The organism is Psychrobacter sp. CX21 (genome assembly GCF_057396255.1).
The window spans coordinates 1-57,671 of sequence record NZ_JBXYJG010000009.1 but is presented as its reverse complement, the minus strand read 5'-3'; the positions used below and the strand labels follow the sequence as shown (position 1 = coordinate 57,671).

At 38.3% G+C, this 57,671-nt stretch carries 51 protein-coding genes and 1 riboswitch (1 of these 52 running past the window's edge); of the genes, 33 read left to right on the top strand and 18 right to left on the bottom strand.

Translation table 11 applies throughout. The features are described 5' to 3' along the window. Positions 1-1,467, bottom strand: partial view of a penicillin-binding protein 2 gene (gene mrdA, locus AC2SLP_RS06775; RefSeq protein WP_486535911.1) — the 5' portion only. It extends 507 nt beyond the left edge of the window; 1,467 of the gene's 1,974 nt are visible here — the first part of the coding sequence; its start codon is at positions 1,465-1,467; its stop codon lies beyond the left edge, outside the window. Between the two features lie 449 nt (positions 1,468-1,916). Here mrdA and AC2SLP_RS06770 point away from each other — a divergent pair, with 449 nt between their 5' ends. The 6 genes from AC2SLP_RS06770 to adk all read left to right on the top strand — a co-directional run bounded on the left by AC2SLP_RS06770 (position 1,917) and on the right by adk (position 9,672). After that, positions 1,917-3,245, top strand: coding sequence for a DUF445 domain-containing protein (locus AC2SLP_RS06770; RefSeq protein WP_486535910.1), 1,329 nt, complete (start codon positions 1,917-1,919; stop codon positions 3,243-3,245). Between the two features lie 286 nt (positions 3,246-3,531). Beyond that, positions 3,532-5,484: a heme lyase CcmF/NrfE family subunit gene (locus tag AC2SLP_RS06765; RefSeq protein ID WP_486535909.1), complete on the top strand. Its 1,953-nt coding sequence runs from the start codon at positions 3,532-3,534 to the stop codon at positions 5,482-5,484. Positions 5,485-5,728: 244 nt separating this feature from the next. Beyond that, entirely contained in the window at positions 5,729-6,349 is a 621-nt protein-coding gene (locus tag AC2SLP_RS06760) for a DsbE family thiol:disulfide interchange protein (protein ID WP_486535908.1), read from the top strand. Further along, a complete protein-coding gene (locus AC2SLP_RS06755) occupies positions 6,346-6,972 on the top strand; it encodes a cytochrome c-type biogenesis protein (RefSeq protein WP_486535907.1) in 627 nt (208 codons plus the stop codon). The genes AC2SLP_RS06760 and AC2SLP_RS06755 overlap by 4 nt, the downstream gene beginning before the upstream one ends. 67 nt (positions 6,973-7,039) lie before the next feature. Continuing rightward, positions 7,040-8,497: a c-type cytochrome biogenesis protein CcmI gene (gene ccmI / locus AC2SLP_RS06750; RefSeq protein WP_486535906.1), complete on the top strand. Its 1,458-nt coding sequence runs from the start codon at positions 7,040-7,042 to the stop codon at positions 8,495-8,497. Between the two features lie 521 nt (positions 8,498-9,018). Then, the gene (gene adk, locus AC2SLP_RS06745) at positions 9,019-9,672 is read left to right on the top strand and encodes an adenylate kinase (protein WP_486535966.1); all 654 of its coding nucleotides are present in this window, start codon (positions 9,019-9,021) and stop codon (positions 9,670-9,672) included. A gap of 416 nt (positions 9,673-10,088) precedes the next feature. Here the strand turns inward: adk and secB are convergent, their stop codons facing one another. The 4 genes from secB to rsgA form a co-directional block, all read right to left on the bottom strand. Next, a complete protein-coding gene (gene secB / locus AC2SLP_RS06740) occupies positions 10,089-10,532 on the bottom strand; it encodes a protein-export chaperone SecB (protein WP_486535905.1) in 444 nt (147 codons plus the stop codon). A 116-nt stretch (positions 10,533-10,648) separates the two neighbouring features. Further along, complete coding sequence (gene grxC / locus AC2SLP_RS06735; RefSeq protein ID WP_486535904.1) at positions 10,649-10,912, bottom strand: glutaredoxin 3; 264 nt, start codon at positions 10,910-10,912, stop codon at positions 10,649-10,651. Between the two features lie 128 nt (positions 10,913-11,040). Next, the gene (locus AC2SLP_RS06730; RefSeq protein ID WP_486535965.1) at positions 11,041-11,469 is read right to left on the bottom strand and encodes a rhodanese-like domain-containing protein; all 429 of its coding nucleotides are present in this window, start codon (positions 11,467-11,469) and stop codon (positions 11,041-11,043) included. A 240-nt stretch (positions 11,470-11,709) separates the two neighbouring features. Continuing rightward, positions 11,710-12,891, bottom strand: coding sequence for a ribosome small subunit-dependent GTPase A (gene rsgA, locus AC2SLP_RS06725; RefSeq protein WP_486535903.1), 1,182 nt, complete (start codon positions 12,889-12,891; stop codon positions 11,710-11,712). Positions 12,892-13,227: 336 nt separating this feature from the next. On the opposite strand from rsgA, the gene orn reads away from it, so the two are divergent. Next, entirely contained in the window at positions 13,228-13,815 is a 588-nt protein-coding gene (orn, locus tag AC2SLP_RS06720) for an oligoribonuclease (protein WP_486535902.1), read from the top strand. Between the two features lie 83 nt (positions 13,816-13,898). Here the strand turns inward: orn and AC2SLP_RS06715 are convergent, their stop codons facing one another. Beyond that, positions 13,899-15,005, bottom strand: coding sequence for a UDP-2,3-diacylglucosamine diphosphatase (locus AC2SLP_RS06715; protein ID WP_486535901.1), 1,107 nt, complete (start codon positions 15,003-15,005; stop codon positions 13,899-13,901). An 81-nt stretch (positions 15,006-15,086) separates the two neighbouring features. Next, positions 15,087-15,599 carry a peptidylprolyl isomerase gene (locus tag AC2SLP_RS06710; protein ID WP_486535964.1) on the bottom strand — a complete coding sequence of 171 codons (513 nt, stop codon included), beginning with the start codon at positions 15,597-15,599 and terminating at the stop codon, positions 15,087-15,089. 548 nt (positions 15,600-16,147) lie between these two features. On the opposite strand from AC2SLP_RS06710, the gene AC2SLP_RS06705 reads away from it, so the two are divergent. The 3 genes from AC2SLP_RS06705 (at position 16,148) to AC2SLP_RS06695 (ending at position 18,771) form a co-directional block, all read left to right on the top strand. Then, positions 16,148-17,971: a glutamine--tRNA ligase/YqeY domain fusion protein gene (locus AC2SLP_RS06705; protein WP_486535900.1), complete on the top strand. Its 1,824-nt coding sequence runs from the start codon at positions 16,148-16,150 to the stop codon at positions 17,969-17,971. A 266-nt stretch (positions 17,972-18,237) separates the two neighbouring features. After that, positions 18,238-18,543 (top strand): hypothetical protein, encoded by a 306-nt coding sequence (locus AC2SLP_RS06700; protein WP_486535899.1) that lies wholly within the window; start codon positions 18,238-18,240, stop codon positions 18,541-18,543. Between the two features lie 90 nt (positions 18,544-18,633). After that, on the top strand, positions 18,634-18,771 hold the full coding sequence (locus tag AC2SLP_RS06695) for a hypothetical protein (RefSeq protein WP_486535898.1): 138 nt from the start codon (positions 18,634-18,636) through the stop codon (positions 18,769-18,771). Between the two features lie 273 nt (positions 18,772-19,044). On the opposite strand, the gene AC2SLP_RS06690 is transcribed toward AC2SLP_RS06695, so the two are convergent. Next, positions 19,045-20,835: an aminotransferase class I/II-fold pyridoxal phosphate-dependent enzyme gene (locus tag AC2SLP_RS06690; protein ID WP_486535897.1), complete on the bottom strand. Its 1,791-nt coding sequence runs from the start codon at positions 20,833-20,835 to the stop codon at positions 19,045-19,047. 460 nt (positions 20,836-21,295) lie between these two features. Here AC2SLP_RS06690 and msrB point away from each other — a divergent pair, with 460 nt between their 5' ends. The 13 genes from msrB (at position 21,296) to radA (ending at position 35,219) form a co-directional block, all read left to right on the top strand. Further along, positions 21,296-21,724 (top strand): peptide-methionine (R)-S-oxide reductase MsrB, encoded by a 429-nt coding sequence (gene msrB / locus AC2SLP_RS06685; protein WP_486535896.1) that lies wholly within the window; start codon positions 21,296-21,298, stop codon positions 21,722-21,724. Positions 21,725-22,301: 577 nt separating this feature from the next. Continuing rightward, complete coding sequence (locus AC2SLP_RS06680; protein ID WP_486535895.1) at positions 22,302-22,778, top strand: glutathione peroxidase; 477 nt, start codon at positions 22,302-22,304, stop codon at positions 22,776-22,778. 368 nt (positions 22,779-23,146) lie between these two features. Beyond that, positions 23,147-23,740 (top strand): 6-pyruvoyl trahydropterin synthase family protein, encoded by a 594-nt coding sequence (locus tag AC2SLP_RS06675; protein ID WP_486535894.1) that lies wholly within the window; start codon positions 23,147-23,149, stop codon positions 23,738-23,740. A 141-nt stretch (positions 23,741-23,881) separates the two neighbouring features. Beyond that, positions 23,882-24,394, top strand: coding sequence for a tRNA (adenosine(37)-N6)-threonylcarbamoyltransferase complex ATPase subunit type 1 TsaE (gene tsaE / locus AC2SLP_RS06670; RefSeq protein ID WP_486535893.1), 513 nt, complete (start codon positions 23,882-23,884; stop codon positions 24,392-24,394). 203 nt (positions 24,395-24,597) lie between these two features. Then, on the top strand, positions 24,598-26,673 hold the full coding sequence (mutL, locus tag AC2SLP_RS06665; protein WP_486535892.1) for a DNA mismatch repair endonuclease MutL: 2,076 nt from the start codon (positions 24,598-24,600) through the stop codon (positions 26,671-26,673). Positions 26,674-26,820: 147 nt separating this feature from the next. After that, positions 26,821-27,858 (top strand): tRNA (adenosine(37)-N6)-dimethylallyltransferase MiaA, encoded by a 1,038-nt coding sequence (gene miaA / locus AC2SLP_RS06660; RefSeq protein ID WP_486535963.1) that lies wholly within the window; start codon positions 26,821-26,823, stop codon positions 27,856-27,858. Positions 27,859-28,080: 222 nt separating this feature from the next. Beyond that, on the top strand, positions 28,081-28,755 hold the full coding sequence (gene hfq / locus AC2SLP_RS06655) for an RNA chaperone Hfq (RefSeq protein WP_486535891.1): 675 nt from the start codon (positions 28,081-28,083) through the stop codon (positions 28,753-28,755). 567 nt (positions 28,756-29,322) lie between these two features. Next, on the top strand, positions 29,323-30,321 hold the full coding sequence (locus tag AC2SLP_RS06650) for a KpsF/GutQ family sugar-phosphate isomerase (RefSeq protein ID WP_486535890.1): 999 nt from the start codon (positions 29,323-29,325) through the stop codon (positions 30,319-30,321). A gap of 191 nt (positions 30,322-30,512) precedes the next feature. After that, positions 30,513-31,040, top strand: a complete 528-nt coding sequence (locus AC2SLP_RS06645) for a KdsC family phosphatase (protein WP_486535889.1) — start codon at positions 30,513-30,515, stop codon at positions 31,038-31,040. Positions 31,041-31,360: 320 nt separating this feature from the next. After that, complete coding sequence (gene lptC, locus AC2SLP_RS06640; RefSeq protein WP_486535888.1) at positions 31,361-31,951, top strand: LPS export ABC transporter periplasmic protein LptC; 591 nt, start codon at positions 31,361-31,363, stop codon at positions 31,949-31,951. Between the two features lie 265 nt (positions 31,952-32,216). Next, positions 32,217-32,717, top strand: a complete 501-nt coding sequence (gene lptA / locus AC2SLP_RS06635; protein ID WP_486535887.1) for a lipopolysaccharide transport periplasmic protein LptA — start codon at positions 32,217-32,219, stop codon at positions 32,715-32,717. Positions 32,718-32,810: 93 nt separating this feature from the next. Beyond that, positions 32,811-33,527, top strand: coding sequence for an LPS export ABC transporter ATP-binding protein (gene lptB / locus AC2SLP_RS06630; protein ID WP_486535962.1), 717 nt, complete (start codon positions 32,811-32,813; stop codon positions 33,525-33,527). A 237-nt stretch (positions 33,528-33,764) separates the two neighbouring features. Then, complete coding sequence (gene radA, locus AC2SLP_RS06625; protein WP_486535886.1) at positions 33,765-35,219, top strand: DNA repair protein RadA; 1,455 nt, start codon at positions 33,765-33,767, stop codon at positions 35,217-35,219. Between the two features lie 32 nt (positions 35,220-35,251). Here radA and thiD read toward each other — a convergent pair whose 3' ends face one another. The 9 genes from thiD to AC2SLP_RS06580 all read right to left on the bottom strand — a co-directional run bounded on the left by thiD (position 35,252) and on the right by AC2SLP_RS06580 (position 47,201). Next, a complete protein-coding gene (gene thiD / locus AC2SLP_RS06620; protein WP_486535885.1) occupies positions 35,252-36,037 on the bottom strand; it encodes a bifunctional hydroxymethylpyrimidine kinase/phosphomethylpyrimidine kinase in 786 nt (261 codons plus the stop codon). Positions 36,038-36,191: 154 nt separating this feature from the next. Further along, positions 36,192-36,839: a thiamine phosphate synthase gene (gene thiE, locus AC2SLP_RS06615; RefSeq protein WP_486535884.1), complete on the bottom strand. Its 648-nt coding sequence runs from the start codon at positions 36,837-36,839 to the stop codon at positions 36,192-36,194. Between the two features lie 316 nt (positions 36,840-37,155). Next, positions 37,156-37,965: a hydroxyethylthiazole kinase gene (gene thiM / locus AC2SLP_RS06610; protein ID WP_486535883.1), complete on the bottom strand. Its 810-nt coding sequence runs from the start codon at positions 37,963-37,965 to the stop codon at positions 37,156-37,158. Between the two features lie 105 nt (positions 37,966-38,070). Then, a riboswitch (TPP riboswitch) is annotated at positions 38,071-38,162 on the bottom strand. Between the two features lie 228 nt (positions 38,163-38,390). After that, positions 38,391-38,984: a septal ring lytic transglycosylase RlpA family protein gene (locus tag AC2SLP_RS06605; protein ID WP_486535882.1), complete on the bottom strand. Its 594-nt coding sequence runs from the start codon at positions 38,982-38,984 to the stop codon at positions 38,391-38,393. A gap of 350 nt (positions 38,985-39,334) precedes the next feature. Next, positions 39,335-39,811 carry a transcription elongation factor GreA gene (gene greA, locus AC2SLP_RS06600; protein ID WP_486535881.1) on the bottom strand — a complete coding sequence of 159 codons (477 nt, stop codon included), beginning with the start codon at positions 39,809-39,811 and terminating at the stop codon, positions 39,335-39,337. A 550-nt stretch (positions 39,812-40,361) separates the two neighbouring features. Further along, positions 40,362-43,628, bottom strand: a complete 3,267-nt coding sequence (gene carB / locus AC2SLP_RS06595; protein ID WP_486535880.1) for a carbamoyl-phosphate synthase large subunit — start codon at positions 43,626-43,628, stop codon at positions 40,362-40,364. Between the two features lie 68 nt (positions 43,629-43,696). After that, positions 43,697-44,959, bottom strand: a complete 1,263-nt coding sequence (gene carA / locus AC2SLP_RS06590) for a glutamine-hydrolyzing carbamoyl-phosphate synthase small subunit (protein WP_486535879.1) — start codon at positions 44,957-44,959, stop codon at positions 43,697-43,699. A gap of 530 nt (positions 44,960-45,489) precedes the next feature. After that, positions 45,490-46,041 (bottom strand): phosphatase PAP2 family protein, encoded by a 552-nt coding sequence (locus tag AC2SLP_RS06585; RefSeq protein WP_486535878.1) that lies wholly within the window; start codon positions 46,039-46,041, stop codon positions 45,490-45,492. Between the two features lie 77 nt (positions 46,042-46,118). Continuing rightward, entirely contained in the window at positions 46,119-47,201 is a 1,083-nt protein-coding gene (locus AC2SLP_RS06580; protein ID WP_486535877.1) for a DUF475 domain-containing protein, read from the bottom strand. A gap of 767 nt (positions 47,202-47,968) precedes the next feature. Here AC2SLP_RS06580 and AC2SLP_RS06575 point away from each other — a divergent pair. The 3 genes from AC2SLP_RS06575 to prfB all read left to right on the top strand — a co-directional run bounded on the left by AC2SLP_RS06575 (position 47,969) and on the right by prfB (position 50,762). Then, entirely contained in the window at positions 47,969-48,505 is a 537-nt protein-coding gene (locus tag AC2SLP_RS06575; protein ID WP_486535876.1) for a gamma carbonic anhydrase family protein, read from the top strand. Between the two features lie 176 nt (positions 48,506-48,681). Next, the gene (locus tag AC2SLP_RS06570) at positions 48,682-49,392 is read left to right on the top strand and encodes an HAD family hydrolase (protein ID WP_486535875.1); all 711 of its coding nucleotides are present in this window, start codon (positions 48,682-48,684) and stop codon (positions 49,390-49,392) included. A gap of 274 nt (positions 49,393-49,666) precedes the next feature. Then, positions 49,667-50,762, top strand: a protein-coding gene (gene prfB / locus AC2SLP_RS06565) for a peptide chain release factor 2 (protein WP_486535874.1) whose coding sequence is annotated in 2 segments (ribosomal slippage) — positions 49,667-49,738 and positions 49,740-50,762 — 1,095 coding nt in all. Because the reading frame shifts where the segments join, the coding sequence is not laid out codon by codon here. Positions 50,763-50,803: 41 nt separating this feature from the next. Here the strand turns inward: prfB and AC2SLP_RS06560 are convergent. Further along, on the bottom strand, positions 50,804-51,670 hold the full coding sequence (locus AC2SLP_RS06560; RefSeq protein ID WP_486535873.1) for a Cof-type HAD-IIB family hydrolase: 867 nt from the start codon (positions 51,668-51,670) through the stop codon (positions 50,804-50,806). Between the two features lie 153 nt (positions 51,671-51,823). Here AC2SLP_RS06560 and cobT point away from each other — a divergent pair, with 153 nt between their 5' ends. The 7 genes from cobT (at position 51,824) to AC2SLP_RS06525 (ending at position 57,630) form a co-directional block, all read left to right on the top strand. After that, a complete protein-coding gene (gene cobT / locus AC2SLP_RS06555; RefSeq protein WP_486535872.1) occupies positions 51,824-52,879 on the top strand; it encodes a nicotinate-nucleotide--dimethylbenzimidazole phosphoribosyltransferase in 1,056 nt (351 codons plus the stop codon). Positions 52,880-52,957: 78 nt separating this feature from the next. Continuing rightward, positions 52,958-53,791, top strand: coding sequence for an adenosylcobinamide-GDP ribazoletransferase (cobS, locus tag AC2SLP_RS06550; RefSeq protein WP_486535871.1), 834 nt, complete (start codon positions 52,958-52,960; stop codon positions 53,789-53,791). A gap of 96 nt (positions 53,792-53,887) precedes the next feature. Continuing rightward, positions 53,888-54,445: a histidine phosphatase family protein gene (locus AC2SLP_RS06545; protein ID WP_486535870.1), complete on the top strand. Its 558-nt coding sequence runs from the start codon at positions 53,888-53,890 to the stop codon at positions 54,443-54,445. Between the two features lie 239 nt (positions 54,446-54,684). Continuing rightward, positions 54,685-55,272: a YhgN family NAAT transporter gene (locus AC2SLP_RS06540; protein WP_486535869.1), complete on the top strand. Its 588-nt coding sequence runs from the start codon at positions 54,685-54,687 to the stop codon at positions 55,270-55,272. Positions 55,273-55,902: 630 nt separating this feature from the next. Next, positions 55,903-56,262 carry an ArsR/SmtB family transcription factor gene (locus AC2SLP_RS06535; protein ID WP_486535868.1) on the top strand — a complete coding sequence of 120 codons (360 nt, stop codon included), beginning with the start codon at positions 55,903-55,905 and terminating at the stop codon, positions 56,260-56,262. Between the two features lie 90 nt (positions 56,263-56,352). Further along, positions 56,353-56,499 carry a YeeE/YedE family protein gene (locus AC2SLP_RS06530; protein WP_486535867.1) on the top strand — a complete coding sequence of 49 codons (147 nt, stop codon included), beginning with the start codon at positions 56,353-56,355 and terminating at the stop codon, positions 56,497-56,499. A gap of 55 nt (positions 56,500-56,554) precedes the next feature. Then, positions 56,555-57,630, top strand: a protein-coding gene (locus tag AC2SLP_RS06525) for an IS3 family transposase (protein ID WP_486535053.1) whose coding sequence is annotated in 2 segments (ribosomal slippage) — positions 56,555-56,801 and positions 56,801-57,630 — 1,077 coding nt in all. Because the reading frame shifts where the segments join, the coding sequence is not laid out codon by codon here. The last annotated feature ends 41 nt before the right edge of the window (positions 57,631-57,671 follow it).

Genomic DNA, 57,671 nt, shown 5'->3' with positions numbered 1-57,671 from the left:
ATGAACCTCAGCAGCACCCTCGGATCGCTTTAGCATATGAGGCGTTAAAATTTTGCCTGAATTGGCGGTCATTGCAGTTGCATTAGCCACCTGAAGAGGAGTCGCTAAAAAATAACCTTGACCGATACTAACAGAAATAGTTTCGCCTGGAAGCCACGCTTTGCCATACGTCTCTTCTTTCCATTTAGGAGAGGGCATTATTCCAGATTTCTCATGCGGTAAATCAATCCCAGTTTTGGATCCAAAGCCAAACTTTATCATCCAATCATGAAGGCGCTGAATCCCAAGTTTATAAGATAACTTATAATAATAGGTATCGACTGACATAACGATAGACTTGGTTAAGTTGACAGTACCATGCCCCCCACGCTTCCAATCTCGAAAGCGGTGACTGTCACCAGGTAAGGTAAAATAGCCTGGATCATAAATTGTATCGTTCCAGCCCATCGCACCGTAATGTATGGCAGACAGCCCTTCAAAGGGCTTAATAGTAGAGGCAGGAGGGTACATGCCTTGGAGCGCACGATTATAAAGGGGCTGATCGGGATCATCACGCAACGCTCCATAGTCGTCAAATGAAATTCCCGATATGAAGGGATTTGGATCAAAACTTGGGTTACTAACAAACGCTAGAACATCGCCATTTTGAGGGTCAATGGCTACAATAGCACCGCGGCGGCCATCAAGCTGTTCTTGAGCTACCTTTTGTAAACCATAGTCTAAGCTTAAATATATATCGTTACCGGGCACTGGCGGGGTGCTTTCAAGCTTGCGAATAATCTCACCATGCACATCAGTTTCGACAGCTTGATAACCTGGTCGACCTAAGAGTAATTCTTCATAATACTTTTCGATACCAATTTTACCGATCAGATCTGTACCTGCGTAAAGGTCTTTATCGATCTCTTTGGTCTCTTTATCATTGATACGCCCCACATAGCCAATGACATGCGCAAACAGCTCATCATAAGGATAATAACGAGTCAGTTTACTTTGAATATTCACACCTTTGAAAAACGGCTTACGCTCACTAAACTGCGCCATCTGAGTTTCATTTATATCAATTTTTACCGCCACTGGGTCATTTTTTTTGTTTTTACTAATACGCGCTAAAATATCCAGAATATCTTCTTGGGTAAGATCAAATATGGGGGCAAGTAGGTTTAGCGTACGCTCAGGATCTTTGACCTCATCGGGACTCAGCATTACCGTAAAAACGGGCTTGTTGTCAGCTAGTAAGTGCCCATTTCTATCATAAATGTAACCACGAGAGGGGGGGTCGGAGATTAACTTAACGCGATTATTATCTGCCTGAGTGGTATATTTCTCGTAAGAATGTACTTGCAAATACCAATAGCGAACCATTAGACCTATAAGACCTAAAGCTATAAATAAGGCAGCAAAAATGATTCGATTCAAAAATACTCGATTTTCTTGGCGAGTATCGGTTGCTATGGGTTTATTCATGAAGGTTTTTACTTTACAGACTTAGATAAGATAAAAAGGGGAGCGTTGGATTATTAGACATCAAATTTATTTGATATTAATACAATTTTTATCAAACACATACTTTGCAGATTAAAAATAAATTATATCACATCGTCTAATCCTTATAAGAGATTCTTAATCTTATAAGAGTTTTAACTAATAATAGGTGGCTATGCAAATTTATAAGAATCTGCATAGAAGACACAGTAATTAATCTATAGAACTGATTGGCTTATATTTATTGCTTATAAATTGTTGCAGTTTAGGTCTATATAGCGCTATTATCCCTGTTTACAAGGATAAGTAATCGGTTAATCAGTTAAGCACTAATGAATGTGGTAAAATCGGCGCTTAAAATTCAAAATAAACATGGAAATAGATTTTTACTTTAGTTAAAAGTCTAAGTATTTATAAGTGATATATCAAACATGCTATCTTCTATCTGGCAAGTTCTAAATTCTAATCCTGAATTCTTTGCAATGCTGACGATTCCTTTTGTGACAGCATTTGTGACGTGGGCGCATGTTTGGATGGCATTAAAAATGCTATTTTACCCCATCAAATTTTGGGGTATAAAAATACCAAATTTGCCTTATGGATGGCAAGGCATTGGCTGGCAAGGTATCGTACCGCGTAAGGCGGGAAAAATCTCGGGCGTTATTGTTGATCAAACCTTATCAAAACTCGGTTCATTAGATGAGTTCTTCAATGCTATGGAACCTGAGGAGATGGCCGATTTCATCGCTAAGAGTGTTGATGCAAATTTGGATCAACTCATCGATGAGATAATGATGGAGCGTTCATCATCATTATGGAGCAATATGCCCTATGCGCTTAAAAGACGTATTTACACACACGCGCATGAGCAGTTACCCACCATAATGAAGAACCTAGTTGTAGACATGACTTATAATGTCGAAGAGCTGGTTGATATGCGCAAAATGATCGTACGCACTATGGAAAACGACCGCCGATTAATGGTCAATATGTTTTTAAAAGTGGGTCAAAAAGAAATCAATTTCATCTGGCATATCAGTGCTTTAATTGGTTTTATGTTTGGTATTGTGCAAATGTTTATTTATGTTTTGGTGCCACAGCACTGGACGGTGCCGTTTTTTGCGGCGGTGTGGGGGTTTTTAACGAACTGGATTGCTATTTGGATGGTGTTTAACCCCATTGAGCCAAAGCCTGTAAAATATTTAAAACTATTTAAACGTATCAAAGGCTTCCCATATATCATGCCAGTCTTGCCGCAAATAGATACCTATTATTGGCAAGGCGGTTTTATGAAGCGTCAGCCTGAAGTGTCTGAGGTGTTCGCAGAGATTGTGGTTAGAGATTTGGTGACGCTAGAAAATATCATGAATGAGATGATGTATGGCGAAAGGTCTGCTCAGACCAGAGATCTCATGAAGAGTCACTTATACGAGTTATTAGAGTCGCCAGTAGTCAACACGGCATTACGTATAGGTTTAGGACGTCGTGAGCTGGGTCAACTTAAAAATACGATTATTGATAAATCTATTGATGCAACAATGATTCCAATAAGAGACCCTGGCTTAAATGAAAGCCGTGCCAGCAAAATATATGGCATGTTCTGCGAGCGTATTAAGGCCTTATCTTCTCATGAGTTCCAAAACTTGCTGCGTCCAGCTTTCAGAGAGGATGAAACTACCTTAATCATCTTAGGCGGGGTTACAGGCTTTTTGGCAGGTTGGCTACATCTTATATTGGTCTTCTTCCCAGTAAGCGGTTAAAATATCATAAAATTTAGGGTGTCTTTGCTCATCGACTTTAAGTAAAGGCATTTTTTAATAAAAGACACTGGTTATTCAAATCAATTTCAAGACAAAGCCATTTTACAACATTTATTTTAAGTAGATAGCGCTTCAACACATGGACTTTAAGAGTCGTTAGAAGTATTGTGTCCTGCCAAAGTAGAAATCCATTAAATATATACGTCTATATCAGTAAAGGCTTTAGTTTTAATAACTGTAATTCAAAACTATTCATAGATACACAGCGTAATTAGGGCGAGAGAATATGTTAATCACTGAGTTAGGTTATTTTGCGTTAGTTGCGGCCATGGTGCTGTCATTATTGCAAGTAGTGTTACCGACATTTGGTATCCTGCGTTATCAACCTCATTTACAGCGTTTGGCGCCAAGTTTGGCTTGGGCTCAATTTGTGGCTATATTTACCTCATTTTTAACGCTCATGGCTGGATTTTACTATAATGATTTCAGCTTAGTGTATGTTGCTCAACATTCCAATTCACTTTTGCCTTGGTATTATAAACTCTCTGCCACATGGGGCGGTCATGAAGGCTCACTGCTGCTTTGGGTTACTATATTGGGTGCGTGGACAGCGTTGGTTGCATGGTTTAGTCGCGGCTTACCATTAAATATGCGCGCAAGAGTGCTCGTCATATTGGGTGCTGTGCAGATCATGATGCTGCTGATGTTAATTTTCACCTCCTCACCGTTTGATCGCACCTTACCTAATATTCCAGTAGATGGCGCCGACTTAAACCCATTGCTTCAAGATCCAGGTCTCATCTTTCATCCACCCATGCTATATATGGGCTATGTGGGTATGGCAGTACCTTTTGCTTTTTGTATGGCCGCTTTATGGGCTGGTCGTTTAGATGCGGTTTGGACACGCTGGTCTCGCCCTTGGGCATTGGCTGCTTGGGGGTTTTTGACTTTAGGTATCGCGCTAGGCTCTTGGTGGGCCTATTATGAACTTGGCTGGGGCGGTTGGTGGTTTTGGGACCCTGTGGAAAACGCGTCATTGATGCCTTGGCTTGCTTGTACTGCTTTAATCCATTCGCTAGCCGTTACTGAAAAACGCGGTGTCTTTAAAGCATGGACTATCATGTTGGCTATTTTTGCTTTTGCTCTAAGCTTATTAGGAACTTTCTTGGTACGTTCAGGGGTGATTACTTCTGTCCACTCTTTTGCCGCTGATCCGACGCGTGGTCTAGCTATTTTGGCTATTTTAGGTATTGTCATCGGCGCAGGACTAATCGCATTTGCGGTACGTGGATGGAAGCTGACTGTCGAAAGCCATTACGAGTTGTTGTCGCGTGAGACCCTATTAGTTATCAATAATATTATTATTCTAGTGGCAACTTTAGTGGTGTTACTTGGGACGCTCTATCCAATTATTGCTGATTCGTTTAATCTCGGTCAGGTATCAGTTGGGCCTCCTTACTTTAATGCGTTATTTGTACCTTTGACATGGCTTTTATTATTAGCCATGGGTATGGGGTCAAATATACGCTGGAAGCGTGAAAAACGTCCTTTAATGGGTATTGGTTTAACGATATTAGTTAGTAGTGCGCTTTTGGCAGGCATACTAACTTATCTATTTACGCACAGCTTAAATCTGCAAATTTTATTAACGGCGCTATTGTGTATCTGGGTTTTAGGTTGGTCTTTAAATGACATTAAAGACAAAACTCGTAATGCGACTTCATTTTTGAATGGTTTAAAACGTTTGAAACTAAGCTATTGGGGAATGCAGGTCGCTCATATTGGGGTTTTGATTCTGGCACTAGGCATTGGAGTCACCAGTGCGATGAGCGTTGAAAGAGATGTTGCTATGACCGTGGGTGATCAAGAGGAGGTTAGTAACTATAGTTTCTCACTTGTTAATTTTGAAAACGTTCGAGCCAAAAATTATGATGCTACTCAAGCTGAAATTAGAGTTGAAAAAGACAATAAATATGTGACTACTTTATATCCACAAAAGCGTAATTACGTCGTTAGCCGTATGCCGATGACAGAAGCGGGTATTAACACTACTTTATTAAGAGATTTATATGTGGCATTAGGTGAACCAATAAATCCGAAAGATCCCAATAGCAAATGGGCCGTACGTATTTATGTTAAGCCAATGGTGTCGTGGTTATGGTTAGGCGCCTTAGTAATGGCTTTAGGTAGCGTGCTAAGTATGCTAGATCGACGTTATCGTCTTAAGAGAAGGTCTTAAAAGTTAAAGATCCAAAGTCATCTTAAGTTAAAATGCAAGTGAAGTTATAGATTTGGAAGACTTAATAAAAAGACTTGATAGTTCGGATGGCTTAAGGTTGATATCAACATAATTTTTTATAATCGTTTTGCCAATAAAACATTATATCCTGCTTATTATGATATAAATTTCGAATGCTTCATGTTCTTTATTAAACCATTTAGACGATCTTTCACCCTTAAAATGAGCATTTAGAGAGTTTAAAATGTCAGATCCAGTCATGAAAAAGTCACAGATGAAAGTTTGGTTCTTAATCCCTTTTATCGTATTTGTCGGATTAATCGTTATGCTGTTTGCCAAGCTAGGTAAGCCTACTGATGTTGTCATCGATAATGCAATAAATAGACCAGTACCAGAATTTAACTTACCGTTATTATCAGATCCATCAACTATGGTGACGAACAGTGATTTGCCCCGATCACCTTATCTAATAAACGTGTGGGGATCATGGTGCCCAACTTGTATTGTAGAACATCCTTTTTTGATGGAACTGCGTAATCGTCAAGTACCTATGGTCGGTGTTAATTACAAAGATGAATTAGAAGATGCTCGAGGTTACATCAGCCGTGGCGGAGACCCTTTTCTATTTAGCTTTAGAGATTATTCTGGAAGTTTTGCGATAGATTTAGGTCTAACAGGTGCGCCTGAAAGCTTTATCGTTGATACTCAAGGAAATATACGTCAGCACATTGTTGGGGAAATTCATGAGCAAAATTGGCAAGCGCGTATAAAGCCATGTATGGAATTGTTGAGTGAATTAGGTAATGAAAATCTTGATTTAAGTACGCCAGAGGTTACGGCACAGATTGCTGAGGTGTGTAAATGAGTATACAAACCAACGATTTTGTTACTAAATTTCGAACGAATGCCTTTAAACTAATCAGTGTGATTGTTATTACTATCAGTATGTTCGGCTGGAGTAGTTTTGCTAGTGCTGCCATTGAAGTCTATGAGTTTGACAGTCCGCGTCAAGAAGCGCAATACAAAGCATTGATAGAAGAGTTTCGTTGTCCAAAGTGTCAAAATCAAAATCTAGCGGGCTCTGATTCACAGATATCTCAAGATTTAAAGCGAAAAACCTATGAGATGGTTATGGCGGGTCAAACGGATGCGCAAATACGTGAGTATATGTATGAGCGTTATGGGGATTTTATTAGTTACAAGCCGCCTGTAAGACCTTCAACGTGGATCTTATGGTATTTTCCGCCCATATTTTTAGTGTTGATCGTGTTTTGGTGGTTTTGGCGCACAAGAAAGACGCATAATAGCAGCAGACAAATGGCTAGAATGGCTAGGGAGTCGAATTTAAATGCAGAATCGTCCGATACGCTTGAGTCTAATTTGTCAGAAGATGAAGCGTCTAGATTAAATGAGCTATTAAAAAAGCATAACGAGCCGCATAGTAAATCTTCATATACTGTAGATAGTTCAGATGATTCAAATTCCTGATAAATTCTATTAAATATTGTTATATAAATCATTTATTAATATCTGTTTCAACTTTAAGGAGTAAAACATGCCAACGTTAGTGATTTTTATCGCGCTGGCAATCATACTAGCAATCTTATTAGCCGTAATAGTATTGATTCCATGGTTGAGAGCAGATAAATCTGTACAGAACGATAAGCTTATTACGCTCAATGTAGAAGTCTTTAAAGAGCGCTTAAAAGAATTAAAATCGGATTACGATGCTGGTGGCATGAGCGCAGAAGAGTTTAAGGTACAAAAAACAGAACTTGAACGCCAACTTATTTTAGCCAGCGATGACCAGATTTCAAAACCAACGAGTGGTGATGAGGCTAAAGAGGTCATCACAGAAGCTGATAAGCAGACGCGCAAAAGCGTTGTCTCTCAACAGGAACGTACCTTTACTAAAAGCCCTAAGGCACGTTTAACAATATTACTATGTATACCTTTATTAATGATTCTCGCTTATATAGTCTCTTCGAATAGAACGCCAGTTATGGAACTGTGGAGTGCGCAAGATAAGTTAGGTCAAGTTGCTGATGACCTATTAACGGGTAAAATTGATAGTCCACCCGAATGGGCCGTTGATGATAATGTAGGTTTATTCGGTGCAATACAAACCAATGTCCATCATCATGCTCATGATGCTATGCGCTGGTTACGTTTGTCAGATGTTTATTTAGCTTTTGAGGCTGAAGAGCAAGCGATGGAAGCCCTTGCTCGAGCCTATCGGTTAAGCCCTGAAGATGTAGACATCGCAGTGAGATTTGCTCAGACACAGTTTTTTACGAGCGGTGGTATGCTAGGTCCAGACGGCCGCAAAGCACTTGATAGCGTTTTAAGAACCAATCCATATCATCAAGGCGCTCAAATGCTCATAGCTATGGCCGAAGCTCGTGAAGGCAACTTTGATCAAGCTCAGCAATGGATTGATAAGTTACGTATTGGCATCGAAGCAAGAGAGGGTGATCATAGCGATGCGCTGCAAAGCTTAGATAAATTAAGTAATAGTATTGCCGCTCAGAAGCGAGCAAGTATTAATGCAGAGTCATCTTCTGACCCTATACATTCAAATGCTTTAAATCAGCAAGCTCAGTCTAATTCGCAAGCTCCAACAGATGCGCAAGCTAGCGGAGTTGCTATCACTGTATTATTAAACCCAAGCTTGTATCCGCTAGTAGAGCCTAATGACGTGCTATATGTTACGATTAGAGAAGCCAGCGGCGGTGCACCTATTGCGGTCAAACGGTTACCAGCGGCAGATATTACACGAGCCGAAGATGGCTATAAATTACAATTGTCTGATAATGATGCAATGATGCCCTCACGCACGTTATCTGCAGCAATTGACCAGAACGCAGACCTAGTAGTGACAGCTCGTATAAGTAAATCAGGACAGGCAATTAAAGAAGCGGGCGATTTAGCGGCTGATAATATTCCGTTAGCATATGATGGTTCAAATACACTACCTAAAGTAGCAATCGAGATAAATCAGCAAGTACCTTAAGCTGATTGAGAGAGTTGGACTGCTAAATTTACCTAGTTTAATTAGAAAGGTATAATTGACCAGATATTCAACAAAATATTTGACCACTAAGTGTCAGTTATATTGCATTAAATGAATTAAATAGCTTGAGCTTTATTAAAGTGCAGGGTATGGTATTTGTTCATTATATTTAGCGGCTCATAATACAGTCAAAGGAATCTAAAATGGTGACAAGGCTACCGAGTGCAAGTACTACTATATTAGGCTTAACAAGGTTAACCCCGTAACCGTTTAGTATTTTTCTGACTATACAATAAGATGCCAGTATTTAGCGTTTTATTTAAAATAAAACATGGTGAAATAATAGGCTACGTAGCTTAAAACTACAAAAGTTCAAGACAACTAAGTTTAGTACTCAAAATTTCAAGACCATTAGCGCTAAGCCATAAAGTACTAGACAACTAATAGCTAAACACTGTGATGTAGGTTTATATAAAGACATAAATTACCTATCACTTAAACCAAGAGGATAACAACTTATGATGCGTATTATACTGCTAGGACCTCCGGGGGCGGGTAAAGGTACCCAAGCTCAATTTATCTCAAAAGAATTCGATATCCCTCAGATTTCAACAGGAGATATGCTGCGCGCTGCTATTAAAGAAGGAACAGAGCTCGGTAAGAAAGCGGAAAGTATCATGAAGACGGGCGGGTTAGTATCCGATGACCTAATCATCAATCTTGTCAAAGAACGTATCGCTAAGCCGGACTGTGCCAATGGTTGTATTTTTGATGGTTTTCCGCGCACTATACCACAAGCGGCTGCCTTAGTAGATGCGGGTGTAGACATTGATCATGTGGTTGAAATAAGTGTGCCAGACAATGAAATAGTTAATCGTCTTTCTGGCCGTCGTCAACATCCTGGATCCGGACGTGTGTATCATATGATTCACAATCCTCCTAAAGAAGAAGGCGTTGATGATGTGACGGGTGAGCCACTAATACAACGTGAAGATGACAAAGAAGAGACTATCCGAGATCGCTTAGCTACCTATCACGATCAAACCTCTAAACTTGTCGACTTTTATCAGAAAAAAGCGAATCAAAACCCAGATGCTGCTCAATATCATCAGTTTGATGGTACTAAAGACATTGAAGTGGTTAAGAATAATATTCTAAAAGCTTTAAAAGGGTAGTTTATTAGTTTTAGTACGATAAGTAACATCAATAAAAAAAGCTTCTGTATATGCAGAAGCTTTTTTTTGTTCGAAGCTTTTTATTCATATAGTCAGCGAACTTGTAAAGAGTCACAATGTTAACCTCGTTAATCCTACCCTAGTAGTACTTTCACTCGGTTGCCATGTGACTACTTTAAAGTTCTTTGACTATAGTATTAGGAGATACTTACAGGGGTTGCCTCTATTATAGACACGCCCTTGTAATAGATTAAATATAAAAAGACCGCAAAAAGCGGTCTTTTTAATTTATTCAAATATAAGTATTTAAGCTAAGTCTTGAACAAGATATATTCAGCTTAACATTCAGTTGGATTAGACACTATAGCGTTAAACCTTAAATAGTGCATATCTGTAAATAGTGCATATCTGAATGTTTAAGCATTACCTTGAACTTGCTGTTGGCTTTGTGCATAAGCTTGATCAAAGTTAACAGGAGCTAAAAGTAATTGTGGGAAGCTACCACGGGTCACGATATCACTAATTACTTCGCGAGCGTATGGGAATAATACGTTAGGGCAATATGCGCCTAGGATTTGACCCATTTGATCTTCTGGGATGTCTTTTAATAAGAAGATACCACCTTGATGCACTTCAGCGATAAAAGCTGGCTCACCTGAGTTTTGAGCATTAACGGTTACTGTTAATATAACTTGATAATGATCATCATCAAGTTTTTTAGCGTCCGTAGCTAAGTTAATATCAAGCTCTGGTTGCCATTCCTTAGTAAATACTTCAGCACCTGGAACTTCAAGAGACATATCTTTTACGTAGATGCGTTCTAATGCCAATTGAGGTTGTGCTTGTTCTTGCTCTGCCATGATAGTTGTCCTTTTTATTAAAATTAAAAAAATAAATAAAAATATGAAGATAATGAGAGTAAATAAAAATTAAATCTTAATCATCAAGGTACAAGTAGCACCTTAACATAATACGATTAAGCATTAACCATTTCATCAAGTTTACCGTCCTGGTTTAATTGATTAAGCTCATCAAATCCACCAATAAACGTTTCACCAATAAATATTTGCGGTACAGTACGATAGTTATTAGTTTTTTTCATAAGATTCATACGCTCATCAGAGCTGATGTCATGCATGCCAATCTCTTCAAATTCAATATCTTTAGAATTTAAAAGTTGTTTTGCATTGGTGCAATATGGACAAATTGGGGTAGTATAGACCGTTACAGTAGCAGTCATGATAAATCCTTATATTGTATATAGTGAGTTTATAGACAAATTTAAATAAAATACTTTTGTGTCAATAGGGGACGTCAATATACGGTGTAAATTCAGGGTATTAAATCAAACAAAATTAAAATTAATAATTAACGCGCTTTAGCTTTGCTATTAATGGTTTTACCTTTGGTAGACTTGCCGCCGACTAAAGGCATACCTGCAGCTTGCCAACCACCTATGCCACCATCTAAGCGGAACACATTAGGCTTACCTATCATCTGTATTGCTGCACCTGCTTGTATGCCCATATCACATACCACCACGATAGGTGCGTCAATCGCTTGAATTTCAGTAAGCCGATCTTTAAGACTCGTAAATGGAATGTTACGACTACCTTGTATGTGACCAGTTTCAAACTTTTTATTAGAACGTATATCAATAATCTGTGCATTTTCAGAATTTACAAGGGTTCCCAAAGCATTAGGTGATATCTTCTTACCACTTCTCTTATTCTCAACTGCAAAAAATAGAACCAAAAGTACAGCTAAAGTACCAAATAAAAATGGGTGGTTGCCCATAAATTCAAGCCAACGATCTAATGACAAAACACTTCTCCAATAATAAACTTTATGTATAATATTATAACGTGATAGACCTTAGAATGCATCATACAATACAGTCAACCCTACATTAACCTTGTATTGTTTTAAATATTCTATAAGACGCACTGCTTCCATAAAAGTCGCTGCTTTAAAAAGCGACTTAATATTAAACCTTTTACAGTTAAACGACCGTCTGCTGATAATGCTGTATTTACATTACCTATAATCCTGAGTATCTGCTTCAGCTTGTAAGTTAACGAGACTCTCAACGCGCCGTTTTAGTACTTTATTGTTATCAACTGCTTGCCATAATGCACACCCTTTACTATTGTAAGTGTGCTTACAGTCTCGAAACTTACAGTCCGCTGAAAGTGGATATAACTCTTTAAACCCTGCAATGACATCCTCTGGGGTCAGATGCCATACCCCATATTCACGTATACCAGGCGTATCTACGATGCCCCCTTGAGACAAATCATTCGGAACAAAGGGTAATAAACAGCTTGTCGTTGTTGTATGTTGACCAAGTTTTGAATTGGTCGAGATAACGTTAACGCTCTGATCGGAGTTGGGCAACATAGCGTTTACTAAGGTGCTTTTACCGACACCAGATTGTCCAGCAAAGATTACCAGCTTGTTTTTAATTTTGTGCTGTAGCTCATCGACACTAATGATCCGCTCCACAAGTGAGTCTTGGGTGGTGTCATTGTCTAATTTAGACGCTGATTGAGATGCTGATGGTTCTAACTGTGCAGACTGATAAAGACTGTTCTCAGGGCAAGGAGCAGCAGTTAATACAGTTTCATAGCCTAGATTTTTGTATTCAATTAATAGGTTTTCAGTAGGGGCATGATCTTCATTATTCAATAAATCTGCTTTATTTAATACTAATAATGGGGTCACTCCCGCATGATGACAAACAACCAAATATCTATCAATAAGACCAGGTGCGGCGGCGGGTAAAGGTGCAAATACAATGGCTAAAATATCAATATTTGCAGCCACTGGTTTTAGTTTATGATATCGATCTGGACGTGAGATGATAGAGGTACGGTTTTGAACAGATTCGATTCGACCAAACCCAGTATTTGGGTCAGCCGTCCAGCGCACCTTATCTCCTGTGGCCAGCATAGGAAGATTAGTGCGGGCGTGGCAGCGCCATATGTCATGCATCTTCATCTCTTGCCAAAAGGGCTCAGGCTCACCCTCAGCTACAATAGGCGGTTCAGGTATATGTTTTGGAAGTGACGTAACCTGTACTTCAAGCTGCTTACCATAGTGCGCCATAACAACACCATCCATTAGACTATCATTGTCTAAGTCTTGCTGTTGGTCTTGCTTTTTACTAATGCGGCGAAGCTGTTGTTTAGTAAGTTTGCGTTGTCTTATTAGCGCCATATTATTTGATTACCGTGTTTAATGTTGGGATGAATTAATTAATTAAATTCGGTATGAAAAGCCGATTATAAAATGTAGTAGAATTTACTATGTTTTATAATTCTAAAGCTTAATAACTAGAATTGTATGAAGTCTCTGCATGAAATTTGTTACTATAGACATTCTAAAAATCTCATACAGTCAGTGAATAACTAAACGGCTACGGTATTAATCTAGCTTAGCTAACTGCATATTAAGTTCACAAGTATGTTCATTCGATTAGCGTGTAACCATTTCAGACTTCATTGATTATAGATGATATTTTGAAAGGCTTAATTTCATAAAATAGGATTAATAATGGGAACGACCAACCACCCTAACAAAATAAAAATTAAAAACCAAGGTAAAAAAGGTTTGGTATGGATAGACCTTGAGATGACTGGGCTTGATACCATGCACGATGATATTATAGAGATTGCGACTATCGTGACTGATGATGATCTTAATGTATTGGCTGATGGCCCTGTTTATGCCATCAAAGTTTCAGATCAGAAGCTAAACGCGATGGATGAATGGAATACGAAACAACATGGCGAATCTGGCTTAATTGATAGAGTTCGTAGAAGCCAAGTGACGTTACAAGAAGCTGAGGCAGGTACGATAGCATTTTTGAATAAATGGGTTGATGAAGGCAAATCGCCGATGTGTGGCAATTCTATCTGTCAAGACCGCCGCTTTTTGGCAAGGCAGATGCCAGCACTGGAAAAGTTTTTCCATTACCGAAATCTAGATGTATCTTCAATCAAAGAGCTTTGTTATAGGTGGCGACCAGACGTACTCAAAGGGGTTGAAAAGACGGGATCGCATCTAGCAATGGACGATATTCGGGACTCCATTAGAGAATTAAAGCATTACAGACAACATTTTTTTAAACTTTTGGATTAAATTGCCTAAAATTAATTGCTCTAATTAGCAATTGTTGAATTAAACATCCGCAACTTAACACTGGTTAACCTAAAATAGTTTAATTAAACAGTGCGTAGTTTGTGCTTAAAGCGCACCAATTGGAAGTTTTCAGATTCTGATAGTTGTGACTGTTCATGATTAAGAGTACTAGGTTCTAAAGTACTAGGTTCTAAAATATCAGGCTCTAATGTAGTTATTCCTATAACTGCCTCTACATAACCTTTAGATGAATGAGTAAGCTTTAATTTATCATCGTTAAGTTTGGGGTTGTCATGGTTTATATTTAATGCTTTTTTTATAAAATGACTGCTTTGCTCAAGATTATTTTGCTCAAGATTGCTTTGCTCAAGATTGCTTTGCTCAAGACTACTTTGCTTATGATCGAAAATGAGTTTGTCAGTATTAAGTACTCTCCAATCGCCTAATACATAGCGAGGTTTATCATCCATCGTTTGATGACAAGCGGGTCGATGGGTATGTCCATGTATAAGGACATCTACCTTATGGATAGCTTTGTCGACTGCTGCATAATTAACATCCATAATCAACTCATTTTTGGATGATTTATCTGAGGCACTTCTTTTTCGAATTTTGTCAGCGAGTTTCTCACGCTGGGATATAGAACGTCTTAACAGTCCCCATTTTATTGGTCGAAAGCGTAAGACCTTGCGCATGCGCTGATATGCCACATCGTCTGTACAAAGCGCATCCCCATGCTCAAGCCTTACTGTTAAGCTGCCAATTTTTGATGTATAAGGTTCTTTAATAAGTTGACCATGAAAGGTGTCGCATAGATCTTGTGAGATTAGAAAATCTCTATTGCCATGCATCACGTAGGTTTGACAACCTGTTGTGTGTAATTGCTTTAATTGAAAAAAAAGTGGGGTTAACCAATGTCTCTGTTTTTGAGCATCAGATAAGCTTAAATAGGCATCGTCACCAATCCAAATATCAAACCAATCCCCGAGTATATAAAGCTCATCAAGGTTAGGTAACTGACAACAGTCATCTAATAGAGCTGAAAAAGCCTGCACTAATGCAGGCTCCTCAGCTGACAAATGTAAATCACTAACAAACACACGCTTTATATCATGCGGGCGTGTGGTTATAAAGTGATTATAATTGATAACATAAGGTCTATCGGTGTCATAAATGTCTGAATAAGTCATTTTTACTTTTTTTAATCAATAAATTTTAATAAATAATATTGAGCTAATGTTATCGAGCGTTGTTAATAACTTGTTAAGGCATTATTTGCTAACGACTGTCGCTGTGTTGATGACTACAGCTTCATTAGGCACATCGGCATGCATACCAGAACGTCCAGTAGATACACCTTCGATTTTCTTAACAACATCCATGCCGTCGGTCACTTTGCCAAATACAGTATAGCCCCAACCTTGCATGTTTTTACCAGTATGATTTAAGAAACCATTGTCATTTACATTGATAAAGAATTGACTGGTAGCTGAATGTGGGTCTTGAGTACGTGCCATGGCAATTGAACCTTCTTCGTTCTTAAGGCCGTTGTCCGCTTCATTTTCAATCGGTGCGTTAGTCGATTTTTCTTTCATATTTGCGTCCATACCACCACCTTGAATCATAAAGTTTGGTATAACACGATGAAAAATAGTACCGTTATAATGACCTGACTCAACATAGTTAATAAAGTTATCAACCGTTTTCGGTGCTTTTTCTTCATTTAGTTCAATAGTAATGTCACCCATTGAAGTGTTAAGTTGTACGACTGGATGTTCGCTCATTTGAGTCTCCTTATAATTGGTTTTAGAGATAGCGTCATTTTCGTGGACACTATCATTGACATGGTTGTTTGAGTTGGCACAGCCCATAAGGAACATGGGTAGTAAAAAACCACCTATGCCAAAATTTCTTAATGCAATCATTTCACCCTCGATGGTTTGTTAATTACCAAACGTTAATTAGCTTTTAGATGGTTTGTAACTTTCAAATTTATTTTTAATAACAATTATTTTGATAACAGGCTATATATAAAAACTATTAGTGACTTCCAAAATATAGATATCAGAAATTAAAGTTTTTTTGAACAAAGCTATTCTTGATCAAAGTAATTAGGTATAAAAGCAATTATACAATAAGTTATTAGCGATTAAGTTATCAAAGGCGATAGTCTAACGCCTTTTTTTATTGATGTCATGTGTCTAGCTGTTACAGGGTTTGGTAAACCTGTTAGAATAGGCTTAATGATGTATTTTAAAAATCTAGTTTTTAAATCACCTTCTATCTATCCAAATATAAATCTTCCTAATTTAAGTGACAGGAGCACGCGTTTATGAGTCATGCGAACAGCGTCAAAGGCAACCTTGGCAACCCTAAAAATAACAGCAATTCTGCAAATAGCAAATCTGTAAATAGCAATTCTTCAAATAGCACTCAAGACATTCAAAAAAATGATTTTATACGTCATATTATTAGAGATGATTTAGCCGAGAACAAGTACGATACAATCGTCACACGTTTTCCGCCTGAGCCAAATGGTTATCTGCACTTGGGACATGTTAAATCTATTTGTCTTAACTTTGGTGTGGCAAACGAATTCGGTGGCGTGTGCAATTTACGCTTCGATGACACCAACCCGTTGGCTGAAAAACAAGATTATATTGATAATATCGAAAAAGATGTGAAGTGGTTGGGGTTTGATTGGGTAGGGGAGCCACAACATGCTTCAGGTTATTTTGATCAATTGTATAAGTGGGCGGTTCAGCTAATAGAACAAGGCGACGCTTACGTTGATCTACAAACACCAGAACAAATAAAAGACAATCGAGGTTCGTTCAAAGAACCTGGTACGCCGTCTCCACAACGTGATGCGAGTATTAAAGATAATCTAAAGTTATTTGAAGATATGCGCGCAGGTAAGTTTGAAGATGGTGAAGCGGTGCTACGTGCCAAAATTGACATGGACAGCCCTAATATGAATATGCGAGATCCAGTGATTTATCGTGTACTTCATCAAGAACATCATCAAACGGGTGATAAATGGTGTATCTACCCTATGTATGATTTTGCGCATCCTTTATCAGATGCCATCGAAAAGGTAACCCATTCGCTATGTACCCTTGAATTTGAAGATCACCGTCCATTCTATGATTGGGTAATTGAAAAAATTGGTGAAAAAGGAGGTATCTATAGAGCGCCGCATCAATATGAATTTAGTCGCTTAAATGTGGATCATACCTTAACCAGTAAACGTAAGCTTAAACAATTGGTTGATGAAGAGATTGTAGAGGGCTGGGATGACCCACGAATGCCAACTGTCGCCGGTATGCGTCGACGCGGTTATACGCCTGAAGGTCTGCGAGATTTTTGTGAGCGTGTAGGTATCACCAAAGCGGATAGTGTTGTTGACTTTCGGTTGTTAGAGTTTAGTGTTCGTCAATCATTAGAAAATTCCACAGCTCGTGGTATGGCAGTTTTAAAGCCACTTAAAGTTACAATAACAAATTTTGATAAAGCAATCAGCGAGTGGCAAGATTTAAAAGCTGAGAGTGTGACTGCGCGATATGATGATGCCAACAAAACACTATGGTTAACTCAGCCAAAACATCCTAATGTTGATATGGGTGAGCGTGAGATTCCATTTACAGATACCATCTATATTGATCAAGGGGACTATGAGCTCGAACCTCCAAAAGGTTACAAACGTTTGTCTCCTGAAAAGACTGAAATACGCTTACGAAATACTTATGTATTATCAGTGACTAACCATGTTTTAGATGATAATGGAGATGTCGTAGCATTGGAAGCCACGATTGATAAGACCACCTTAGGTAAAAACCCAGAAGACCGAAAAGTAAAAGGTGTTATTCATTGGGTATCTGCAAGTCATGGGGTGCCGGCTACAATACGGTTATATGATCATTTGTTTAGCGTAGAAGATCCAAGTAGTGTTGACGATGTTCACGATGCGTTAAATCCCAACTCATTAACTGAGCTTGATGCCATAGTTGAGCCTTCACTTGCTAATTGTGAAGCAGGAAGCCGTTTCCAGTTTGAACGTGAAGGGTATTTTGTAGCTGATAGTAAGCTGCATACGTCAGAAAAGCCAGTGTTTAATGAGATTGTTAGCTTGAGAGATAGTTTTAAGCCTGACTAAGAAATGCTGTTTAGTTGAACACGCAATTTTTAAGCGAGTTTTAAAGACATACTCAAATAAAAAAGAGTATGTCTTGTTTTATGGTTGAACAGTGAAAAACACTTAGCTTTGTCTTAAGTCTTTGAGATACAAATGAATTTAAAAATAGTATTAAAATAGAGTCTAGTAATTGAACAATAGTTCATAAAATGGTGTATTCTGTCATTATTAGTAATCAATTCGAGACTAAAATGCAATTAGACTGCTACAAATGCAAGACTAATACCATGGAGCCCAATCTGCTTGAGGGAAGTTTAGAAACCTTGAAGTGTTCGACCTGTAAAGGTCTCTATCTTAATTTATCAACTTATAGAGCGTGGTTAGAGGCTAAAACACTGTCGCAGCGTAATGCTAACAAACTAAACTTGAGCAGTCAGCCTGATGCATTTAAGTTTATAGAAGCTGAGAACACTCAGGGCGCTATAATCTGTCAGCAATGCGTCAAGTTCACAATTAAGTACGATATAGATAATGAATTTGATAACACCATTAATGTTTGCGAAACGTGTGATGCCATATGGTTGGATAGGTGAGAATGGCAGCTCTTAAAGTACTTAAATATTGAAAATAAGCTGACAAAAGTAATTAGCGACTCTTGGCAACGCCATCTAAGAGCGCAAGAAATGGAGAATGACTTCAAAACACTTTATCAGCAGAAGTTGGGTGATGACTACAATAAAGCAGAAGCGTTTGCACAATTGCTAGTATCACGTCCTAATAAATTTGAAATAATCCATTATCTTACAGAACGAAAGCTGTAACTTATTTTTAACGAAAGCTTATAAATTATGCTTATAACTCATGCTTATAACTTAAGATTTAAACGTTAGCTTTCAACTTAAGCAGTCAACTTATGTTTTAAAAACAGGTTTAAATAACAGCTTTCATATATTATGACTTAATCAGCAGGGCCTGTTAATACTAAATTAACAGGCCCTGAATTTTTAGTCCTTTGATTCATTCCTTTCAAGAAATCTAATATTTAATAACGTCTATTTTATACCATCTATATCAATGAGCTACGAAAATAAGTTCTAAGCATTTTGGGTGTCATGACCGTTAACATTAGATTTAGAGTTATAATTATCTATAACATCAGTCGTATCTGTCCCGAACTTCTGACGCTGATTTGCAAAGAATCTCTCAATTCTATCCATCGCTTCTTCCAAATCATATAGGTTAGGTAAGAATACCACTCTAAAGTGATCTGGTGCATCCCAATTAAACCCGCTACCTTGAACCATCAGTACTTTTTCTTGATTCAATAATTGCATCATAAAATCTGTATCGTCTTCAATAGGATAGATTGAGCGGTCAATCTTTGGAAAACAATAAAAAGCCCCTTGAGGCATGGTGCACGAAATCCCTGGGATTGCATTTAACCGCTCAACCGCCATTTGACGTTGTTTATACAAGCGTCCATTAGGTTCTGTTAACGCTTTCATGCTCTGATAACCTCCAAGGGAAGTTTGAATAGCGTATTGAGCAGGCACGTTTGAACAAAGGCGCATAGAAGCCAGCATATCCAAACCTTCTATGAAGTCTTTGGCATGACTCTTATTACCCGAGAGCATCATCCAGCCTGCTCTAAAACCTGCAATGCGATGCGACTTTGATAGACCGTTATAAGATAATATCATCACATCTTGCGATAAAGTACACATGGGGGTATGAACGGCGTCATCATATAACACCCGATCATAAATCTCATCTGCCATGATCACTAAGTTGTATTCGCGAGCGAGATCTACAATTTGGTTCAACAATTCATCTGAATACAACGCACCAGTTGGGTTGTTTGGATTAATCACTACGATACCGCGCGTTTTATCCGTAATCTTAGCTCGTATATCTTCGATATCTGGTTGCCAGTTATCCGCTTCATTACATCGGTAATGCACAGCCGTTCCACCTGCAAGGTTAGTGGCTGCGGTCCACAGCGGATAGTCTGGCATAGGAATAAGCACCTCATCCCCATCATTCATCAGCGCTTGCATTGTCATAACAATTAATTCAGATACTCCATTACCTAGGTACACGTCTCTGATATCTACGGCAGACAATAACCCTTTTGATTGATAGTATTGCAAAATGGCTTTACGAGCAGAGAATATACCTTGTGAATCTGAATAGCCAGTAGCATTATGAAGGTTTAGCGCAACGTCTTGAAGAATCTCATGCGGCGCTTGAAGACCAAAAGGCGCAGGATTGCCAACATTTAGTTTGATAATTCGTTGTCCTTGCTGCTCCATTAAGTTGGCAGTTTTAAGAAGAGGGCCTCTAATGTCATAGCATACATTCTGCAGCTTTTCAGACTTTCTAAGAGGTTTGGGACTATTATGATTTGAATGTGTCATAGTCGATTCGCTTATACGTAATGGTGATGGATTTGAATGAGAACCGTTTTGGCTAGTTTTGTTTTGCGAGTCATTCTCTGCTTTATTATTTTGAATAGGGTTGCTGTTATAGTTATGAGAATTCGTATCGAGAGGACTATTCCTAGAAGTAGTATTTTGCTCGTTTTGAGCACTGTTAATTTTTCTACTTTTAGTAGGGTTACTGGTTTTGTTTAGATGGTATATTTTTTGATCGGGCTCACCTGTCAACAAATAACCTTCTGAGCAGTCTAGTAATTTGACCAAGGTAGGTATTTTTGAGGCAACAATACCATTTATGCCCCTTTCCCAATTTGATATTGCACCTCGGCTGACTTTCGCACCTGCCTCAGTCATTAGTGTTGCGAGCTGTTCGGCAGTAAGTCCTTTTGACTTACGCAAAGCGCTTAATCGTTTGCCTTGATCTTTGTATTCTAATGAGTCAGTCATAATACTGTCCAATATGGTATTTTGAGAACGATAGAGGTTTGAAGCTAAATCTAATTAGAAAGTTTAATAATTAATTATGTTGGATCTATAATGCAAGATATTATTGCAAAACTAGACTGAGCGCAAGTATATATTATGCAAGTTTTACTTGCATTAATTGATTGTTATTTATAGAACGTTAAACATTCAAGATAACTGTCGATTATATAATCCACCAATTATGATAATTGATTTTAAAATGTGATTTACTGTTGAACAACTTTTGAGTACTTAGGTTTTATTGAACTTAAAGTGTTACAACCCCATCTATAGAGTATTGCGTCCCTATATATATAAATCTTTAAAATGTAATCTAATACAATATGAATCCCTATTTATATACATAAGTCATATATAGAAGTTTAATCACTGATGCGAATTTTTTAGAATTTTAGAAACTAATCAAACCTAAGGAATCATTATGCAAGATTCACAATTAACCAAAGAAGAGATACAACAGCTTACTGATGCAGACTGGCGTGAGCGCTTGACCCAAGAAGAGTACAACGTTCTACGCCAAAAGGGTACGGAGCGTCCATTTACGGGTATACACAACGATATGAACGAACAGGGTACCTATCGCTGTAAAGGCTGCGGTACTAAATTGTTCGAATCAAAGAATAAATTTGATGCAGGATGTGGCTGGCCTAGTTTTGATGCTTCGGTTGACGACTCTGCAATAGATGAACATCTTGATACGTCGCATGGTATGCGCCGTGTTGAAGTTACCTGTAGCAATTGTGGTGGCCATTTAGGTCATGTGTTTCCTGATGGACCAAAAGAGACAACCGGCATGCGTTACTGTATAAACTCAGTGGCTATTGATTTAGAGCCTAGTGATACGCCTTAGTCATCAAAAACTAGGGGCTGTATTGAATTGATTTATGGGATGGCGGAGACTATATTTTAGTCAATATGCAGGTGAATTTTCGCAGCTTAATCGTTCTAAGTTAGAATCGTAAGTTAGAACCGTTAATTATTAAATTCACAATATATTGGCAAAAAATAGCCCTGACCCCCTCTGGAGCACAGCTCTTGCCTTGCGAACGGGCAAAGCAATGCTTTGCTCGAGAACCGTTCTCAAGGCTGATGCTAAAATTGCCCAAACATTGTTGTCAATCTAGCTAAGGTCCAATACGCTTCGGGCATTATCGGCGGTTTAAGCCTAGTTTGGAACACAGCTTTGATTAACTGTTTGCTATCAGCAGTCCTAATTAAGCAATTCTATAAAGCCCCTTATACTCAGTTAATGATTTTTTGAGGTATTTAATTTAAAGTTTGTTTAGTATTTTATAAGCTTATGTACTAGGCTTAAAGGCTATGTTTTTTAAAGGCCGTGTTTTAAAATGCTAAAGCCAAACGTATAAATACGATAAGTCTGAGCAATAGGCATAATTTATCATTAATATAATAACAAGGATGCAATTATGACAACGATATACGATTTTAAAGCCAATGATTTAAGTGGTAATGAAGTTGATTTTAGTGACTTTAAGGATAAGGTTCTATTGATTGTGAATACTGCCAGTCAGTGTGGGTTCACACCTCAATTTGAAGGTCTTGAAAAGTTGTATCAAAAGTATAAGGATCAAGGACTTATCGTAATAGGCTTCCCATGCAATCAGTTTGGCAGTCAGGATCCCGGTTCGAATGAAGAAATTGGTTCTTTTTGTCAAAAAAATTATGGCGTTAGCTTTTTGATGATGGAGAAAGTTGATGTTAATGGTAAAAATGAGCATCCGATATTTACTTGGCTTAAAAAGCAAGAGGGTGGTTTTTTAACAAGTGGGATCAAATGGAACTTTACAAAGTTTCTTGTAAACTCTAGTGGAGAGGTGACTGATCGCTATGCCTCGTTATCAAAACCTGAAGCTATTGAAAAAGACATACTAAAACTGCTTTAAAGCCGTTAAACCCTTATTTAACTTTATTAAATGAGTAAAACATGAATTATAATCAGGTAGACTCGTTGATTATTTAATCTGTTGTCTGAATTAACTAATTCGCTTGCTTGCTCATTTGTTTACCTGCTTATTTGCTTACTGGACTTAATGGATAGTGCTAAATAGCGTTATCCATTTTTGTTTGCGCGTTTAAATGTTAAACTGTATAGAAGTAGTGAGCTGTAGAAGTAATTTAAATCTGATTCATAAACAGTCAGCGTCTACAAATTATAAGCGCTTTATATCGATCTATTAAACCTTCCTGAAAGTGTCATATAGGTTTTATTTTAAAAAATTAAAGTAGGTTAACAAAAGTAGTGAGAGAGTAAATGAGAATAAGAAAACTCTTTAAGTTTGAGAATGCGCATATAGTGCGTAACTGTAGTTCGGATAGATGTAAACGTTCGATCCATGGTCATAGCTATCAAATTGAGCTTATATTACAAGCTGATAGACTCGACAACGGACAAATGGTGTATGATTTTGGGTTATTAAAATCCTCTATTAAAGACATCATTGATAGCTTTGATCATGCCATCTGTTTTTGGAACAGAGATGACCCTGAATACATAGCAATGTGCAAAAAATTCAGTGCGCGGTGGATTAGCCTACCTGTTTCTCCATCTGCCGAGCAGTTTTCAAGGGTTATATTTTTTTGGGCACAAAATATTCTGAATCAAACTAATATGGTCAATGGCGAAGCAGGCGTGAGTGTGTATTCCGTCATTGCTCATGAGACCGCAACTGGCTACGCACAATGTTTTGAGGAAGATGTCGCTAATGAAGATATGGGTATTCTTAAACTCGAAGATTTTGAATTTAGTGATCAAGTTAAGCAGGAATGGCATGATCCCGAGATGTACTCTAAATTGATCGCAGGGGAGCCGTTTATCAATCCTGAGGTTCAGTTACAAATTAAATAGACTTTCCAAACATCCATAGAAATTTGGTCAGATTCACCTCCAAATTATCCCATAAATAAATCCTCGTTAAAGCTAATGTCTAATCAGGTTATACTTTTAATTCACTAGCTTTAATTTAAGTAGCTTTTGAGTGAGAACAATATGCCTCAAGAATCCACATCTGAATCTACCCCTATTATTTTATATTCTGAACAAGATACCAAAAGGTTTGCTGAGTGGTTAGCCAGTAACGAAATATTGGGCAGTGTATGGCTGATAGGGGATATGGGAGCTGGTAAAACAACTTTGACGCGCTATTGGTTACGCGCTCTAGGTCATGAAGGTGCTGTTAAAAGTCCAACCTATACCTTGGTAGAACCGTATGAATTGAATAATATGATTCAGAGTAGAAATAGCACGCTTGAGCGCGTTTATCATGCTGATCTTTACCGTTTACAAGATCCTGAAGAACTATCATTCATTGGTTTTGAAGAATATCTTGAAGATGACCATGCGCTTGTCATTATAGAGTGGGCCAGCAAAGCTTTAGAGTACTTACCAACACCGCTGATGAAAATTCATATGAAACTGGTTGAGTATGAAGGGAGTACTGTTAGACAAGTCCAGATTGAATCAGATGAAACACTTGTTCTTAATGTTGATAACTATAAATAAAGATATAGTATTTAGTAGCTATCATTTGAATATCATAAATCTGCTAACAATAAGATGATACCAGTAATTAAATAACAGTAATTAAATAAAAATAATATGATATCAGTAATTAAATAATAGTAATTAAATAACAGTAATTAAGCCACAGTAACTAAAGAACAATATTTAGAAAATCGTTTTTATAAATTAAATTGAATAAAATAATGAACTTAAGCAATGGCCCTACAAACAACTTAAAGACCCTAAGTCAAAATGACCTAACAATGTATAGGCAGGGCAGCTCAACGTCTTCTAAAAATAATCTTTCACCCTCTAATGTGCCGTCAAATACCACCTTAAATTCAAATCGTATCAAAAAACTATCACCACTTTTAGTCAATCAACTTGCAGCCGGGGAAGTCGTAACACGGCCAGCTTCGGTGGTAAAAGAGTTGGTAGAAAATGCTATTGACGCTGGTGCAACGTCTATTGATGTTCGAATTACACAGGGTGGAATGGGGTTTATAGAAGTAAGTGATAATGGCTACGGCATACATCCTGACGATATGGTTATGGCGGTAACACGTTTTGCCACCAGTAAAATAGCAGATGTGGCGCATCTACAAGGCATAGCGACGCTAGGTTTTAGAGGAGAAGCTCTGGCCGCTACTGCTTCAGTATCTAGACTGACATTAACCAGTAGCGCCAATCATAGTGGTATAGGACGTGCACTTAATGTAGCAGGTATTTTAGATGATTCGCCAGAACTCGTTCCCGTTGTCCACCCATGCGGTACAACCGTTACTGTTAGGGATTTATATTTTAATGTACCCGCGAGACGAGCTAATTTAAAATCGATTTCGACTGAATATGCTCATATTGAAGAAGTGGTTAAGTATTTGGCATTGGTAGCCAGTGACATAAGTTTTAATATGTGGCATAACGGTAAGAAGCGATTTCATTTCGAGCCAATTCAGCTTACAGATGATGATCGCTTTGATAGTTTTGATGTGAATGTTTTGGATCATACCCATGCTCATAGCAATAGCAATCGCCATGTGCCTACTGGTTTTCATCAGTCAGTTTTGTCTCGAATACGCTCAATTTTTCCAACCACACAGTCATCTTTATTTGATGTCTATAACCTTCAGCCTATTGCAATAGATTTAGAAAGATTGAGGGTTAATTCCAGCCCGCCAATAACCCCATACTCTCATAACGAGACTGTCCTAGACGAGACTGTCCTAAACGACAATTCGCACCCTATAGATATTCAAGGTTTCTTGATTCCAAGCGATCAAAAGCATATTAATAACATATCTAAGTTGATATATATAAATGGACGGCTGGTTAAAGACAGTCGCATTTCTAAATGCATGCGAGACTGTGCTAAGGAAGTGAAAAGTTTAGGGTATGTTTTATTTTTTAGATTGCCAAAACAATGGCTAAACTTGAATGTGCACCCATCAAAGCAATGCATCAAAATTCAAAACTTAGCTAACATTATGGCTTATTTAGATGTGGGTACTAAGGATGCGCTGCGCGAGTGGAAAAAACGTCAATTTAATTTAGAAACGGTCGAACAGCCAAACCAATCGTCTTTTAAGACGCCTCTAAAATCATCTTTGTCATCATATCATAGTCGTCAAAATAGTCCACAAATAAACAACGAGGAGCTCATTGATAAATCAGAGCTTGAGTTAGACGTTGGCAGCTTTGGTAGTGGTCGTTCTAGTAGCAGTTGTTCTAATAGCAAACATTATACTAGCAGTCGTTCTAAACATATCTATTGTAGCGATACTGCGACATCCTCTACAAACACGGTAAATTTGGGCATTGCTCAGGATAATTCACGTCAAAATGTTAGAGAGTCATCATTTCAGTATCTAGCTAATTCGAGGGCACATAACCAATCCGATTTGACCTATAGTGAACATAATATAAGATGTTTGGGTATCTTTAATAACGACAATACCAACAACATAGTAGTTGATGCGTTTGAAGATCAGCTATCGGGTCTAAGTGATCATTCAATGCTGGCCTTAGTGCAAATTGACTCTGCTATGTACTTGCTTGGATTGTCAGATTTGATGACGTCGATAAATGTTAATTATATGGCAGGTAATAAAATTAATGCTGCGCACATCAACCAAATGTTTGACCGTGTTTTAAGCTTTCAAACAGACGTTGACCCAAAAGATATCGGTGATAATTTATCTGCTGCAGCGCTCGCCGAACTACAAATGCAGGAGCTTGTTGCAATTTTATTAAGTCAATCTAAATCCCTAGATGATTCTTAATCCAAAAGAATATCCACATAGTTTATTCCTCTCATAAATCATCTTACATAACTTTCAATCGAGTATAACGTGTTCAATACCATTACAGATACCGCTCATTTATCAAAAGATTTGGATAAGTTACCTGATAACGCTGTGCTATGTTTGATGGCGCCTACGGCAAGTGGTAAAACGTCACTTGCATACGAGCTATATGATACAGGCCGAATCGAGCTTATATCTGTAGATTCTGCATTGATATATCGCGAAATGGACATTGGTACGGCGAAACCAACCCAAGATGAACTTGAAAAATATCCCCATTATTTAGTTGATATCATTGACCCAACTGAAACATATAGTGTGGCTAATTTCGTGGAAGATATAGACGCATTAATAAATGACGTACATGCGAGAGGTAAGATTCCTCTGCTAGTCGGAGGGACGATGATGTACTACATGGCTTTGTTTGCTGGACTATCCCCAGTACCGCAAACAGATTTTAAAGTACGAGAAGAGGTTGAACAGTGGCGACAAGAAGCTGGTATTAATACATTGTATCAATATTTATCAGAGGTTGATCCTGATATCGCCGAACGACTAAACATTAATGATTCACAGCGTATTACTAGAGCCATAGAAGTATTTAGACAAACTGGCAAGCCATTAAGTTATTGGCAGCAACTACCAAAACAGGCATTATCTGATAATCCAAATCAGCTCTGGATAGGCATAGCAGTAATGCCAGATAGAAAATGGCTGCACGAACGGATTGAATTGCGACTTAAGATGATGTGGGAGGAAGGGTTCGTTGATGAGGTCAAATACTTATTAAATAAATACGCGTTAACAGATGACGCCCCTTCTATGCGATGTGTGGGTTATCGTCAAGTTATTGATTATCTTATACAAACTAAAGATTCGAGTGTTCCACACTTACAAATTATGTCAGACCATAAAGATAAAGTGTCACAAATACAGCCATCTAAAAACCCTGATTATGATAAGGATATTTCTTGTCAACATATGAAAAATAAGGCATTATATGCAACTAGACAGCTTGCAAAGCGCCAATATACATGGCTTAGAAACCTATTGTCAACATATGGTACGAAAGAGGACGGGTCATTAAATTCAAATAACAAAATAGTCCTTAAGTTTTCAACCATGGAAGACGCCAAACGTTATATTATTTCATTAATATAAACTTTTAATCTTTTGTAATAGTTCTTTTTATTTATATGTGGTAACAAATTTAGTGTCATTTTATGACTCTTTTAGTATGATAAATGATAACGTATCCATAAAGTTATTTTAAATACTAGATTAGTCTGATTAAATAGTACATATTGAAATAATTAAGATTTTCAGAGGCTAACTTAACTTTGTCATCCATAAATAATAAATTAGAAAAAGGAGACACAAATTATGTCTAAAGGACAGACGTTACAAGATCCATTTTTAAATTCGTTAAGAAAAGATCGTATTCCAGTATCTATTTTTTTAGTTAATGGTATCAAGCTGCAAGGTCAGATTGAATCATTTGATCAATATGTCGTTCTACTAAAAAATACCGTGAGTCAAATGGTCTATAAACATGCCATATCAACTGTAGTTCCTGCTCGTAATCCTCGTAGTAGTAGCACGACGACTCAAGGCGCTACCACGTCGCAATCGTCAGGTTTCCAAGGTGGGTTCGGTGCGGCACCTACCCCAACTGGGTTTGAGTCTGGTGGTTTTGCAAACAAACGCAGCAGCTTTAACCGTGGCGGCTTCCCTGAACGAGGTTTTAATCAAGAACGTGGCGGCCTTACTGAAGACCGTGACTTTGCCAATAAACGTGGCTTTGAAAGTGATAAAGGCTTTGAGACGGACAATTCTTTTGGTAATCGGTCTCAACAAGGTTTTGAAAATCGCGGATTTGCAGATAAAGGATTTGCAGATAAAGGGTTTGAAGATAAAGGGTTTGCAGATAAAGGGTTTGAAGATAAAGGTGCTGATACATCAAATATCTCAAGCTCAACATCCGATTCTAATAACTTAAGATCGGAATTTAATAGAAATCCTGATAATGAGTCTGGTGGGTTTAATAAAGAAGATTAGTATTTATTTAATTAGTATTTAGTTTTTGATTTATAAATATCATATTGTTCTGATTAATTAAACGTTAACTATATAGATTATTTTATAACTAATAGTGTACGCTTTAAAGCTAATAGAAAGCTAAGTGAAGAGTATTTAAATATCTATTTAATGATTTAGGACTGTCTATCATCAACACTAAGTCAATAAATTAAATAATAACCAATATACTTAATATACGAATAGGACCTGCTTCAAGCAGGTTTTTTAATGACTATCGATTAATTTATTTTTATACCTTTTTGAAAACGCTACTATGAGCTCTTTAAAAACTTCTGATATTTTTTAATTGAGTGTCTATACATGGGTCTTTATAACCTAGCCCTCATATAACGATTACTGAATTACAGATGCTTTACATAGACGTTTGATATCGACCAATCTTAATATGCTAAACTTATGCTGTTCATAAGCTCATTAATAGACTCGTTATTTATTTATTAAACATAAAAACTGATTCATTAACAGGCTAATTGTATCTTTAATTCGTATCTTGAATATATCTACTAAAAAGAAAATAATAAATTTATGACATCTCATACCTTATCTGATAAAGAGAAACGTTATATCGACTATGCTTCTGATGCCATTCGTACTGAACAGGCAGCTTTAGATTTATTAATAGGCCAACTTGATGAACGTTTTGTGAGTGCTTGTGATTTGATACTCAACTGTAGTGGACGAGTTGTTGTCACTGGGATGGGTAAATCAGGCCATATTGGACGTAAAATTGCGGCAACTTTTGCCTCTACTGGAACCCCAGCATTCTTTATGCATCCAGGTGAAGCAGGTCATGGGGATCTGGGTATGTTAGTCGCCGGAGATGTGCTATTAGCCATTTCAAATTCTGGCGAGTCATATGAAATTAAAACATTACTACCTGTTGTCAAACAGTTGTCTATACCGCTCATAAGTATTAGCCGTGATAAACGTGGGATGTTACCCAAAAATGCAAACGTTGCATTAACCCTAGGCGCTTTTGATGAGGCATGCCCGTTAGGGTTAGCGCCCACATCAAGTACAACAGCAACATTGGCACTCGGTGATGCGATTGCAGTAACGCTTGTGCATCTACGAAATTTTACATCCGAAGATTTCGCAATGTCTCATCCAGCAGGTGCTCTGGGACGCAAGCTGCTTATGCGAGTGAGTGATCTGATGCACAAGGATAAAAGTGAGCTTGAGTTGCCAACGGTCAATACGAGTACAAGCCTGCATGAAGCTTTGTTCACCATGACTAGTGGACGTCTTGGTATGGCCGTGGTTATTGATTCAGACAGCAAAGTGGTGGGTATTTTTACTGATGGCGATTTGCGCCGAGCTCTTGAGAAACATATTGATTTAGACACGTCTATGCAGCAAATAATGACCCCAAATCCTAAGCAAATATCCAAAGATACACGTGCGTCTGATGCCTTAAGTATCATGAATGAATTAGAGATTAGTCAATTGTTGATTGTAGATGAAAACCTGCGCTTAGAGGGCGTTATTTCTATACATGATCTTATTCAAGCAGGAGTGACGTAACACGCTCTTTAATCTGCGAATTTTTTGAAGGTTTAAAGGTGTTTGATATTCAACAGCCTCAATATAATTGCCTCAATCATGTATATAATAATCAAACAATAGACTTTAAAGCTTTAATGAAATGCTAGGAACATACTTAGTTAAATTAACACCTATACTAATTAACATGATAACTATTTAAGAGAGTTAATATGCAAGACTTAATTCAAGACGCTAGCAAAGTTAAGCTATTGGTTTTAGATGTGGATGGCATTTTATCCGATGGTCATATTGTCTATGATGCTAATGGCATCGAAACTAAGAGCTTTAATGTTAAAGATGGGATAGGGGTAAAATCTCTTAAATTTGCGGGCGTTAAAACTGCGATCATAACGGGCCGAACGAGTCCTATGGTAGACAAGCGGGCTAGCGAAATGGGCATTGATTATGTTGTACAAGGCCGTGATGATAAACTATTGGCTTTAAAAGAGTTAATTGAAGACCTTCCTTACGAACTCGAAGATTGTGCTTATATGGGCGATGACTTACCTGATATCAAAGCATTACAGACTGTTGGTTTTTCTGCGACGGTAGCTAATGCACATTCTGAGGTATTAAGCAGAGTCATGATGGTGACTACACGTGATGGTGGAGAAGGCGCTGTACGTGAAGTCTGTGATGTAATCTTAAAGGGTCACAAGAAGTATGATGAGTTTCTAAGTCAATATTTGGTTGATTAAGTTTAAAAACTTATAGTGATAAGACCAGTTGCTAGTTCGTTCACTAAATCTTTAAACTATCAATCATATTATTCGATGATTTAAGCATACGCTTACGCTTTAAAGCCGCTGAGCTACTGATCTATTTAGACCAAGCATTCAAACTACCAAGCAACTAATTATGTTAACTAACTACCAAGCAACTAATTATGTTAGTTAACAAGCTATCCGTTTGATAAGCTATCGGTCTCATAACTCATACGAATGAGACTTAAAACATTAGGTTTTTAAATTTATAATATAATTGACGTCTTAACAAACGAATCTACTGTAGAAATATCATGAATACACGCTTTTTATTTGTATTGTCTCTTGTCGTGATGGTGTTCGCTGTCTGGTTTTATAGAAACCAAGGTGATTTAGATTCTGTCGTAAACTTGGCTGAAACTAATATTGAGTATCAAGCAACCGATATATTGGCTGTCCAAACAAATATTGAGGGTGTGGCCGAGTATGCATTGACTGCTGATGAACTAACCCATTATTACGCTCAAAATGCAGATAAACTTATTGGAATGACGCTTAATTGGCGACCAAATGCTTCTCGAAATGTGGTGATAAATGCAAATGAAGCCACTATGTTTCATGAGCAAAATAAAGTTGTTATGACAGATAATGTGTTGTTTTCAAGCCGAAATGCTTATGCAAATTCTGATACTATTAGCGCTCCGATCAAACTTGAAGCGCAGAAACTTATTGGCGATTTGAATAGCAAGCAGGTATATAGTGATACGCCTATTCAGGTTGTTCAAGCTAATAACAGTTTTAAAGCTGCCGACTTTTCTGCAAACTTGCAAACTGGAGAGTATGATTTTTCTATGGTTGCAGTCACATTCATGCCACCAAAACGTAAAGATGTTCCTTTATTTTAATAACGCCTTGTATGCTATTGAACAGTAACTAATTGATGAGACTTTTGTATCATTTAAAATCACTAATGAGTAACTAATCTTACCTCTTACAACACTAAAAGTTTTAAGGTAAATATATTAAACTCAAAAACACTAAAGTTAATAAACGGCCTTACCTCATAATCAAAAATGAAATAATTGATATAACATTGGGAAATAAATAGTGAATAAACGCTCTAATTGCATAGCACCGACTTGGTCATTTAATTTGATAAGTGCGGTTAAAATGACAGCTATTATTTCGACGACTATGATGGCGTCTATGACTGTCAACGCTTTACCTTCTGATGCTAATCAGCCCATACGATTACTCGCAGACAAAGCAACTTACAGTGAGCGTACTGGCGTAACCTCTTATTATGGCGACGTGACGATAACCCAAGGCACACTTAAACTTTCAGCTGATAAAATAGTGGTTAATTTATCGGGGTCACGCAGTATTCAGTCCGCAGTTGCTACAGGTCGTCCTGCTACTATGCAGCAAGTAGTGACTCAAGAAAAGGGTCTAGCGAAAGGCCAAGCAAATCGTATCGATTACAATGCTCAAACTGGGATTGTAACACTCACCGGTAATGCTAAGTTGTCACAAAATGGCGCGAGCTTTTCTGGTAATGAGATTCGCTATAGTTTGAAGCTTGGTGATGTTGAAGCAACTGCTGGTGGTAGCCAGCGAGTTGAGCTTATTTTTCCGCCTAGTGAGAGTACCAATCGTAGAGGAATTAGATAACTCATGCACAATAAGCCCACGTCTGCACATATAGAACATATTGATAGTAATGAGCTATCAAACACACAAACCCACGATAATTCTGTATTAACCATGCGCAATCTTGCAAAACGCTATGGTAAGCGCTGGGTCGTAAAAGATGTGTCATTTAGTGTAGAGCAAGGTCAAGTTGTTGGGCTGTTAGGACCTAACGGTGCAGGAAAAACAACCAGTTTTTATATGGTCGTTGGTCTTGTGAATATGGACAAAGGCACGGTCAAACTCGGCAATAACGATTTGTCTAAATACGCCATGCATGAACGTGCACGTGCTGGTATTGGATATCTTCCCCAGGAAGCCTCTATTTTTAGAAAGCTCAGTGTACAAGATAACATTCTAGCTATTTTGCAAACGCGCAAAGATTTAACTAAAGAGGCCCAGCAAGCTGAACTTGAAAAACTTATTGAAGATTTTAATCTGGGTCATGTTCGTCATTCTTTGGGTATGAGTGTATCAGGTGGCGAACGAAGACGTTGTGAGATAGCCCGTGCTCTGGCGGCCAATCCAAAGTTTATTTTATTAGATGAGCCATTTGCGGGTGTGGACCCAATTTCTGTCAGTGATATTAAAGAGGTTATCATTACTTTAAAAGAGCGGGGTATTGGCGTGCTCATAACTGATCATAATGTTCGCGAGACGCTTGCTATTTGTGAATCCGCTTATATTGTTAGTGAAGGTCAGATTATTGCAAATGGCACACCCGCTGAGGTGTTAAGCAACGATCTGGTCAAAGAAGTCTATTTAGGTAAAGATTTCCAAGCTATGATTTAATAATTTAGATGATTTGATAGTCTAATATTACCTAATTATTTCGTCATTTTGTGACGTGTATTCTCATTTTATTATTCTAACTACTTCACTCTTAACCAACACAGCTGGCATTTTTGTCGGCTATTTTTGACTCAATTCAATTTACAATCTAAGCTGCAAGCTGCAGGCTTCAAACTCTCAATACTAGTTATTAAAAAAATATCTATCAAAGTTACTGTTATCAACCAAGGTTAATTCATGGCGAAATCCAAAACAAGTTATGTGTGTCAAAACTGTGGAGCTTATTTCGGTAAATGGTCGGGTCAATGCTCAGATTGTGGCGAATGGAATACCTTAGTGGAAGCCCCTAATGTGAGTATGCCGCATCATAAGACGCCTAGTAAATCATCAAAGCCCTCATATACAGGAGCGCCTGCAAGAGATGGGTCCACGATAGCAGCAGAACGGAGTAACTATTCAGGTTCACAAAGTGGGGTCGTGACACTCAATTCAATTAATGTCACATTCGATACCAGATTACCTACAGGTATCAGCGAGTTTAACCGTGTTTTGGGCGGCGGATTGGTAGCAGGGTCTGTCGTCTTAATTGGAGGTGATCCTGGGATTGGTAAATCAACAATATTATTACAAACAGCAGCTTACATGGCTGACCCTGAATCATTATCAGGTAGTGCGCTATACGTGACCGGTGAGGAGTCGTTATCTCAAGTTGCAATGCGCGCTCAACGTCTTGGTTTACCAGCCACTCATTTAAAGGTGATGACTGAAACAAATGTAGAAACAATTTGCGCAGCGTTGACTCAAGAACAACCCGCAGTTGCAATTATTGATTCTATACAAACGATTTATACCGATGCGATCAATTCGGCTCCAGGTGGGGTAAGCCAAATACGTGAGTCTGCTGCCATGCTAACCCGCTATGCTAAACAAACAGGTACGGCGTTATTTCTAGTGGGGCATGTGACTAAAGAAGGTACGCTGGCAGGCCCACGCGTACTTGAGCACATGGTAGATACGGTACTGTATTTTGAAGGCCAGTCCGATTCAAGATTTAGAATGATAAGAGCGGTCAAAAATCGATTTGGAGCGGTTAATGAGCTCGGTATTTTCGGTATGACTGATACGGGTCTAAAAGAGGTGGCAAACCCTTCGGCAATATTTTTAAGCCGCTATGAAAAGCCCATTTCAGGTTCTGTTGTTATGGTAAGCCGTGAAGGTACGCGGCCTTTATTGGTCGAGGTACAAGCCTTAGTAGATGACTCGGCAGGACAACCTAGACGAATGGCGCTTGGATTGGATCAGCAGCGACTGGCAATGCTATTGGCGGTCATGCATCGTCACGGCGGTATTCATACCAGCGGTCAAGATGTCTATGTCAATGTCGTGGGCGGGGTTAAGGTGATGGAGACAGGTTCAGATTTGGCAGTATTACTGGCTTGTGCTTCTAGTATTAAAGAAAAACCTTTACCCTCGTCATTAGCTGTGTTTGGAGAGGTAGGGCTCTCTGGAGAGATACGTCCTGTACCAAATGGTCAAGAAAGGCTTAAAGAAGCAATGAAGCACGGTTTTAAACATGCCATAGTGCCCAAAGCAAATGCGCCAAAGGATTTGATGGGACAATTCAAAGATATAAATGTGATAACAGCCGATAGGTTAGATGATGCCATAGACCGGGCTTTTGAAATAAACTAATACGGCCGCTTAGGTCATCAATTAGATCGTCGTTAATAATATTTATAAAAATGATGAACGGGCCCCTGACCACGGCCTACCTTTAATTTTGAGGCATTCTGTAGAGCGCCAGTTAAATAGTCTTTTGCTTTATCACAAGCTGTATTTAACGTATCGCCTTGACCCCAAAAAGTTGCAATAGCTGCTGAGAGGGTGCAGCCTGTACCGTGACTATTCTTAGTAGAAATACGAGGACTCTCATACCAATAAAACTCTCCGTCACAAACTAACAAATCTGGAGAGCTGTCCATTGTCAGATGTCCACCTTTTAATAAAGTAGGTACCGCAAAACTTTTAGCCTGCTGAATCATATCTTCACGATTCTGGGCTTCTGACATATTCAGTAAATAAGCAGATTCGGGTAAATTAGGTGTCATTAAACCTACGTTCGGAATCAATAGCTCTCGCATAGCCTGAACCGCATCAGATTCTAATAATCTATCGCCACTTTTTGCAACCATAACAGGATCAAGTACCACCTTTTTTGGTTGGTATTTGTTTAGCGCATCAACAACGCAGCGAATAATCTCGGAGTTGCCTAACATGCCTATCTTAACAGCATCGACTCGCACATCATCAAATACTGAATTGAGCTGCGCTTGTATCATATCAATGGGTAATATTTGTACCTTTTGAACGCCTTGAGTATTTTGAGCTACTACACCCGTGATGACACTCATTGCATAACCCCCATTCGCGCTTATGGCTTTAATATCTGCTTGAATGCCCGCTCCGCCTGTACAATCGGTGCCTGCAATCGTTAATATATTAGATATCATTTTATTATCCTTAAAGACGATATGTAGTTATCAGAAATTTTTAAAGCGTGTTAGGTACTTTACTTAGGTACCATGTGTAGGTAACTTGTTCAAACATCTTACTTTGCTATCAGCAGTCCCAATTAATCAATTCTGTACAGCCCATAGTAAGTTTTTAGAGAGTTATGAAATCATAAGCCGCTTGTTTAGGGTTGTGCGCAGCGCAAATGGCCGACACGACTGCAATACCATCACAACTGGTATTATAAATCTCCTTTGCATTGTTCAAATTTATACCACCAATTGCCACCGTAGGCAGTTTACTAGCTTGAGCGAGTGTATCGATACCTTGTACACTTAAGGGTTGGGCGTGATTTTTTTTAGTTTTGGTGGGATATACCGGACCAATACCAAAATAATCTAAATCATCAAGAAAATAAGTCTGGGCTTCTTGGCATTCTTCTAAATTTCCTATAGACAGACCTATTAATGCCTGTGGTCCTAAGATACGACGGGCTTCTTTAACATTCATATCCCCCTGACCAATATGCACGCCATTAAGTTTTGCTTTATACGCTATATGAACCCGATCATTTAGTATTAATGGTACTCGGCCATCTATGGCTTCTTTAAGCTCGCAAGCAGTATGATATAAGTCGTCATCACAAGCTTGTTTGTCACGCAGTTGTACCATCGTGGCACCGCCTTCAATTGCTGCACAAACGGTGTCGATAAGCCCTCGTTTTGCACACATACTAGGATCAGTGACCAAGTATAATCGTAAAGCAGAAGCTATCTTTTGTTGAGCAACCAGAGTCATCATCGTCCTCCCTAATCTTTAATACTTATAATTATTAATACATAGCGACTAAACTGCTATCATTCATTAGCTATAGTCAAAGAACTTTAAAGTAGTCACAAGGCAACCGAGTGCAAGTACTACTGGAGTAGGCTTAACAAGATTAACACCGTGACTCTTTATAAGTTCGCCGACTATATTAAACCCCACTCTTAATTTATTAAACTGCCTAGTAGGCTGGTGCTTTTAGCCCAGAAAATCGCAAATTTTTTATTCATATTGCTGTGCTAAAGCCATAGCTTACGTCAAGAGTTGAGAGTGTGGTCTATCAAATAATAAACTATGTATCAAATAATGATGCGCTAACCTTTGAGTCTCTAGCAAGTTGTAAGGCATCTAGGTTATGGAGGGCATCTAAAAATTCAACATAAAAGCTACCTGGACCATTGCTAGTTTTGGCTGCAAGTTCGCCAGCTAGACCATAGAAGCAAAGAGCGACGGCAGCAGCTTCACCTTTGTGCTCAGTATTTGAAGCAACAATACCTGCTATAAGTGCAGATAAAGCACAGCCTATAGCGGTGACTTTTGTCATCATAAGATCGCCATTTTCTATAGACCAGCAGTGCTTACCATCAGTAACCCAATCAGTTTCTCCGGTTACTATGACAACGGATGCATGTTCTAATAAACTGGCAGCGGCACGCTTTGCTGATTGAACACTATCTCCACTATCTGCGCCTTTACTAGAGCTACTCATTCCCGCTAAGGCTAAGATTTCTGATGCGTTTCCGCGTATTACGTCGGGTTTGAACTTTAATAGCTGCTTGCAAGCAAAAAGACGAAAGGACGTAACGCCTACTGCAACTGGATCTAAAACCCAAGGTATATTATTGTCGTGAGCAGATTGTGCTGTGGCAAGCATACTCTCTAAGCTTTGTGAGCAAAGCGTGCCGATATTGAGGGCTAATGCATGGGATATTTTGACAAAATCAGGAGCTTCTTCAATAGCTATTACCATAGCGGGCGATGCACCACTGGCTAATAAAACATTAGCAACCGTATTGTTAGCAACATCATTGGTAATATTATGAACTAATGGAGAATGTTTTTTGAAATTAGTAAAGTGAGATTGGATAGATTTAGATTGCATATTTCCCTCTAAAGAAAAAGAGGGCGAAAGAAAACACACAGAGTACCGCAGCAGTTAAATTAAATGCCATAATTAAAAAATTAATTTAAATTACAAATAAGCTTTGCAGTACTGCTATACACTCCCTACGCCAGTATAATCTGGATCAGGTTCAAAGGGTACGTCTCAGCCAATAGATGGCGCCCCTGTGACTAACATTGATCAATTGAGTTTATATCATAGCGAAATTGATTAAGTTTAACAAGCCAGTGCGGTTTATTACTGGTATAACAAATCGTTTTTATAGAGTTTAGGACATAAAAAAAGACTTAACTAGGTAAGTCTTAACATTATTAAAAATAGGCTTTGAATTTATATAATATATGAATCAATATCTATCCTAAAACTATAATAAATAATTAAAATAGTTTTAGTTTATATATAGGTTATGGATTATTGACACGTTCGATAACAACATTAGCAGTACCACGATTAACTAAGCCAATCTTTTTAGCTGCGCCGTAAGAGAGGTCTAAAACACGATTACCATGGAATGGACCACGGTCATTTACTTTAACAACAACACTGCGGCCATTGTGCTTATTAGTTACTTTTAGATAAGTATTAAAAGGTAAAGATCGGTGTGCAGCGGTCAAAGAGTTCATATTAAAACGTTCGCCACTAGCCGTTTTTCTTCCATGAAATTTGCCGCCGTACCAAGATGCACGACCGTTTTGTTTAAAGTTATTGACTGAGTTTGATGCAACTAACGTTAAATGAGATAAAACATCATCATTATTGTTAGAGGCATTGACCGTTCTAGATTTAATTAAGCTGCTATTATTAGCTAATGATGTTGGTTCAAAGGACGCTTGGAATAATGATGGTGATTGTTGTTGGTGTGCTAATTGGCTTAGTACCATATCAATATTATTAGAGTCTTTGGCTCCACCAACTTGATTATAGTCCGTGGCATGAACTAAAGAGGTTGCACCGATCATACATGCAAAACCACATAGTGCTGATGAAATCTTCATCATAATTGCCTCATAAGTATCTATTGAATAATAATTCAAACTCGAGAAACTATGCATTCTTTAATAAATATTGCGCATAGACAAGTTAAAATGGTGTTTTAGCATTAGTTATATAAAGTACGACTTTATTATCACTATTAAATGTTTCATTGTTGACGTTTTGTAACTTAACATTAAATAAGTATGTTTTACAAGTGACTAACCAGTTTATTTTATAAATAAGTTGATTTACATTTTTCTATACCATAATTATCTATATATATTATTATTCGAATAATTAATTCAATATGTTTATTTAGGCACTAAAATAAAAAAAGCTAAGCTATTGCTTAACTTTTAATTATTCAAAAGGATTATTCATAGATAACTTCAACAACTTCGAATTCAACCATACCGCTCGGGGTTTGAATTCTCGCTTCATCTCCTTCTTCTTTACCTATTAAACCGCGTGCAATAGGAGAATTAATTGAAATCTTATTAAGCTTAAAGTCAGCTTCATCATCGCCAACGATTTTATAACGCTTTTCTTCTTCATTATCTAAATTTTCAATGACTACCGTCACGCCAAATACCACACGACCTTCTTGAGGAAGGGTAGTCGGGTCAATGACTTGGGCGCCAGATAATTTGGCTTCGATGTCTCGAATACGTGCTTCACAAAACCCTTGTTGCTCGCGGGCAGCATGGTATTCAGCATTTTCTTTTAAATCACCATGCTCTCGTGCTTCAGCGATGGAAGCTGTGATGCGAGGACGATCAACGGTTTTAAGTTGTTTAAGCTCATCTTCGAGCTTAGCGTGTCCTTGGGGTGTCATTGGGTAGCGTTGCATATCAATTTCCTTTGTTAAACATTTGCATTGTGAATCATTCAATAAACTATGTGGTTTATCAGGTTGTAAGGATTAAGAAAACATAAATACCATAACACCATCCAAAGTGGATGGCGTTATGAGTGTAACTTTTAGGGTTTAATAGGAGTTATATATAATAAAGTATTATAAATCAACCATTATTAGAACTGCCATAATAAGATGATGATTCAAAGTATAGCTACTTTTTAAATATAGCTACTATAGTCAGCGAACTACTAAACGGTTTCGGCGTTATCCTAGCTAAGCCTACATAAGTAGTACTTGCACTCGGTTGCCTAATAACCATTTTGACGGTTTCGACTATATATACAGACCCTAAGCATTTAAATAAAACCCATACCATTTAACTGAAAAATTGCTAACCGCATCTACGATTAGCAATTATATAGGTATCAAGTTGGCCTATAAAAGCGAATAAATAAAAACTCAAATGCAGCTTAAGTAATACCAAACAACCTAATCAACTATAGCCGAATAATGAAGTGGCTTGCTATATTTAGTTATTAGCTTAGCTATTTAGCGCTTGAGCATGTAGCGCTTGTAACTTATAAACTTCAAAAGGTAAGTCGATCGCATATGATTTACATATGGCATCTGCCGCACCTAACGTAGTCACATAAAACACTTTACTTTGTAAAGCGTTACGGCGGATTGAAAAAGAGTCTTCTTGAGCTTGCTTACCTTCAGTAGTATTGATGATAAGGTCAATCTCACCATTTTTCAAGGCGTCAACCACATGAGGTCGTCCCTCAGTTACTTTATTGATACGCGTACATTCAATACCTTGGTCATTCAGATATTGCTGTGTACCCGCCGTTGCAACAAGTTTAAAGCCATAATCGACTAATTGGTGAGCTATAGGCGTAAGACCTGGCTTATCACTGTCTCTTACAGAGATGAATACGGTCTTAACCTCATCGGCTTTAGGTAATCCTGGCAGACGTTCGTTAGTACCAATAATTCCTTTATAAAAGGCTTCTCCGAAGGTTTTACCAACTCCCATCACCTCGCCAGTAGATTTCATCTCAGGGCTTAAAATAGGATCAACGCCAGGGAATTTAGCAAATGGGAATACCGCTTCTTTAACGGCATAAAATGCAGGCTTAATTTCTTGAGTAAAGGCTTGATCTGCTAATGATTGACCTGCCATACAGCGAGCAGCTACTTGCGCTAATGATGTGCCAATACACTTAGATACAAAAGGTACGGTACGCGCAGCGCGTGGGTTTACCTCTAAAATATACACCGTGCCATTTTTGACAGCGAATTGTACGTTCATTAATCCCACAACGCCAAGCTCTTTTGCCATGGCAATGGTTTGCGCTCGCATCACATCACAAACTTCTTCTGATAACGAATAAGGGGGTAGTGAACAGGCGGAATCTCCTGAGTGAACACCCGCTTGTTCGATATGTTGCATAATACCGCCGATGACTACCTCATTACCGTCACTTACACAATCAACGTCAACTTCAATCGCATCGTCTAAGAATCGATCAAGTAGCACAGGCGCTTCATTTGAAGCTTGAACGGCGGTGCGCAAGTAATGCTTAAGCTCATCTTCGTTATAAACAATCTCCATTGCACGGCCACCTAAAACATAGGATGGACGTACCACTAATGGATATCCGACTTCCTTAGCTTTAAACAATCCATCTTCTAAGCTGGTTGCTAACGCATTAGGTGGCTGAACTAAGTCGAGTTGATGAATCATATGCTGAAAACGCTCGCGGTCTTCAGCACGGTCAATCGCATCAGGCGACGTACCAATGATGCTGACGCCAGCTGCTTCTAAGCTGCGAGCAAGTTTCAAAGGTGTTTGACCGCCAAATTGTACAATAACGCCTTGAGGTTTTTCGATACGGACTATTTCAAGGACATCTTCTAATGTAATCGATTCAAAATACAATCTATCAGAAGTATCATAGTCAGTGGATACCGTTTCTGGGTTACAGTTCACCATGATGGTCTCGTAGCCATCGGCACGCATGGCGAGCGCCGCGTGAACACAGCAGTAATCAAACTCAATACCTTGACCAATGCGGTTAGGACCACCACCGATAACCATTATCTTCTTATTATCCGTCGGGTTGGCTTCACACTCTTCATCATACGTTGAATACATATATGCCGTTGAGGTGGCAAATTCAGCAGCACATGTATCCACTCGTTTGTAGACTGGATAAACTTCTAAATCCCAACGTTTTTTACGCAGTTGTTTTTGAGACACACCAAGCAGTTTTGCAAGACGAAGATCAGACAAACCTTTACGTTTAAATCGTCTTAAATTATTGGCATTTATACCGCCAAATCCAAGCGATTTCACATGAGCTTCTGTGTTGACGATATCTTTGATCTGAACTAAAAACCACGGGTCGATATTAGTATAATTAAATACATCATCGACACTCATGCCAATTCTAAAGGCATCTGCTAAATAAAAAATACGTTCTGGCGTCGGTACTGTGAGACGCTGCTTAATCTCTGCTTTAACTTTATCTGCGCTGATCTTACCTTCTGCTAAGGCAGCAAAGTCAATCTGCTCATCAAAGCCATCAGCGCCTGTCTCTAACCCACGTAAGGCTTTTTGCATGGACTCTTGAAAGTTACGCCCAATCGCCATAACTTCACCAACAGACTTCATTTGTGTTGATAAAATGTTTTCTGCTTGTGGGAATTTTTCAAAGTTAAAGCGTGGAATCTTAGTCACAACGTAATCAATTGATGGCTCAAAGCTTGCAGGCGTTTTACCACCAGTTATATCATTATTAAGCTCATCAAGGGTATAACCAACCGCTAGTTTTGCAGCTATTTTAGCAATTGGGAAGCCTGTGGCTTTAGAAGCCAATGCAGATGAGCGTGAGACACGTGGGTTCATCTCAATGACTACCATACGCCCAGTCTTTGGATTGACACCGAACTGTACGTTTGAGCCACCCGTTTCAACGCCAATCTCGCGCAGTACGGCGAGTGACGCGTTACGCATGATTTGATATTCTTTATCAGTGAGCGTTTGCGCCGGTGCAACTGTGATCGAATCCCCTGTGTGTACGCCCATTGGGTCAACGTTTTCGATAGCACAGATAATGATACAGTTATCGTTTTTGTCGCGTACCACTTCCATCTCATATTCTTTCCAGCCGATTAATGACTCGTCAATCAATAATTGATGGGTAGGGGAGAGATCAAATCCGCGCTCACAAATTTCAATAAATTCGTCACGGTTATAAGCGATACCGCCGCCTGAGCCACCCATGGTGAATGAGGGACGTATAATACATGGAAAGCCCAGCTTGGCTTGTATATCAAAAGCTTCATCCATAGATTCTGCGATTTCGGCACGTGGACACTCAAGACCAATACGCTTCATTGCTCGGTCAAATAAATCACGGTCTTCAGCCATCTCGATCGCTTCTTTGGTTGCGCCGATAAGCTCAACGTTATGTTTTTCTAAGACACCGTTTTTGTCTAAATCTAGAGCGCAATTAAGCGCAGTTTGACCGCCCATAGTAGGCAAGATAGCATCAGGACGTTCTTTTTCAATAATCTGTTCAACGGTTTGCCACGTGATAGGCTCAATGTATGTTGCATCTGCCATGACAGGATCAGTCATAATGGTGGCGGGGTTAGAGTTAACTAATATAACACGGTAGCCCTCTTCACGTAAGGCTTTACATGCTTGAGCGCCTGAATAATCAAACTCACACGCTTGCCCAATAACGATGGGACCTGCGCCGATAATAAGAATGCTTTTAATGTCGGTACGTTTTGGCATAAGTTTCTCTTTTTATAAATGGTATATATTTGAGCGATTTAAGAATATAGGTAAGATTAAAATGTCCGTTAGCTTTGTTTATATGCATTCAACATTTCTGCAAATTTCTTAAATAAAAGGGCAGCATCTTGCGGTCCAGGGCTAGCTTCAGGATGACCTTGGAAGCTAAAGACAGGCTTGTTGCTTAATTCAATACCTTGGTTCGTACCATCAAATAGCGAACGATGCGTTGGTTTAACATGATCTGGTAGAGTACTTTCATCAATAGCAAAGCCATGGTTTTGGCTGGTAATCAAGACTTTTTGAGTCGCCAAATCTTGAACAGGATGGTTGGCACCATGATGTCCTGTTTTCATTTTCAAAGTATCTGCGCCGCATGCTAATCCTACTAACTGATGCCCTAAACATATGCCAAAAGTTGGTATGTTGGTTTCTTCAATTATATGACGAACAGCGTCAATAGCGTAACCACACGCAGCAGGGTCTCCAGGGCCATTCGATAAAAAAATACCATCTGGATTCATCGCTAAAACATCTTCAATAGGCGTTGTCGCTGGAACAACCGTTACTTTACAGCCGATATCCACCAGCATACGTAAGATATTGGTTTTGGTACCAAAGTCATAAGCAACCACATCATATTTATGCTCAATATGCTTGCCTAATTGCTTATAGTAGCCACCGGTTTCACTTTTTGTGACCCCATGCACACCGCGGTCTGCTAATTCCCACGTTCCTGCCGTCCACTCAAACCCTTCCGGATGGCAAGACCACTGTGCTAAGTCCATACCTTTAAGACCTTCAAAACCTCTGGCAAGCTCTAAAGCTTTTTCTATGTCGACATCGGTTAGGGTATCGTCGTTACTGGCCGTTAAAATACAGCCATTTTGCGCGCCTTTTTCACGTAATAAGCGAGTCAATTTGCGGGTATCAATCTCGGCAATGGCGACGGTTTGCTGACGTTCAAGATAATCTGACAAGCTTTCAGAATTACGAAAATTTGAGGTGGTCATGGTGGCGTCACGAATAATTAACCCTTCTGCCCATACTTGATGGCCATCTGGTGAGGTGCAATCAATGTTTCCTGATTCAGCATCCTCTGTATTAGTACCGGTATTGCCAATATGCGGGTAGGTTAGGGTAACGATTTGTTTGGCATAACTAGGGTCAGTAAGTATTTCTTGATACCCTGTCATAGAGGTATTAAATACGACTTCACCGATGCGATGACCTTTAGCACCTATAGAGATGCCGCGGAAGATACTACCGTCTTCTAATGCCAAAACAGCTTCGGTTTGATTGAGATAAGTTGTGTCTTGTTGTACGCCCATATGACTACCCTTGTAATTCGTGATTATCATGACCTGATATTTGGAAAAAATGACGGTTTGCTGCTGCAATAAATATGTAATCTGTTCCAAATGATAGAACTAATGCTGATAGAAATGATGCTGATGGATATGATACTAGGTTTAAACCCATTCTTATAAAAGCAGTTTGGATAGATTAAGCCTATCAATTGGATGATATGTTTATAAATTAAAATGTGATTTTTGCAAAATTTGGCCACAAAAAAGCGAGTAGCTTAACAACAGAAAACAACGAAATCACTAAAAGGTATGATATTAGTGAGCGCTGTTAACTGTGTCATTTCTACTCGCTTAGGTACAGATTTTGCATATTATACAAAACCTAACAGTAAATGGCTACTGAATCCTAAAAAAAATATTAAAACGACATAAGTCTTTTTAGTAAAAGACATTTTAGTCTAAACTTCATGAAATCTTAATATAAATATGATTATAGTCAGATAGAAAACCCATATATATCTTGTATCACTATATGAGTGCATTGTTATAAATTAAAAGTGGTAATTAAGAGTTATTAGATAATTATCGGGGGCAACATTGGCACTAATATGTAGTTTGTCCTCAGTATAGCTTTTGGTAAAGAATAGACTACTGGCAACCCCTAAAGCTGCACCAGCTAAAACATCAGAGGTGTCATGTTTGTCCGCTTCAATACGGCTATAACCAACAAAAGCAGCGCCTACATAAGCAGGTAAGCTTTGCTTAAACCCATATCGCTTGTGTACAAAACTGGCACCTTGAAATGCTATTGAGGTATGACCTGATGGAAAAGAATCATCATCACTTTTATCCGGTCTTTGTTTATTGACAACTTCTTTTAGGGCATAAGTTGCAGCGACATTAGTACCAAACCCTTTATATAGCTGCATTCTTCCTTCTTTATCATCCATATAATGCGCAGTGCCATAAGCATATGCTGGAATTGCTACCATAATTATATCGCCTGCGGTTTCGATATCCGAGCTGCCAGCTGTTGCTGAATGGGTAGCGAGCATAATACCGCTGCCTATGTACAAAGTTGCACGAAGATGTCGGTTTAGCATCAAGAGGTTCCTATAGGGTCTAAGTTTAAAGGGTTTTATATATTTAAATCGCTTCGAGTTTTGTTTGTCCTTGAGGGCTAAGTGTGTTCATGACGTCTTTTATATTGGATAGAATTAAATAAGGACAATCCAATAAAGGCGACACCAATAAGACCAGTAATTAACTCAGGAACATGATATTTCATGGACACCAACATGATTACTGATAAAGCACCGATAGCATAGTGTGCGCCATGTTCAAGATAAATAAATTCACTTAATGTTCCCTTATCTACTAAAAAGATAGTCATGGAACGAACAAACATAGCACCGATTGCCAAACCTAACATAATAATAATCACGTCGTTGGTAATAGCGAATGCACCAATCACACCATCAAAACTAAATGAGGCGTCTAATACTTCTAAATAGATAAATCCAGCGACGCCTCCTTTTAAAATTGTCGTTGAGACGCCAGCTGTATTTGTGACCACATTACCATTCACGTCAACAACGACGTCATCCTCGTCGCTATCCTCTTTACCCTCTAGCAAAGTTGAAAGTACATTGACGCCTAAGTAAACCAATATACCCCATATACCAGCAGTCAAAATAACTGATTGTTTGGCTTCCTCAACCCACGATAATGAAATCATTAATACCACGATGGCAACAAAGGTACTCATGGCATCCACCTTACTAAAGCGGTTTAATTTACTTTCCAGCCACGAAAACCATTCCACCTCTTTGTCACCGAAAATAAAGGTTAAAAATACCAATAATAAAAACATACCTCCAAACGCTGAAATTTCAGCATGATGGGCGTTTAGATGAGTGGCATATTGTGCTGGATCATTGAGTGCTAGCTGAATGACCTCAATGAATCCAAGGTTAGCAGTCACCGCCACAATAACGATAGGGAATACCAAGCGCATACCGAATACTGCAACTAAAATACCTACCGTTAAGAATATCTTTTTCCAAAACTCATTCCAGCCTTTTAGAATGGACGCATTCACTACGGCATTATCAAATGATAATGAGATCTCCATAACTGCCAGTATGGCTGTTACCGCTAATGCTGAAAACATCGTGGTTACACCACCATGCGAAAACCCCCACCAAGCAGCGGCAATTAGACAAACAATTGTAAAAATAATATCAAATAAAAAGTGACGCATAGAATGTCCAGTAAATAAGGAATTTTAGATAGGAATGATATGACAATTTTTGATACTAAACGTGAATCAGTTTATGATAACGCTTTAGTGTCGTTATAGGGTTTATTAAACATTTAATAGAATCCTAAACGAATAATAATGATGCAGATGATATCATGACCTATACTGACAAATAAATTAAGTTAATATAAAAGGTTGCTGTGTCATATCGATTATCAATTTATAATAGCCACTTTATTCGTTTTGTTTTTATAGAATTAGGCGTCCGTACGAGTTTTGATAGCTATCATAAGTAAGGCTTCTATAATAAGTAAGGCTTCTATATTTGAATACGTTATTAGGGGCTGTATAGAATTGCTTAATTAGGACTGCTGATAGTTACCAACTAATCCAAGCTGTGTTCCAAGCTAGGCGTTAATCGACGATAATGCCCGAAGCGTATTGGACCTTAGCTAGTTTTACAACAATGTTTGGGGTAATTTTAGCATCAGCCTTGAGAACGGTTCTTGAGCAAAGCACTGATTTGCCCGTTCGAAAGCCGAGAGCTGTGCTTGAGAGGGCAGGTCTATTTTTGCCAATATATTGTGACATTCAATAATTAAGGGTTCTAACTTAGAACGACTCAGCTTTGAAAATTACCCTGCATATTGCCTAAAAAATAGCCTCTGCCAGTTCAATTATTCAATTCTATACAGCCCCTAGTTAATCAGCTAAAAAGTTACTCTGCGTTTTAAAACAACAATTAAATTTAAATAAGGATATTTAAAATGATTTATCAATTTATGGACAAAAAACCTAAATTTGCAACTCCATTTAATGGATGGGTGGCTAACAATGCCCAAGTAATAGGTGATGTGTACTTAGGGCATAAAGCCAGTGTCTGGTTTGGTGCCGTGATCCGTGGGGACAACCAGCGCATTCATATTGGGGACTATTCCAATGTTCAAGAAAACGCAGTGATACATACTGACGTAGGCGTCGAAGTAAATATTGGAAATCACGTTACCATTGGTCATCTGGCTATGCTACATGGATGTACGGTGGGAAATAATAGTCTTATCGGTATTGGTGCGGTGGTGCTAAACAACGCGAAGATAGGTAAGAACTGTATTATCGGAGCAAAGGCACTTGTGACAGAAGGTAAAGAGATTCCGGATAACTCATTAGTCATGGGAGCGCCGGCAAAAGTTGTAAAAACTCTCACTGATCCTCAAGTGGCGATGCTAAAAATGTCTGCACTGCATTATGCTGAAAAATGCCAGCAGTTTAAAACTGAATTAAAAGAGGTAGAGCTGCCAGATTAATTAAGTGTTAATTTGATTTACATCAATCACTTATTCATACCTCTTATCTACTTATAACAACTGTAAACACGGAAGGTTAAACACAACTCAGTTTCTTAACACATTAATTAATACAGTAATTAACACAGCAATATATTGGAACAACTAACTAGGTATAAATTAAAATAAGGCGTTTTATGAATAGTCAGTCTGCTAACTCAAATAATTACACCATCAATGAACTGGCTCTATTTGATCTGGATCACACTTTGCTTGATGTAGACAGTGATTATTTATGGGGCGAATATATCGTTAAGAAAGGACTGGTGGATGAGGCGCAATATCGGACAGCGAATCAGCGATTTTATGAGCAGTATATAGAAGGCACTTTAGACGCTACCGAATATAACGAGTTTGTCGCAGAGTTTTTAACCACTTTACCGATGGATAGACTGCTAAAGATACGCGAAGACTATATTAAAACTGAGATTGAACCGCACATACGTCCAAAAGCTATTGATGCCATCAAACATCATATTGATGCAGGACATGATGTGGTCATAATTTCTGCCACCAATGATTTTGTAGTGTCTGCCATCGCTGCGAAGTTTGGTATTAAAGCGGCTAATATTTTGGCGACTCCGCTTGAGGTTAAAGATAATCGGTATACTGGAAAATTAACTGACAAGCCTAATTTTAAAGAAGGTAAGCTATATCATCTAGACAAATGGCTCAATATGCGCAAGCAAGATGGTATTGAATACACCAAAACGTACGCTTATTCGGATTCAAAAAATGATTTACCTTTACTTGAATGGGCAGATGTTGCCATTGCGATTACACCTGACGATGTATTACATGCGCATGCACTGGCTCATCGCTGGGCAGTAGAAGATTGGTCTATTTAAATAATAGCCTAAGCAGTATGTCGTCATTAATAAATTTAGAAAAAGCAATCAATGCTAACCCCGTTATACCAAATAAAATTTCTGATAAAAACCTAGCTTATTTAGCTAAACTTAATCAAATACTTACTTAACTAATAAAAAGTATCGTATTTACTCTTTACGCTATTGATATGTTATTTAAACGATGGCATATCAGGTAATGTCATGATTTAGAATGCTTCAAAACTTTAATTAAACATTGAATAAATACAAAACCCTGAACTTTGGAATAGTTATGGAAACCAATCAATATCAAGAACAAATTAAAGACCTAACCGAACGAGCAAAGGATTTACGGAGGTATCTTTGACTTCGATGAAAAGGTCGAACGCTTAGAAGAAGTGAACCTCGAGATGGAATCACCAGAACTTTGGAATAATCCCGAGCGTGCCACCAAAATGAGTAAAGAGAAAAGTCAATTAGATGGGGTTATCGATACCATTACAGGATTAGAAGCCACCTTAGAAGATGCGTCTGCTATGCTAGAGTTAGCTATCGAAGCGGATGACGAGGGTTTACTGACGGACGTTCAAAGCGAGCTAAATACTGCTCAATCTCAAGTAGATGACTTAGAATTCAAACGTATGTTCGATGGCGAGATGGATACCAATAATTGTTTCGTCGACATTCAATCAGGCAGCGGTGGTACAGAAGCTCAAGACTGGGCAGAGATGCTACTACGAATGTATACACGCTGGTGTGATTCACACGGATTTAAAGTTGAAATTATTGAAGAGTCTGCTGGCAGTGTTGCAGGTATTAAATCTGCATCGTTTAAAGTCACAGGAGATTATGCATTTGGTTGGCTACGTAGTGAGACGGGGGTTCACCGTTTGGTTCGTAAGTCACCTTTTGATAGTAATAATGGACGTCATACCTCATTTGCAGCGGTATTTATTTCACCAGAAATTGATGATGATATCGAAATTGATATCAATCCTGCCGATCTGCGTATTGATACGTATCGATCGAGCGGCGCGGGTGGTCAGCATGTCAACACAACAGATTCAGCAGTGCGTATTACGCATGAGCCTACAAATACCGTTGTACAGTGCCAAAATGAACGTAGCCAACATGGTAACAAAGCCACTGCCATGAAGATGCTCCGGGCCAAACTGTATGAGCTTGAAATGCAAAAACGCATGGAAAAGCAGCAAGCTGTTGAAGACAACAAATCGGATGTGGGCTGGGGAAGTCAAATTCGTTCATACGTTTTGGATGATTCGCGTATTAAAGACTTACGTACAGGGGTGGAAACTTTCAATACGGGGGCGGTACTCGATGGTGATTTAGATCAGTTCATCGTCGCCAGTCTGAAAGCAGGTCTATAGTTTTACATAAACGCTTTATTTAAAAACGATTCCGCTAGAGCTTATGTTTGATTAAAAGGCTCTAGTAATGGATCCAAAACCGTTTGCAATCCAAACGCTTCGATACTGCCTGTAATAAAATCTGCACGTTCCTGTAAGGCAGGTTGGCCATCCCCCATCGCGACAGCATAACCGACCGTATCGAACATTTCCATATCATTAAATCCATCACCTATTGCCATAGATTCATCAACCCCAATGTTAAAATGCTGGCATATATCATGCACGCCGCGTGCTTTTGATGCGTCACTAGGAAGAATATCGCCGCCAACGCTGTGCCAATATACAAGCTTTAAACCGTCTTTAGCAAAATCCACATCTTGCATCTTACTGGTTTCATCAAAAAAGAAAACAGAACACTGATAGACCGTATTATTTTTAAAATAGTCAGGATCTACAAATGAGCTTGGGTGTTGCTCGATAAATTCGCGGATACGTTCATTGGCATGTGACCATACCACGTGCTCAGCTGAGTCAAATTTGTGAATAAAATGACGGCTATTACATAGCTCATTTATTTTATAGGCCTGTTTTAACGTAAGTGGATAGTGACTAATTAACCCCTGGTTATTAAAACTATATTGACCATTCATACATATAATGGCATCAAATACGTCAGATTCTAATAGACCTAAAATGTCTTTGGGTAACATCGATTTTGCTCGGCCTGTAGCGATAACCAGCTTGATATCAGTTTGAGCCAATGCTTCCAAAGTTTTTTTATTATGGGGTGCTATAATCCCATCGCGGCTCAGCGTATCATCAATATCAAAAAATATGATTTTTGGAACAAATGCCGAACCATTTAGTTGGCGCTGTACGCAATGAGTATTATTACTTTGAGTTATAGTTGTATTATCATCAGACATAACTTACCTGTTCAAATAGGGTTTAAATGTTTATAAATATGACTAGATCACTAGACCACTTTAGCATATTTAGCTTAAATGAAACGTAACCTTCAGTTGTCTTCATACTTCAAATCAGATGGTTTATTAGACTAAAATTTAGGAAAATTCAAATTGACTACGTTAACTTTACCCAATATTGCTCCTATCGACAATCTTCCACTGCAAAATGAATTGCAGCGTATATTAGACAAGAAAACCAAACCGATTGGTTCATTAGGTAAACTCGAATCACTCGCTTTAAAAATAGGGCTGATTCAAGATAGCGTGACGCTTAGCGTCGATAATGCACATATTCGAGTGTTTGCAGCAGATCATGGTTTGGTTAAACACGGCATCTCAGCCTATCCAAGTGAAGTCACTGCACAAATGGTGCTAAATTTTCTAAACGGTGGTGCGGCAATTAATGTGTTGGCGCGTCAACACGATATCGATCTGAAAGTTATCGATGCAGGCGTTTCAGTAGATTTCTCAGAATATAATGTGTTAGACCATCCTAGTCTTTTAAATTACAAAGTGAGGTTAGGTAGCCGTGATGCGCTTATTGAACCTGCTATGACACATGCAGAATGTATTCAATCACTTCATTCAGGTATGGACATTGCTAAGCAGCTTGACGGGGAGTTATTTATTGCAGGGGAGATGGGTATAGGTAATACCTCGTCAGCGAGCTTGCTGCTTGCAAAAATAGGCGGTTTTCCAATTGAAAAATGTATTGGTAGAGGAGCGGGGCTGGATGATGCGGGACTCAGCCGCAAACAAAAAGTCTTAACTCAAGTCTTAGCACGGCATACTCAAGTTACGCAGCCTCTTGATATTCTAGCCTCAGTTGGCGGTCTTGAGATAGCTATGATGGCAGGCGCTTTTATACAGGCTGCGAGTGATAGAAAGGTTTTATTAATTGATGGATTTATAAGTAGCTGTGCTTTGTTAGCTGCTGAGCAAATAGCATCTGGTGTTAAAAATTATGCCGTATTTGCACACCATTCTGTAGAGCCTGGTCATCGTTATTTACTTAAGCTATTAAATGCTCAGCCATTATTGGACTTTGATATGCGATTGGGAGAGGGAAGCGGAGCCGCTTTGGCTTATCCTTTATTAAAGTCTGCCTGTGCAATAATTAATGAAATGGCAAGCTTTGAAGATGCGGGCATCAGTGAACAACAATGATTTACTTTATCTAATTGAATAAAACTTAAAATAAAGAACCATAAATAAATAATTAATAACCGTATATGAAAGAGTGATATGTCAAAAGACAATCTATCGAAGCGCCAACATTCTTTTTTAATAAAAGCTATCAAATATGAATGGCAACTGTATCTCGTAGCGCTTCAGTTTCTGACACGCATACCCATTAGCTTTAATAAATATCAACCTGAATGGCTACATCAAAGTAGCCGACACTTTCCAGGGGTGGGTTTGCTGGTAGGAGTATTATGTGCATTGATTTACTGGCTGACAAGTTACTTGTTTTCACCCATTGTCAGCGCTGCATTAAGTACGCTTTTTGGCATCAAACTTACGGGTGCATTTCATGAGGATGGGTTAGCAGATACTTGTGATGGGTTAGGCGGCGGATTAACCCGTGAGCGTACGTTAACTATTATGAAAGACTCGCGTATAGGCACTTATGGCACGCTGGGGCTAATAAGTGTGATATTACTTAAAATCCTATTATTGGCATCAATGCCATTATCATCCGCACTTGTAGTTCTAATTGTTGCGCACACCGCATCAAGACTATTGTGTACGAGTCTTATCGTATTATTGCCTTACGGCGGTGATATTGATCACGCAAAAGCAAAACCTATGGCTCAACAAATGTCGCCTGTTCAATGGTTGGCTAGTACTTTATGGCTGGTTCTTTTAATATTAATTATGTACTTAGGCTTACCCGAATTATGGCACCAAATCCATATTGCACAGTGGACATTGGCTGCACTGATGGCGATTATAGTGACGTATTATATGTATAAATTATTGAAGAGACGACTGACAGGGTATACGGGTGACGGATTAGGCGCTACCCAGCAGGTAGTTGAAATAGCTATTTATCTAGGGCTTGCTGCAAATATTTAATAAACCAGTGTTTATGATCTAATTAAAGTAACCATATTTAAAGAGTAAACCGCTTTTAAACTATCGCGCAGTTAGATGATAAAAAGAGAGTTAAGCATGAGGTTATATGTCTGGCGGCATTCCAAGCCTAAATATAAAATTGGCGTTTGTTACGGTCAGACTAATATAAGTGTCGACTCAAGAAAAATTAAAAGACTTGCCAACCAGATACATAGCTTTGTAAAGAAGCACCAGCTTCCTAAAGTCGTATGGGTTAGCCATTTGGATCGCTCGAAAAAAGTTGGTGAAATGCTTGAAAAAAGAGGTTTTGAATGCCATGAAGATTCAAGGTTGGCGGAAATAAATTTTGGTGAATGGGAAGGGAAGCACTGGTCTGATATAAATAAACTCCAAATTGATAGGTGGTGTCATGATTTTTTAAATTTCGCCCCTCACGACGGTGAAAGTTTGCAACAACTTTTTAATAGAGCGGATCAATGGGTGAGTGAAAGGCTCAATGAGCCTAACGTGTTAGCCATCAGTCACGCAGGCTGGATTACATCGGTCAAGATGATATCAATGGGCCTAGAACCACCTAAGCTTGCAAGCGATTGGCCCAAACCTATTAAATACCGACAACGATGTGAGCTAGAATTTAGCAGTAAAAAGAGTTAAATATGAAAACAAGAAGGAACTTAAATAAAAAAGCGAGAAAGAAAGCGCGCGAGTAATATCTTCAATAGCTATAAATTCATAATACAGACTTTGATAATAATAGGTTGATTTAAAATATTAATATCTACACTATCAAAAATTAGATCACCCAAACATTAAAAACTTTCTAAAATAAATTTAAGTTATAATGCCCTCAAACAATATCTATAATTTATTAGTCATTTAATTTTTGAGGATTTATGGAGATATTTGCCACAGCTTTGACATTATTTTTAATTATGGATCCCTTGGGCAATATTCCCATATTTCTAAGCGTCCTAGATAAGGTTCCTGAACAAAGACGTAAATTTATTATTATAAGAGAACTCTTACTGGCACTTGGTGTGATGGTACTGTTTTTATTTGCAGGCGGTAGTATCCTGCATACCTTAAGGTTAAGTACGGAGGCTGTTGCCATTGGTGGCGGGCTTGTGATGATGATTATTGCAATACGCATGATCTTCCCACAGCCAGGTGGGGTTATGAGTGATGATGATATTGATGGTGAACCCTTCCTTGTGCCTTTAGCCATTCCATTAATAGCAGGTCCATCTATTTTAGCGACACTAATATTGTTAACAGAGAAGAATCCTCAGAGTATTCCGAAAGCGTTGATGGCACTATTCTTAGCATGGTTTGTTACTTCAATAATCCTGTTTTTCTCAACCAAGCTATATAGTATATTGGGGAATAGGGGGTTAAAAGCCATAGAGAGATTAATGGGGATGATTTTGATCTCAATCTCTGTACAGATGCTATTAAATGGTTTCTCATCTTTTTTGCAATAAACATTAAATTATTCTATCAATTAAATGCTGAAGATACTAATAGTTTTGGTATTGTTAAATAACAATACTTTTGAAGTCGTATTAGAGTAAAAAATTTTGTAGGGAAGCTATCGCACCTTATTGATATATAAGACCTGTGAAATAACCAAACTAATTGAATTTTTAAAAAAAATTATACCGATTTAACTATACCATAGTTTTTTGTTTATCTAATATATTAAATCGCGACGTCATTATATATAACTTTAAACCTCAATATTAATTCAATACTTTCTATGGAATTTAGCTTGGTAACTCTCTTGATTCCATCAAATAATGATTTATCTTTGTACTTTAAATAAGTTGGATTCACAATTGTACTTCATTAGATTATAGAATCTATAAAATATTTAATCCTATTAAAGGATAAAGGTATTTAAGCAAATAAACTTTTATCATTGATTTTTTAAATTAATAAAATCTAAGCGTTTGATATTAAAGTATATTACAATCGGACTCATTTATTATATCTAAAATGAATAAACAAAGTATTTATTCGCATATGCAAAAAGTCTGATATATTCAAAACACTTGAGAACATATTGCATCAAGAAGATGACAACTTTATAAATCAATAATGAAGGCCAAATAATGACTGACACAAATGAAGGCCAAATAATGACTGACACATTACAAAGAGTTGACCAGGTAGAACTAAGTGGGCTTAAAGAATCTGCCTCTAAAGTCTCTCAATTACTTAAATCCCTTTCGCACTCCAATCGTTTATTATTACTGTGTAGTTTGGTTGAATCTGAAGCTTGTGTTCAAGATTTAGAAATATCTACAGGTATCAAACAGCCGAGTTTGTCTCAGCAATTAGGTGTTTTGAGAGAAAACGGCTTAGTTAATACACGCCGGGAGGGCAGACAAATTTACTATAGCATCGCAAGTGACGACGCATTGGCTGTGATGAGAGTATTGTATGAGCGTTTTTGTACAGCGCCTAGTTAAAATGACTATTTATTTGAAATGGTATGTTCTATAATATATAAAAGTATAATATATATTAATATATACTATTTAGTTCGAATAGGAGCGTTTATGCCCGCATGGATCGATATAGCAAATTTCACACCATGGAGCGCTTTAATCGGTGGTCTTATAATAGGACTTGCTGCCACTGTCTTAATAGTAGGTAGCGGTTATATCATGGGCATGAGTGGCATATTAAATGTAACTATCCCCTAAAATAACACAGCTCAAACGTAGAATTTCTTATAAAATACCCATAAGGAGTTTTAACATGAGCAAACGAATGACTGAAACCCAAATAGTATCAATCTTAAAAGAAGCAGAAGCTGGAATACCTGCCAAAGAGCTGTGCCGTAAATACGGTATTGCTAGTTCAACCTACTACAAGTGGAAGTCTAAATACGGAGGTATGGAAGCCTCTGACGTCAAGCGACTAAAAGAACTAGAAGAAGAAAACCGTAGGCTTAAACAGATGTATGCTGATTTAAGCCTCAAATCACAAATGCAGGAAGAAATCATAAAAAAGCTATAGCGCCTGTCCATGAACGTAAAGTCTGGGCACAAGAACTGCAGGCGCAGTATGGTGTTAGTATTGTGGTTAGCTGTCAGGTGGTCTGCATGAGTCGAACTGCTTATTACTACAAGCCTAAACTATCTGATGACAGTGAGATTATTGATGTCTTAAATGAGCTTACTGACAAGCATAATCGCTGGGGTTTTCCAAAGTGCTTTAAGCGTATGCGAGCACTTGGCTATTCATGGAATCACAAGCGCGTACATCGTGTTTACAAAGCGTTAAACTTAAACCTACGCCGTAAGACTAAAAGGCGACTGCCAGCACGCAATCCTCAGCCGCTAAGTGTGCCAAGTGCATTAGGGCATACTTGGTCTATGGACTTTATGAGCAATAAGCTACATAACAATATTCGCTTTCGAACCTTTAATGTGATTGATGATTATAACCGTGAAGTATTAGGCATTGATATTGGTACCAGCATCCCCTCACTTCGAGTGATTCGCTACCTTGATCAGCTAGCCGAGTGGCATGGTTACCCTAAGCAAATTCGTGTGGATAATGGTAGTGAGTTTACCTCACACGTATTCACTGATTGGGCATCGGCTCACGGTATTTACATTGACTATATCGAACCTGGTTGTCCTTATCAGAATGCTTATATTGAACGGTTTAATCGCAGTTATCGCAATGAGGTTTTAGATTGTTACCTTTTCAACAATTTAAACGAGGTCAATCAACTGACTGAAGATTGGATTGAGGTTTATAACACCCAAAGACCCCATGATTCACTTGATGATATGACACCTGCCCAGTACAGACAGGTGGCTTAACGATTCTACGATGATGTTGTGTTAAAGATGGGGTATTTACA

Coding starts and splice junctions, on each gene's coding strand:
- AC2SLP_RS06530 (WP_486535867.1), top strand. CDS start 56,353: ATGCCCGCATGGATCGATATAGCAAATTTCACACCATGGAGCGCTTTA.
- radA (WP_486535886.1), top strand. CDS start 33,765: ATGGCGAAATCCAAAACAAGTTATGTGTGTCAAAACTGTGGAGCTTAT.
- adk (WP_486535966.1), top strand. CDS start 9,019: ATGCGTATTATACTGCTAGGACCTCCGGGGGCGGGTAAAGGTACCCAA.
- lptA (WP_486535887.1), top strand. CDS start 32,217: ATGACAGCTATTATTTCGACGACTATGATGGCGTCTATGACTGTCAAC.
- AC2SLP_RS06570 (WP_486535875.1), top strand. CDS start 48,682: ATGAATAGTCAGTCTGCTAACTCAAATAATTACACCATCAATGAACTG.
- greA (WP_486535881.1), bottom strand. CDS start 39,811: ATGCAACGCTACCCAATGACACCCCAAGGACACGCTAAGCTCGAAGAT.
- AC2SLP_RS06765 (WP_486535909.1), top strand. CDS start 3,532: ATGTTAATCACTGAGTTAGGTTATTTTGCGTTAGTTGCGGCCATGGTG.
- AC2SLP_RS06770 (WP_486535910.1), top strand. CDS start 1,917: ATGCTATCTTCTATCTGGCAAGTTCTAAATTCTAATCCTGAATTCTTT.
- AC2SLP_RS06710 (WP_486535964.1), bottom strand. CDS start 15,599: ATGAGCGAACATCCAGTCGTACAACTTAACACTTCAATGGGTGACATT.
- cobS (WP_486535871.1), top strand. CDS start 52,958: ATGTCAAAAGACAATCTATCGAAGCGCCAACATTCTTTTTTAATAAAA.
- AC2SLP_RS06575 (WP_486535876.1), top strand. CDS start 47,969: ATGATTTATCAATTTATGGACAAAAAACCTAAATTTGCAACTCCATTT.
- AC2SLP_RS06690 (WP_486535897.1), bottom strand. CDS start 20,835: ATGACTGACTCATTAGAATACAAAGATCAAGGCAAACGATTAAGCGCT.
- AC2SLP_RS06760 (WP_486535908.1), top strand. CDS start 5,729: ATGTCAGATCCAGTCATGAAAAAGTCACAGATGAAAGTTTGGTTCTTA.
- AC2SLP_RS06705 (WP_486535900.1), top strand. CDS start 16,148: ATGAGTCATGCGAACAGCGTCAAAGGCAACCTTGGCAACCCTAAAAAT.
- AC2SLP_RS06585 (WP_486535878.1), bottom strand. CDS start 46,041: ATGCTAAACCGACATCTTCGTGCAACTTTGTACATAGGCAGCGGTATT.
- AC2SLP_RS06715 (WP_486535901.1), bottom strand. CDS start 15,005: ATGACTTATTCAGACATTTATGACACCGATAGACCTTATGTTATCAAT.
- AC2SLP_RS06695 (WP_486535898.1), top strand. CDS start 18,634: ATGGAGAATGACTTCAAAACACTTTATCAGCAGAAGTTGGGTGATGAC.
- grxC (WP_486535904.1), bottom strand. CDS start 10,912: ATGACTGCTACTGTAACGGTCTATACTACCCCAATTTGTCCATATTGC.
- mutL (WP_486535892.1), top strand. CDS start 24,598: ATGAACTTAAGCAATGGCCCTACAAACAACTTAAAGACCCTAAGTCAA.
- AC2SLP_RS06755 (WP_486535907.1), top strand. CDS start 6,346: ATGAGTATACAAACCAACGATTTTGTTACTAAATTTCGAACGAATGCC.
- rsgA (WP_486535903.1), bottom strand. CDS start 12,891: ATGGCGCTAATAAGACAACGCAAACTTACTAAACAACAGCTTCGCCGC.
- AC2SLP_RS06535 (WP_486535868.1), top strand. CDS start 55,903: ATGACTGACACAAATGAAGGCCAAATAATGACTGACACATTACAAAGA.
- AC2SLP_RS06730 (WP_486535965.1), bottom strand. CDS start 11,469: ATGGGCAACCACCCATTTTTATTTGGTACTTTAGCTGTACTTTTGGTT.
- msrB (WP_486535896.1), top strand. CDS start 21,296: ATGCAAGATTCACAATTAACCAAAGAAGAGATACAACAGCTTACTGAT.
- ccmI (WP_486535906.1), top strand. CDS start 7,040: ATGCCAACGTTAGTGATTTTTATCGCGCTGGCAATCATACTAGCAATC.
- carB (WP_486535880.1), bottom strand. CDS start 43,628: ATGCCAAAACGTACCGACATTAAAAGCATTCTTATTATCGGCGCAGGT.
- thiD (WP_486535885.1), bottom strand. CDS start 36,037: ATGATATCTAATATATTAACGATTGCAGGCACCGATTGTACAGGCGGA.
- secB (WP_486535905.1), bottom strand. CDS start 10,532: ATGGCAGAGCAAGAACAAGCACAACCTCAATTGGCATTAGAACGCATC.
- AC2SLP_RS06540 (WP_486535869.1), top strand. CDS start 54,685: ATGGAGATATTTGCCACAGCTTTGACATTATTTTTAATTATGGATCCC.
- AC2SLP_RS06560 (WP_486535873.1), bottom strand. CDS start 51,670: ATGTCTGATGATAATACAACTATAACTCAAAGTAATAATACTCATTGC.
- hfq (WP_486535891.1), top strand. CDS start 28,081: ATGTCTAAAGGACAGACGTTACAAGATCCATTTTTAAATTCGTTAAGA.
- tsaE (WP_486535893.1), top strand. CDS start 23,882: ATGCCTCAAGAATCCACATCTGAATCTACCCCTATTATTTTATATTCT.
- orn (WP_486535902.1), top strand. CDS start 13,228: ATGGGAACGACCAACCACCCTAACAAAATAAAAATTAAAAACCAAGGT.
- AC2SLP_RS06645 (WP_486535889.1), top strand. CDS start 30,513: ATGCAAGACTTAATTCAAGACGCTAGCAAAGTTAAGCTATTGGTTTTA.
- lptC (WP_486535888.1), top strand. CDS start 31,361: ATGAATACACGCTTTTTATTTGTATTGTCTCTTGTCGTGATGGTGTTC.
- thiM (WP_486535883.1), bottom strand. CDS start 37,965: ATGCAATCTAAATCTATCCAATCTCACTTTACTAATTTCAAAAAACAT.
- thiE (WP_486535884.1), bottom strand. CDS start 36,839: ATGATGACTCTGGTTGCTCAACAAAAGATAGCTTCTGCTTTACGATTA.
- AC2SLP_RS06675 (WP_486535894.1), top strand. CDS start 23,147: ATGAGAATAAGAAAACTCTTTAAGTTTGAGAATGCGCATATAGTGCGT.
- lptB (WP_486535962.1), top strand. CDS start 32,811: ATGCGCAATCTTGCAAAACGCTATGGTAAGCGCTGGGTCGTAAAAGAT.
- carA (WP_486535879.1), bottom strand. CDS start 44,959: ATGGGCGTACAACAAGACACAACTTATCTCAATCAAACCGAAGCTGTT.
- AC2SLP_RS06700 (WP_486535899.1), top strand. CDS start 18,238: ATGGAGCCCAATCTGCTTGAGGGAAGTTTAGAAACCTTGAAGTGTTCG.
- AC2SLP_RS06580 (WP_486535877.1), bottom strand. CDS start 47,201: ATGCGTCACTTTTTATTTGATATTATTTTTACAATTGTTTGTCTAATT.
- miaA (WP_486535963.1), top strand. CDS start 26,821: ATGGCGCCTACGGCAAGTGGTAAAACGTCACTTGCATACGAGCTATAT.
- AC2SLP_RS06605 (WP_486535882.1), bottom strand. CDS start 38,984: ATGATGAAGATTTCATCAGCACTATGTGGTTTTGCATGTATGATCGGT.
- AC2SLP_RS06680 (WP_486535895.1), top strand. CDS start 22,302: ATGACAACGATATACGATTTTAAAGCCAATGATTTAAGTGGTAATGAA.
- AC2SLP_RS06650 (WP_486535890.1), top strand. CDS start 29,323: ATGACATCTCATACCTTATCTGATAAAGAGAAACGTTATATCGACTAT.
- AC2SLP_RS06545 (WP_486535870.1), top strand. CDS start 53,888: ATGAGGTTATATGTCTGGCGGCATTCCAAGCCTAAATATAAAATTGGC.